This window comes from Actinacidiphila guanduensis (genome assembly GCF_900103985.1).
Taxonomy (GTDB): domain Bacteria; phylum Actinomycetota; class Actinomycetes; order Streptomycetales; family Streptomycetaceae; genus Actinacidiphila; species Actinacidiphila guanduensis.
Genome location: NZ_FNIE01000008.1, coordinates 1 through 57,671 on the forward strand (window position 1 = coordinate 1; position 57,671 = coordinate 57,671).

Sequence of the window (57,671 nt, forward strand, 5' to 3'; positions counted from 1 at the left end):
GGGCATGTGCTGGGTGCGGAGGGGGTGTTGTCGCAGGCGGGGGTGCGGCAGTTGCGCGGGGAGTTCCTGGCGCGGGTGTTCGCGGATCATCGGGAGGTGTTCGGTGATCTGACGACGAACGGCCGTACGCCTTTGGAGTCGTCGGGCCCGGTACAGGTGGGCAGGGACGCGGGGGTAGCCGCCGGCGCTGTCACCGACGGGGCAACTCCCGTGGCCGGGCGGCCGACCCCGGACTCCGTTCGGACGGCGGCCACGCCCGCCGAGCAGCCGCACACGGCGAACACGGCGAGCACGGACGGTCGTTCGGCGCCCGCGGTCCGTACGACGGAGACGGACGTATCCGCGCCGGCAGCGGTGAACGGGCGCACGGCAACGGCGACCGGCGGCACGGAGGCCGACCTCCCTGCGTCAGGTGCCCGTTCGGCCGCCGGCACCCCGGCGCCCGAAAGCGCGGTGGCGGGGAGCGCGGGCAATGCCGAGGCCAACCGCCCGGCGGACAGCGGCAGTTCCGCTCCCGCTCCGGCATCTCATGCCGCCACCACGACCGCCGGTGCCGGGGCCGACCGCCCTGTGGAGCAGGCCCGTTCCGGTGCGGGCACGCCGACGCCGTTGCCTCGTACGGTCGGTGGGCTCGACGGCGGGCGTGGCGGTGACGCCAGGGACCGTACGGCCGTCGCGCCCGAGCAGGTGTGGCAGGAGCGGGTTGCCGCCCGGCTGGACGAGCTGCCCGGCAGGGTGGAGGCGCAGCTGGCCAAGGAGGCCGCCGCACGCAACGCCGTGGACGCCGTGCACGAAGCCGCGAAGGGCTCCTGGCGGCAGGCACTGCCCGACCTGGGCAACCGTTTCACGGAGGCGTTCGGCCTGGGCACGCACGGCGCCGACAGCCGGGTCGAGCAGGCGGCCGCGCTCTCGCTCGCCCGCGACGCCCACACCCGGATCGACGCCTGGGCCGCCGGGCAGGGCCCGAAGGACCCCGGGGGCACCCCGCTGCCCAGCGCCCGCCATGTCGCCGAGGAGGCCACCGCCCCCGCCGTCGCGCGTCACCACACCGCGCTGGCCGTCGCCCGCGCCACCGCCCTGGACGACGCCGCCCACGAAGCCCGCACCCTCGCCCGTCAGCAGCCCGGCAGCACCCCCGAGACCGTCGAGCGCGCCGTCCAGGAGCACACCGACCACGTCGGCGCCCTCTTCGACCGTCTCTTCCGCGGTGCGGGACCCGGCTCGCTCGACCACGCCGCCGCCACCTGGACCACCGAGCGCGGCGGCCTGACCGCGCGCCTGCACGAGGACGTGGGAGCCGCCGCGCCGCACGTACCGACCGAGACGGGCGAGCACGGGCCGCAGGCCGGACGCGAGGTGACGGATGAGGCCGTACGGTCGGTGCGGCAGGAGGTCAACAGGGCGCTGCGGGACCTGAAATGGCCCGGCACCGCCACCGAGGCGACCGTCCGCGCGCGCCTGTCCGACCTGCCCTCGCACATCGCCCGCCTGCCGCGGCGGGCGATCGGCGAGTGGATCGCGGGCACCCTCGCCAACCACGGCGACCCGCTGGGCCTGAGCGGCGGTGCCCCCCGCCCCGACAGCCCCGGCGGCTCCGCGCACGAGGACGGTTCCGAGGCCGGCCCCTCGACCGCGCCCGTCCGCATCGACGAGCCGCCCGCCTCCGCCGTCACCCCCGAGCCGCCCGCCGTGCGCGGGAGCGGCACGGCCGCCGAACTCCCGCCCCCGCGGCTGCCGCGCTCCGCCTCCATGCCCGAACTCCGGGGCGCCGACAACCTGCGGCTCGACTCCGAGCCCCCCACACCGCCCGCGCGCCCGGCGCCCCTCGCGCACCCGGCCGCCGCGCACGTGCCGGAGCCCTCGCCCTCACCCGAGGCCCGGCCCCGGTCCGAGGACGAGGGCACCGTGCCGGACCCCGAGGCCGTACGGGTGGCGCGGATGCTCGTCCCGCGGCCCACCGGGATGGACGAGGGCCTGCACGAGGCCGCAGTGCGGCAGGTCGCCGAGGTGGTGCGCGACCCCGACACCGGGTTCCGGATGTGGGACGGCGGTGTGCGGGTCGAGGTCGGCCGCGCGGTCACGGCCGCCGACCGCGGCGGCCGGACGGTCCGGCTGGACGCGGCGGACCTCGACGGAAGCGGGTTCGGCCGGGACGCCGTCGTACGGGAGGTGGCGCGGGCCCTGCACGCGCACGGGCTGACGGACGGGGAGCGGGCCGCGGTCGCCGCCGCCCACGTACGGGCCCAACTCGCCGACCGGTACGGGCTGGTGGCGCCCACCGCCGACGCGTACTTCGGCGACCTCACCGTCCGCCACCTGGACGGCTCCCCGCTGCTCCCGCCCCGCGAACTCGCCCCGCTGCTCGACCGGTTGTACGGCGGCCGCCCCGACACCCCCGTCGAGCGCGAGCAGTCGACGCCCACGCCCCCGCCGCTGCCGGACCCGCGCACCGACCGCGAGCGCTACCCGGAACTCTTCGGCACCGACGACGACTTCCTCTCCCGTGCCGCCGCCGGCCTGCGCGGCAACCGCGAGCGCTTCCCCGACCTGTTCGGCTCCGAGGAGGACTTCCTCGCCCCCCGCTCGCCGGACCGCTCCCGCCCGGTGGCCGAACTCCCGCCGGAGACGGCCCCCGTACGCAGCCAGGACCCCTCGTCCAGCCGCCCTGCTCCCGTACGGCGGCCGGTCGAGGACGTGGTGCGCGAGGCCACCGTGGAAGGGCCTCCGCCGGTCAGGGACACGTTGAGGGACACCCTCAAGGACACGGCGAGGGATACGGTCCGGGATACCGGCAGGGACACGGCGAGGGACACGGTCCGGGACACAGGCAGGGACACGCCCAGGGACACCGTCAAGGACACGGTCAGCGAAGGGCCGGTGACCGAGGAGCAGCCACCGAAGGGGCAACCACCCAAGGAGAAGGCGGCCGCCTCCGAGGCCCCCGAGACCGTCAAGGTGCCCGAGGAGCCCAAGGAGCCCCAGGAGAGAGCCCCCGCGGCGCCCGAGACCGTCAAGGCCCCGGAGACACCGAAGGACCCCGAGGCTGCCGCCGAGAAGAAGGCCCCCGCCGAGGAGGACACCCCCGCACCGCCCAAGAAGACGCCCGCCGAGCGCGAGGAGCCTCCCACGCCCCAGCGGCCGAAAGGGCGCAAGGGCAAGGAGCCCATGCGCGGCGAGCGCGGCCAGGACCGCCGCGGCGACAGCTCCCGCCGTGATCCCCTCCCGGCCGGCCGCGGCCGGGACGACCCGGCGCGGGCCGAGCAGTGGCGGCGTCCCATCGGTGTGCCCCGGGCCGGGCTGCCGCACATCCCCGCCGTGGTGGAGCGGCTGCGGGCCTGGACGCGGGAGCTCGGCCACACCGTGCCCGAGGAGGTGTGGGACCGGTTGCCGCAGCGGCTGCTGTCGAACTACCCCTTCATGGTGGTGGGCCGCCGCGACCGCCCGGAGGGCCTGCTGGTGCCGCTCGGCCCGGTGGAGGCGCTGATCGGCCTCGACCCGGCCGACCCCCGCCCGTACGAGGGCTCGGGTCCGGTGAACGGGCGCCGGCTGCCGACCATCGCGGAGGAGGACGAGGGCGAGGACGGCGGGCCGGCCGCGAGCGGTGGCACCATGGTGGCGAAGCCGAAGGGCAGCATCCGCAAGCCCTACCGCGCGACCGCCACCGTCAACTCCTCCTTCGCCACCGGCGGCCATGCCCAGACCGAGTCCGGCGGCACCTCGGCCACCCGCGTGGGCGCCTCCATGGGCTACGGCATCGGCCTGCCCGGCGTGGCCCACCTGCTCAACGTCGGCGCGGGCGTGTCCGGCACCGCGAACGCCTCCAGCCGCTCGCGCACCCACCTCGCGGACTCCGAGCGCGGCCACGTGGAGGACAACCGCGACGAGCGCGGCCCGCAACTGCTCTCCTACCGGGCGAACTGGCAGCTGCGGCTGCGCCCGGTGGACCAGGGCGCCGTGTGGCCGCCCGCCCGCGGGGTGCACGAGCCGGACAGCGAGTCGCTGCTGCTGTGGGTGGCCCGGCCGTACCTGGACCGGCCGGGCGAGCAGGTCGTGGCGACCGGCCCGGACGTGCGGACCGACCGCATCCCGGGCACCTACTTCGCCTCCGGCCTGACCGGCCTGCCCGAGCTGTTCGACGGGATCGGCCGGGCGATGGCCGAGGGCGGGCTGCAGCTGTCGGCCGACCCGCGCACCCGCAGCGAGCTGGTGCACCGGCTGTGGAACCTGCAGACCTTCCTGGACGAGGCCGTCAACTCCCGGCAGGGCTACACCTTCCGGCTGCACGACCGCTACGGGCGCACCGTGGCGACGGTCCGCGTGCACAGCGAGCGGGTGCTGCCCGGCGAGGAGCAGGTGGTCGGCGCCACGAGCAGCACCGCGCACCTGGAGAACGTGCGCACATCCATCGACGGCATCGGCGGCGGCCACACCCTCGCGCAGAGCTCCACCCTGACCCCGCTCACCGCCGAACTCGACATGCTGCCCAGCCCCGTCAGCCACCCCGACGCCGGACTCGGGGTGAACCTCAGCCTGTCGACCACCTGGAACAGCTCGGAGGCGGTGGGCTCCATGCGCACCGGCCTGTGGGTGATGGTGCCCCGCTTCAGCGGCCCGACCTCCGCCTACGTGGGCAGCTTCCGGCACTACGCCGAGGTCACGCTGCGCAGCGGCGGCGCCGACGACGTCCACGTCACCGACCCGGTGCCGGGCGACGCGCTGATCCGCGTGCCGCGGCACGAGGCGTTCCGGCACGGCTTCCCCGTCGACCGCGACGCGCTGCACGACGACTCCACGGTCACCGGCGACACCGTGCCCTACCGGCCGGACGCGATCAAGGACGCGCCCTCGGCCGAGCAGCGCCAGGCGCGCCCGCTGCCCGCCCACCTGTCCGACCCCGCCCGCTACACTGGCATCGGCATGGGCCTGGTGGAGGTGCACGAGGAGACCGCCGACCGCCTCTACGACGCCATCTCCGGGGTGCTCGACCGGCACGGCTTCCTGCTGCCCGACCAGGACAACCCGATCGGCGGCCGCTCCTGGTGGCAGCTCGGCTCGGGCCTGGACAGCCGGGTCGACAACGAGGACATCCTCCGCAAGTTCCTGGTCGACGGCCTGCCCTCGCACCACGACCGGATGCACCAGTCCGACGGGATGGTCCTGGAGCTGCACCGCAGGCGCGGCTTCGCCGGGGTGGAGTTCGACGTCGACACCGCCCGCATCACCATCACCGCCACCCGCACCAAACCGGTGGAGTTCCTGGACTCCGCCTCCGACCACCACCTGGTCAACCTCGCCATGGGCATGGACAGTGCCTCGGCCACCGCCTCGGGCGGGCACAGCGTGTCGGCGGCACTGCGGGTCAAGGGCTCCTTCCGGCAGCTGCTGGGCGGCGCCGAGGGCTTCGGCGTCAACTTCGGCCGCTCCGCCTCCGACTCGGTCTTCTACCTCAACAACCGCCCCGAGCTGCTGGAGTACGGCGAGGGCGACTTCCTGCGGGTGCGCGTCACCAGCACCTACACCGCCACGATCACCTTCCGGCACAGCGGCTGGGCCGGAAGCGTCAACCCCGGGCGCAGGGACCCCGCGCCGGTGCACGTGACCGACCAGCCGGTGATCGCGCGGGTGCTGCCGCTCGGCGACGGCCGGCAGGGCTACGCCCCCGGACCGAAGGACACCACGCCCGCCCGCGTGCTGGACCAGGCGGTCATCTACCACCTGGACACCAGCGGCTTCCGCCGGGTGCTGTCCGACGCGATGGGTGCCGACCTCGACGGGCCGTCCGGCCCGGCCGCCCGCGTCGCCGACTCCATGACCGCCTCCCTGCGCGCCCACCTGAAGGAGGCCGCCTTCGGCGCGCTGACCACCGACCAGGTCTTCGACAACGGCCTGTTCCGCGACACCCACGTCGCGGTGGACGTGAAAGCATCGCTGGGCCGCTCGGACTTCATCGGCGCCACCGACAAGGCGTTCGTGCACGGCATCATCAAGCTGTGGCTGGCGCAGTCCACCATCAGCACCTCGACCTCGCGCGGGGTGACCTGGATCCAGGCCGACGTCACCGCCGGCGGGCCCAACGCGGCCGGCACCGTGAACACCTCGGGCGGCGCCGACGCCAGCCGGCACTTCCAGTTCAACTCCTCGCAGAGCCACGGCGTCGCCGGCGCCAAGGAGCTGATCGCGCTCAGCTTCTCGCACGTCTACCTCTACCGCTCGCACGCCGACTTCGACATCAGCTCCGTGCGCGAGGCCCACGGCAAGCTCGCCCCCGCCTCCTACCGGCCCGGCAGCCGCCAGGTGCGCGGCCGCGAGGTGATGTACCTGGTGCCCGAGCCGGAGGCGCTCGGCCACTACGCGAGCGGCGACCTGCCCGTCTCCCACCAGCAGCTCACCGACGCCATGGACCGCTGGGCCGCCGGCGACCTGAAGCTGCACCCCAACACCGCGGCCGGTGTGCTCGCCCGCTGGCAGCAGACCCCCCAGGGCAAGGCCGCCGCCGCCCCGTACGCCACCGCGCTCCACCGGCGCCACCACGACGAGGCCGACGTCGTGTGGGACGCCCGGGCCCGCGCCGACTTCGCCGCCGCCTTCCCGCACCTGCCGCTGGACGCGCGCGCCAACCCGCTGGCGTCCCTGCGGCTGCCGGAGTACCTGACCCGCGAGGACGTCGGCGGCAGCCTGCTCGGCCACAGCAACGTGCTGAGCATCGACCACAAGGGCGGCCTGTCCACGGCCGACCTGTTCCGGCAGGCGGTGGACGACGCGGCGCCCGGCCTGCTCACCCACAGCCCCGACCTGTGGACCGCGGGCGGCCGCCACATCGGCCGCCTGCAGGGCTCGCTCGACACCGTCGTGGGCCTGTTCGGCCGGGGCCGCGACGACGCCGCCTACGAGGACCTGCTGTCGGCCAACGGCGCCGAGTTCTACCTCACCAACCAGGTCGGCTGGTTCCTCGCCGACGTGGTCAAGGTGACGATCCGGGCCCGGCTGCTGCCCGGCGCCACCGTCGTCGGCCGGCGCGCCGACGCCGGCCTGGAGAACTACAGCCACCACTACACCAACACCTCGGTGGGCACCTCGCGCGACGACACCCAGTCCGTCACCGCCGGCAAGATCGGCGCCTCGCGGGCCAACGGCGGCGGTGGTGCCGCCCTCGCCGCCGGCAGCGGCGTCCACCGCGGCACCGCCCACAGCGAGGCCGGCGTCCAGGAGCAGACCGTCTACAGCTGGAACGGCCTGGCCGAGGTGCACGTCCCGCACTACTTCACCGTCACCGCGGTCCGCCTCGACATGGCCCACCGCCCGCTCAACGAGCTGGCCATCGGCGCCTTCCGGGCCGCGCGGGGCCTGGGCGAGCCCGGCATCGCCCGGGCCCGCGGCATCACCCGGCTGCAACTGCCCGGCGCCCTCGTCGACGCCACGCCGCACCCGCGGGCCGACCCGCTGGCCACCCTCGCCGACCCGCCGTCGGCCGCCGCCGGCTCCTCCCACCGGCCCGCCCCCACCTTCGACCGCGACCTGCGGCGGCTGCCCAAGCTGCCCGGCGACGCCTACGTCGCCGGCGTGGTCGTGGACGACGCGCTGCCCGCCGCCCGCCGCATGCTGCGGCAGGCGTTCGGCAGCGCCGCCGACGCCGAGCGCTACCGCGGCAGCCCCTCCCTGCCGGTGCTGCTCTCGCGCACCCACCTGGCCAACGTGCTCGGCCGGATGGGCCCGCAGGACCGGGTGCTGCTCGCCGAGCACCTCTTCGTGCCCGGCCGCTCCTCCTACGGCCTGCGGCTGTACCTGCACAGCAGCGCCTACGACCTGCAGGTGCTCTCCGACATCGACGGCACCGGCACCGGCCGCTACAACAAGCACCAGAGCGGCACGAGCGTGTCGGCGAGCACCGACCACTGGCGGCCCACCCTGTCGGCCAACGGCAACGCCGGCAGCCCCTTCGCCCGGCACCCCGCCGACTCCGGCTCGGGCTCCAGCAGCGCCAACCACCTCACCTCGCTGGCCCACGCCGCCGCCGGCACCAACAACTACCGCCGCGAGCAGCACGTCAAGCAGCAGGGCGACACGCAACTGGTCCGCATCCGGGTCCAACTACGGCTGCACGCCCAGGGCTTCCACCGGCACATCTTCACCAGGCCGACGTCCGACGGGGAGTTCACCAGCGAGCCGATCAACGGCGAGATGTACGTGGAGATGTCGCGCGACGAGGTCGCCCAGGTCCGCGCCCAGCTCACCGAGATCCGCCGCAGCACCGCCGGGCAGTACGCGCACTGGCGCCAGGCGGCAGCCGCCCGCCCGATCGACCTCGCCCCGCTGCTGCTGGGCGCCGCGACCGCGCCCGGCGCCGACCCCACCCGGGCCGACCTCGCCGTCAGTCGCCTGGTGCGCGAGGACGTCGGGACGCCGGCGCCGCGCGGCCTCGCGTTCACCGTGGACGGCGACCACCTCGCGCTCGAAGGGCACCGCGCGATCCTGTCGTGGGCGGTCAACACCCTCTCCGACGACCACGCCGCCATCCGCACCACCGACCCCTCCGCGGCGCCCCCCGACGAGATCCGCTCCTTCACCGACCGGCTGCGCGCCCTGCCCGCCGCCCCCGACCCGGCCCGGACCGCCGCGTGGCGCACCGCCACCCGCGAGGTCGTGGCCGCCGTGCAGAAGTACCACGTCCAGCGGCCCGACAACCCGCTGCGCGACGAGGCCCCGCTGCCGCCCAGGGCGACCTTCGCCGCCGTGGACCCGCGCGCCCTGGCCCGCGACCTCGCCCACCACCTCGACGCCTACGTCCGCTACGTGCCCCACGGCACCCCGGACGCCCCCCAGTGGATCGCCCCCGACGGCCGGATCCACACCGCGCAGCCCACCCCGCCCGCGATGCCGGCCAGCGTGCTGCACGCCTTCACCCCGGCGCCGGTCCGGATGGGGCGGCTGCGCTCGGCAGCCACGGCCGTCCGCGCCACCCGCCTCGCGCTGAGCAGCGCCCCGCCGGTCCCCTCGGACCTCGTCACCGGCAAGTCCCCGGGCTGGTACGCCGGGAAGCTGCCGCACACCGCCCGCGCCGGCCACGAGGTCAACCGGCCGTCCGGCAGCGGCACCGCGCACCGGGACACCCCGGCCCCGCCCCCGATCCCGATGCCGGCCCCGATGTCGTCCCCGCCCCCGATCCCGACACCGGTCCCCTTCCCGGCCCCCGCGCCCGCCGTTGTGCCGGAGCCCGCGCCCGCCGAGTGACCCGCCGGGTGACCCCTGCGGGCGGGTCGGCCCCGGGCACGCAAAGGACCCGGCCCGTACCGCAGGAGGAGCTGCGGCACGGGCCGGGCCTCAGGGAGGCACAGGTACTTCTCGTCACTTCACCGAGCCAGCCATCACCCCCTCCACGAAGTGCCGCTGGAAGGCGAAGAAGACGATCAGCGGCACGATCAGGGACAGGAAGGCACCCGGCGCGAGCACGTCGATGTTCGCGCCGAACTGCCGCATCTGGGACTGCAGCGCCACGGTCAGCGGCTGCGAGCGGCTGTCGGCGAAGATCAGCGAGACCAGCAGGTCGTTCCACACCCACAGGAACTGGAAGATGGTCAGGCTGGCCAGCGCCGGGCGGCCGACCGGCAGGATCAGCCGGGTGAAGATCGTCCACTCGCTGCCGCCGTCCATCCGGGCGGCCTCCAGCATCTCCCGGGGGATCTCCGCGAAGTAGTTGCGCAGCAGGAAGATCGCGAACGGCAGCCCGTAGGCGACGTGGAAGAGGATCACGCCGTAGATCGAGCCGAAGATGCCGATCGCGCCGAAGAACCGGGCCACCGGCAGCAGGCCGATCTGCACCGGCACCACCAGCATCCCGACGACGACGAGGAACACCGCGTCGCGGCCCGGGAACTCCAGCCAGGCGAAGGCGTAGCCGGCCAGCGCCGCGATCACCACGACGGCGGCGGTGGCCGGCACCGAGATCAGCACCGTGTTCCAGAACGCGTGCGTGATGTCGCCGTTGTCCAGCAGGTGCGAGTAGTTGGAGAAGGTGAGCGTGGAGGGGTGGGTGAAGGCCGTCCACCAGCCGGAGGAGTCCTCCTGGGCGCCCGGCCGCAGCGAGGAGACCAGCAGGCCCACGGTCGGGGTCAGCCAGACCAGGCCGACCACCACCAGCACGGCCTGCACGGCGCCGCTGCGCAGGATGCCGCCGGCCCGGCGGGCCAGTCGGGAGCCGGCCGGCGGACGGGGGACCGCCGGGCCGGGACGGGCGGGGGCGGCGGCGGGCGCCGGGCCCGCGCTGCTCGCGAGAGTCATGAGCCGCTCCTGCGGAAGCGTCGGATGTTGAGGACCATCGCAGGCACCACCAGCAGCAGCAGGACCACGCCGATCGCGCTGCCCAGCCCCTGGTTGTTGCCGCCGCCGAAGGAGACCAGCCACATCTGCAGCGCCAGCACGTTCGCGTTCTGCTGCACCGGGCCCGGCGCGATGATGTAGACGAGGTCGAAGACCTTCATCACGTTGATGACGAGGGTCACGAACACCACGCTGAGCACCGGCGCCAGCAGCGGCACCGTGATCCGGCGGAAGGTCTGCCACTCGGTGGCGCCGTCCATCCGGGCCGCCTCCAGCACCTCGCGCGGCAGTGCGGCAAGGCCCGCGCCGATCAGCACCAGCGCGAAGCCGGTCCACACCCACAGGTAGGCGGCCATGATCGCCGGTGTCACCAGGCCGGGGCCGAGCCAGGAGATGCCGCTGTAGGCGGTGGCGAAGTTCGACTTCGGCAGGGCCACCTGGTAGGAGCCGTCGGGCACTTTCGCGAAGCGGAAGGTGCCGTCGGGACCGCTGGTGGCCTTCGCCACGGTGTGCCCGTCCTTCTCCAACCGGACGTGCACGCCCGGCAGTCCGCGCTCGCCGGGGTCCACCTGCCCGGGCCGGCCTCCGCCGCCGGGCCGGAAGTCCAGGAAGACGGTGCCGCTCACGCTGCCGGGCCGCGCGGCCGCGGGCGCGGCCTGCACCGAGTCCTTGGGCAGCTTGGCCGGCAGGATGCCGACCATGCCGAGGCTGACGGTGCTGCCCGGCGAGGTGGCCGCCGAGGTGGCGAACCCGCCGTGCCCGTCGCCCTGAAGGGTGGCGCCCGCGCCCTGCCGCGCCCGGGCCCCGGGGTAGCTCGCGGAGTCGTGGAAGGCGTCGTGCACCGAGACGGCGACGGCGTTGAGCACCCCGCGGTCGGGGTCCTGGTCGTACACCAGCCGGAAGGTGATCCCGGCGGCCAGGAAGGACACCGCCATCGGCATGAAGATGACCAGCTTGAACGCGGTCTTCCAGCGCACCCGGTCGGTGAGCACCGCCAGCACCAGGCCGATGCCGGTCAGCAGCGCCGGGACGACCAGCACCCACACCATGGTGTTGCGCAGGGCGATCAGCGTCGCGTGGTCGCTGAAGAGCGTCTGGTAGTTGTCGAGGCCGACGAAGCGGTGGCCCTTGGCGTCGAAGAGGCTGCGGATCACCGAGTAGACGATGGGGTAGCCGACGAGGGCGCCGAGCAGCACCAGGGCCGGCAGGGCGAACACCGCGGCGGTGATCTTCGCCCGGCGGGACCGGCGGCGGGCGCCGGTCCCGTGCGGGCCGCCCGCGCGGGCGGGCGGCAGTGCGGTCTGAAGCGTGGCCACGGGATCCGCCTCAGCCCTGGTACGCCTTGGCGGCCGCGGACTCCAGCGTCTGCGCGGTCTTGGCGGGGTTGGACGGGTCGCGCAGGAAGTCCTGCAGGATCTTCCACTCGCCGGTGCCGGCCGTGCCGCCGAACGCCGCGGGCGCCTGGTCCGACATGTCGAACCGCACCCCGTTGCCGGCGTCCACGATCGACTTGGCGGTCTCCCGCAGCGTCGGGTCGGTGTAGTCGGTCAGCGGGACCGCCTTGTTGGGCGAGATGAAGCCGCCGGCCTTCGCCCAGATCGCCGCCGCCTGCGGGCTCGCCAGGTACTTCACCAGCGCCATGCCCGCGGCCTTGTCCTTGCCCTTGTTGAGCACCACGGCCGCGTCGCCGCCGCCGACCACCGGGGCCTGCCCGCCGTCGACCGCCGGGAAGGGGAAGAACTTCGCGTCGGTGCCGACCTTCTTGTGCAGCGCCTGCACATTGCCGCTGACGAAGTCGCCCTCGTAGGTCATGCCGGCCTTCGGCGAGTCGCCGAAGACCTGCTCCACCGAGGTGGGGAAGTCCGTGGCCAGGGCGCCCTTGCGGCCGCCGGCGATGAGGTCGTCCTGCTTGAAGAAGTCGCCCAGCGTGGTCAGCGCCTTGACCACGGTCGGGTCGGTCCACTTGATCTGGTGCTTCGCCAGCTTGTCGTAGTTGTCCGGACCGGCCTGGGAGAGGTAGATGTTCTCGAACCAGTCGGTCAGCGGCCAGCCGTCCTGCCCGCCGATGGAGAAGGCCGCGAGCCCGGAGTCGGAGATCGTCTTGGCGTCGGTCATCATCTGCGCGTACGTGGTGGGCGGCGTGACGCCCGCGTTGGCGAACGCGGTGGGGCTGTACCAGACGGTGGACTTGTCGGACGCCTTGAAGTAGAGCGCGTACAACTGGCCCTTGACGGTGCCGTAGTTCTTCCACACCGGCGCGTAGTTCTGCGTGACCTCCGCGTCCACCGCCGAGGACAGCGGCTGCAGCCAGCCGTTGCCGGCGAACTGCTGCACCACGCCCACCTGCGGGACCATCACCACGTCGGGCGCGTCGCCGCCGGCGATCTTGCTGCCGATGACGGTGGAGACGTTGTCGCCGGTGGAGACGAAGTCGGTCTTGGCCCCGGTCGCGTCCGTGAAGCCCTGCAGCACCTTCTTGAAGCTGGCCTGCTCCTCGCCGGTCCACACACCGGCCACCGTCACGGTGTGGCCCTTCAGGCTCTGGCCGCCCTTGGCGGCCGACGAGCCGCTGTCGGACGAGCCGCCGCCGCAGGCGGTCGCGGTCAGCGCCAGGCCGGCCACGGCGATGGCGGCGGGAAGGGTGTGTCGCACTCTCATGGTGAACTCCGTTGTCCTTGGTGAGGGCCCGCCGGCGGCGGGCGGCCGGGTCGCCGACCCGGGGCGGTACTCGGCGCGGGGCCGATGTCCGGGGCGCGGGCCGCCGGAGGAACCGCGGCACCTGACGGGGGGAAGGCGCCGCGACGGGACGGCGGCCCGCGCGTCTTGGGGGGACCGCCGGTCGCGGTCCGTTCTTCTCGGGGTGGTGGCTCTCGATAGGGCCCGGGGCGGCTGCGGGGGCCGCGCGTCGGACCGGTGTCAGTCGGGGTCGCTCGGCAGCACCCACCAGGCGGCGGTGTTGGCCGGCAACTGCCCTTCCGTACAGGGCCCGCTGGCCAGCAGCGGCGCGCCCGAGGTCGGCGCGGGCACCGGCTCGGTGCCGAAGTTCACCGCGCACACCAGGCTCTCGCCGCGGACGAACGCCAGCACGTCCGGCGCGCTGTCCAGCCAGCGCAGGGACTCGCCGGACAGCTGCGGCAGCCGGGTGCGCAGCGCGAGCGCGTCGCGGTAGAGATGCCAGGAGGAACTGGTGTCCAACTGGGCCCGGTCGGTGGTGTACCCGGCGAACCACTCCGGCTGCGGCAGCCACGGCCGGGCCGCGCCACCGGAGGCGGTGAAGCCGAACGGCGAGGCGTGCCCCGACCACGGCAGCGGCACCCGGCAGCCGTCCCGCACGTACCGGCGGCTGCCGGTGCGGCGGAAGATCGGGTCGGTGAGCACGTCGTCGGGCAGGTCCAGGACCTCGGGCAGCCCGAGCTCCTCGCCCTGGTAGATGTAGGCCGCGCCGGGCAGCGCCAGCATCAGCAGCGCGGCGGCCCGGGCCCTGGCGGTGCCCACCACGGGCGTCTCGTCGCCGTACCGCGTCACCGTGCGTACCTGGTCGTGGTTGTTGAGCACCCAGGTGACGGTCGAGCCGGTGCCGGCGATGTCGCGCAGCGCCTCGGTGATCGCCTCGCGGAACGCCCCCGCGCCCCAGGGGGCGCTGAGCAGGTGGAAGAAGAACGCCTGGTGCAGCTCGTCGGGGCGTACGTAGCGGGCCTGTTCGGCGGCGGTCGGCACCGACACCTCGCCGACCAGCAGGCGTTCGCGGCCGTCGCGGGCGGTGTACTCCTCGCAGATCGCCCGCCAGCGCCGCCACACCCCGTGCACCTCGGGGCGGTTCCAGGCCAGCGGGTTCACCGAGTCGCGGGCCCGCTCGTCAGCCCCGGGGTCGGGGGAGTCCGGCAGGTCGGGGTGGCGGAACAGCCCGGCGGCCACGTCGATCCGGAAGCCGTCCACGTCCCGGTCCAGCCAGAACCGCAGGATGCCGTCGAACTCCACCGCCACCCGCGGGTCGCGCCAGTTCAGGTCCGGCTGGTCGGGGGTGAACAGGTGCAGGTACCACTGGCCCGGGGTGCCGTCGGGCTCGGTGACCCGGCTCCAGGCCGGCCCGCCGAACATCGCCCGCCAGTTGTTGGGCGGCAGCTCCCCGTGCTCGCCGCGGCCGTCGCGGAAGTGGAACAGCCCGCGGTACGGGCTGCCCGGGCCGCCGGCCAGCGCCGCGCGGAACCACGCGTGGTCGGTGGAGCAGTGGTTGGGGACGATGTCGATGACCACCCGCAGCCCGTGCCGGTGGGCGTCGGCCACCAGCCGGTCGAACTCGGCCATGTCCCCGTAGACCGGGTCCACCATGCGGTAGTTGGCCACGTCGTAGCCGTGGTCGCGCTGCGGGGAGGGGTAGAAGGGGCTCAGCCAGATGCCGTCCACGCCGAGCCGGCGCAGGTACGGCAGGCCGGCCCGGACCCCGGCGAGGTCGCCGATGCCGTCGCCGGTGCTGTCCAGGAAGCTGCGGATGTAGACCTGGTAGACCACGGCGTTGCGCCACCAGGGGTGGTGCGCGGCGTCCGGTACGGCGGGAGTCGGCGCGGCCCAGGAGCCGGGCTCCTGGGCGACGGGAGTTGCGTACACCCAACACCGTCCAATGCGGGATCAGTGGAGCAGGAACGGACAGGAACAGGAGGGACAGAAGACAGGGGAGGGGCGGGGAGCTGTAACTGGCAGGTAGGACAGGGCAGACCAGCCGGGCCTCCGGTTGCCCGACTGGCTGCTCGTTATACATACACGTTAGCTATAGGCGAGCGAAGCGTGTCAACGGTGTTGCACGCGGATGACGGCCGAATTGCCGCTTCGGCCTGCGCACTTGGTAGAAAAGGGCACACTCCGGCCCCGTGCGGGGTGCGGATGGCTGCCTAACGCGTAAGAAAGAGGGAACCCCGAGGGGAGGTGGTGGGCGGTGGCACACGCGGTGCGGCCCGCCGCCTCGGGGCCCGGCCGGCCCCGGTCAGCCGGTGCGGACGATCGCCGCCAGCTCCCGCTTCAGCCGGGCGAGCGCCTGGTCCACGGTCACCCGGCCGCGCAGCGCGTCACCGGCCACCGCGGCGACCGCCAGGCTCACCTGGTCGTAGTGCGCGCTCTTGGGCCGCGGCTGCGCGTGCTGCACGCTCTGCTCCAGCACCGGCAGGTAGGGGTAGCGGCGCACCAGCGCCGGATCGGTGTAGAGCGAGGCCCACACCGGCGGCAGCGAGCCCAGCGTGAGCACCTGCCGCTGCACGCCCTCGCTGGTCAGGTACGCCAGCAGGTCGGCGGCCGTGCGCGGGTGCCGGGAGTGCGCGTTGACCGCCAGGTCCGAGCCGCCCAGCACGCTGGAGCCCGGCCCGTCCGGCCCGGGCAGCGGCACCACGCCGATCCGCCCGGCCACCGGCGAGCCCTTCGCCGACGCCGAGTCGTACACGTAGGGCCAGTTGCGCAGGAAGAGCAGATGGCCGTCCTGGAAGTCCCGGCGGGACTCCTCCTCCTTGAAGCCCAGCGCCGCCTGCGGGATCCAGCCCTGCCGCACCCCGTCCACCAGGAAGGACAGCGCCTGCCGGGCCGCGGGGGAGTCCACCGTCACGGTGCGGCCCTCGTCGCCGAGCACGGTGCCGCCGGCCGACTGGATCGCCTCGGTGACATTGACCGTCAGGCCCTCGTAGGGCAGCAACTGGCCCGCGTAGCCCTGCAGTCCGTACTTCGGCGCGATCGTCCGCGCGTCCTGCTCCAGCTCGGCCCAGGTGCGCGGCGGCGCCACCCCGGCCTTCGCCAGGATGTCCTTGCGGTAGTACAGCAGCCCGGCGTTGGTGACGTACGGCATCGCGTACAGCCGGCCGCGGAAGGTCGCGGTGTCCAGCACCGAGGGCAGCAGGTGGCCCAGCGGCAGGCTGCCGCGGTCCAGCGGCGCGATCCAGCCCGCGGCGGCGAACTCCGAGGTCCAGGCCACGTCGATGTTGAGCACGTCGAACCGCGAACTGCCCGACCGCAGGCTGCTGGCCATCTGCGCGTACGTCTCGTCGGCCGCCTCGGGCAGCTGGACCAGCGTCACCTTCTCGGCCGGGTGGCCGGCGTTCCAGCCGTCCAGCACGTGCTGCAGGTAGCCGGTCAGGTCGCGGCCGGTGGCCAGCGTGATCGGGCCGCGGCCGCCGTCCCCGCCGCCGCCCGCGCCCTGCGAGCAGCCGGCGAGCAGCACCAGCAGGGCGGCGAGCACCAGCCGTACCGCCATCCCGCTCCGCCGCATCCCGTGCCTCCCCTGCCGACCGGCGCGCACGCCGGCATCGCGTCATGTATATCGGTCAGGCAGCGTGCGATGCTAGGGTCTGGCGCAGACCGAGCGCCGTCCGCCCGGAGGGCGGGGCCCGACCGGCCCCGGCGCCGGACAGGGCCGGGAGGAGGCCGATCCGACGTGCGCTTCGCGCTGCTGGCGCTCCTCGCCAAGGGACCGGCGCACGGCTACGAGCTGAAGCAGGCCCTGGAGAGCAGGCTCGGCGCCGCCTACCCGCAGCTCAACATCGGCCAGGTGTACGTCACCTTGACCCGGCTGGAGAAGTCCGGGCTGATCCGCGGCCAGGACGTCGAGCAGGCGGGCCGCCCCAACAAGCGCACCTACGAGCTGACCCCGGCCGGCCACGAGGCGGTGGCTGCCTGGCTGGAGGACGCCTCCGACGAACCGCGGGTGCGTGACGAGTTCTTCATGAAGCTGGCCCTCGCCGGCGACACCGGGCTGGCCGACCCGGTCGGCCTGATCAACAAGCAGCGCAGGCACTACCTCAACCTGATGCGGGCCATGTCCCGCCTGGCCGGCGTCGATCAGCCCGGCAATCCCTTCCCCCGGCTCCTGGTCGAGGGGGCCGTACTGCACCTCCAGGCCGATCTGGACTGGCTGGAGAAATGTCAGGAGGAACTCGAGTGAGACGCAATGGCGCGTCCGGCCGGGACGGGCAGGAAGCCGAGCCCATACTCCTCGTCGCCGACCTGGTGAAGACCCACCGGGTCGACGGCTCCGTCGTGCGCGCCGTGCGCGGCGTGGACCTGCGGGTGGAACCCGGCGAGTTCGTCGCCGTCACCGGCCCCTCGGGCGCCGGCAAGTCCACCCTGCTGCACCTGCTCGGCGGCCTGCAGCGCCCCGACAGCGGCCGCATCGAACTCGACGGCCGCCGGGTGGACCAGCTCGGCGAGGCCCGCTGGGCGGTGCTGCGCCGCCGCCGCATCGGCATCGTCTTCCAGTTCTTCAACCTCGTCTCCACCCTCACCGTCGCCGACAACGTGGAGCTGCCCGGCCTGCTCGCCGGCCGCTCCGCCCGCCAGGTCCGCGCCCGCCGCGAGGAACTGCTGGACGAACTGGGGCTGGCCGGCAAGGAGGACAGCACCCCGCAGGACCTCTCCGGCGGCGAGCAGCAGCGCGTCGCGCTCGCCCGCGCCCTGGTCAACCGCCCCAGCCTGCTGCTCGCCGACGAGCCCACCGGCAGCCTGGACAGCAAGGGCACCCGCGAGGTGCTGGGCCTGCTCACCCGCTACCACGACCAGGGCCAGACCATCGTGCTCGTCACCCACGACGCCGGGGTCGCCAGCGCCGCCGACCGCGTGGTCAGCCTCTTCGACGGCCGCGTCACCGACGATGTCCGCTTCGCCGAGCCGCCCACCCTGCAGGGGGCCGCCGGCGCCGTCGTCCGCCTCACCGGCTGACCGCCGTGCGCGCCGTACTGCGCTGGGCCCAGGCCGACCTGCGCACGCACCGGGGCCAGGCACTGACCATCGTGCTGGCCAGCGCGGGCGTCACCGTCGCCCTGCTGATGTCCGTCGCCCTGCTGGTGGCCGCCGCGCACCCCTGGCAGCGGCTGTTCACCGCCACGCACGGGGCGCACGTGTGGATGCGGGTCGACCCCGGCGCCGACACCGCGGCCCTGCGGCACCTCGACACCGTGACGGGGATCGCCGGCCCCTTCCGCACGGTCACCGTGACCGTGCAGCACGGCGCGGACAAGGCGGCGGTCGGGCTGCGGGCGGCGCAGAGCCGGCCGCCGTCGGTGGGCCGCCCCGAAATCGTCTCGGGTGGCTGGCTGAGCACGGCGGGCACGGTGCCCGCCGTATCGCCCGGCTCCGGTTCCACCACTGGTTCCGGCACCGCCCCCCTCGGGCCGCAGGCGCCCGTCGACATCGTGCTGGAGCAGTCCGTGGCGACCGCGCTGTGGGCCTCGCCCGGCGACGTGCTCACCGCCCGCGACGGCGACCGCACGCTGCAGCTGCGGGTGGCCGGGGTCGCCGACACCGCCGAGGCGCACTACTCGCCCGGTGGTTCCCCCGGCATCGGCTGGGCCCCTTCCGCCTTCGTCGGCGGCCTCGCCGCCCGGACGCACCAGAGCACCCTGACCGTCGGCCTGGTCACCTCCGACCCCGGCGACACCCGCTACCTGGTGCAGCAGGCCGTCGCCGCCGTCGGCCCCGACAAGGTGGTGTCGGTGTCCACCTGGCGCGACGCCCGCGCCGACGCCGAGGGCGACAACCACCTGCTCGGCCTGCTCACCGGCATCTTCGGCCTGGGCGCCCTGCTCGCGGCCGCCGTCGCCGCCACCGGCGGCATCGGCGTACGGGTACGTGCCCACGCCCGCGACGTCTCCGTCCTCAAAGCGATCGGCCTGACGCCCCTCCAGGTCGCCGGGATGTTCCTCATCCAGCACCTGCTGCTCGCCGGTGCCGGCGTGCTCGCCGCGCTCGCCGCCACCGAGGCGCTGGGCACCCGCGTGCCCGGGCCGCTCGGCCAGGCGCTGGCGGTCTGGCGGACCCTGCCCTCGCAGAGCTGGGCGCTGCCGCTCACCGCGCTCGCCACCCTCGCCGTCATCGGCACCGGCACCGCGCTCGCCGGCTGGCGGGCCGCCCGGCTGCCCGCGATCCCCGTCGCCCGCACCGCCGTTCGCGGCCGCCGGCGGCTGTCCGGCGCCACCCGCACCGCCCTGCGGCTGCGGGTACCGCCCTCGCTCGTCCTCGGCTGGCGCGCGGTCGCCAACCGCCCGGGCCGCTCGGCCGCGGCCGCCGCCCGGCTCATGGTGCCCGTCCTGATGATCAGCGCGGCCCTGGGCACCTGGGCCACCCTGGACGCCTTCCAGCACCAGCCCGTCCGCTACGGCCTGGCCGGCCAGCTCACCGCCCGGGCCGGCGCCGATCCCGGCCGCGTCGCCCGGCAGTTGGCACACGCGCCCGGGGTCGCCGCCGCCCGCCCCGAGGTCGAACTCGCCGCGCTCGCCCCCGGCCAGACCGAGACCGTCACGCTGCGCGGGGTGGGCACCGCGGCGCACCCCTACCCGTACGCGATCGTCGACGGCCGGGCGCCCACCGCGCCCGACGAAGCAGTCGCCGGGCAGGGCCTGTTCACCGCGCTCAACGTCTCGGTCGGCCAGTGGATCCGGCTCACCGTGGGCAGCACTCCGCACATCCTGCACCTGGTCGGGCGCTGCATCGAGACGCAGAACGGCGGCCGGGTCGTCTCCACCGGCTTCGACACCCTCCAGGACCAGGACCCCACCCTGCGCCCGTCCTCCTACGACCTCCAACTCGCCCCCGGCACCAGCCCGTCGGCCGAGCAGGCCGCCCTCGGGGCGGCGACCGGCGGCACCGTGGAGATCCACCGCGTCACCGATCCGGCGGCCGGCGAGTTCCCGCCGATGCGGCGGGTGCTGGTCGGGCTGGTGATGATCCTCGCGCTGGTCGTCCTCGCCGAGATGTCCACCTCGATCGCCACGGTGATCCGCGACCACACCCACGACCTGCGCGCCTACCGTGCGGTGGGGCTCACCCCGCAGCAGACGGTGGCCACGATGGTGACGGGCAACGCGCTGCTCGCGCTGGCGGCGGCCGGGGTGGGCACGCTGCTCGGGGTGCTGGTCTCACGCGTGCTGGTCGACCTGGAGGGCGCCGCCTCGGGCATCGGCTCGGGCATCGCCCGCAGCCCCTCGCCCGGGGTGCTGCTCGCGCTGGTCGCGGCCACGGTGGCACTGGCGGCCGCGGCCTGCCTCCTGCCGGCCCTGCGTGCGGCGAGAACGGCGGCGAGGGGAGTGGGGGAGGCGTAAGGGTGCGGTGCGGGTCGCTAATCGGCTCGGCGGGTGGGGCTTCCGGCGGGGCGCCGGCTCCGCGGTGCGAAGGGTGAGGCGGTAGCCGGCTCGACGGGCGGGGGCGCCGCTTCGGGCGGGGCGTAGCCGTGGAGCGGGCGCACGGGTCGGCGGTCCGCCCGTCGAGTGGGGCCGGCTTCGGCCTGGGCGCAACCCAGGAGCGGGCGCGCTGGTGGGCAGTCGGCTCAACGGGTGGGGCTTCGGGCGGGGGCGTAACCGCGTGGTGGGCGCGCGGTCAACGGTCGGCTCGGCGGGTGGGACCGGTACGCCGTCTCGTACGCGGCCTCCGGAAGGCGGGCGTGCGCTGTCGGCTGTGCCGGGGTTCGCCGTTCCCGCTCGGGCGGTTTCCCGCCGGGTTCGCGGCCCGTTCCGCGCGTTCAACCGGTTGCCTGCTGTGCGCGGCCTCTCCGACGTGTCAGGCTTGGCCCATGACCGACGCAGAACAGGCGGCCGAAGCGGCTGCCGAAGACACGGACGAACCGACGGCGGAGCAGGAAGCGGCGGCTCCGGACGAGGACGACGTGAAGCGCAAGTTCCGCGAGGCGCTGGCCCGCAAGCAGGGCGCCCGCACCAGCCCCAACGGCTCCTCCCAGGGCCCCAGCAAGATCCACGGCGCCCACGGCCGCGCGGGCGGGCCCCGCGAGTTCCGCCGCAAGAGCGGCGGCTGACACGTCGCACCACCAGGGAGCCCCTTTCATTCGTGAGAGGGGCTCCCTTCACGTATGCGGTCGCCACGCTTCCGAAAACGAGCCCACCGACAGCGCCGAAGGCCCGGCCGCGTACTCGGCGCGCAGCGCCGGCGCCGGCGGGGACGCGCAACTGGTGTTCGCCGCGGTGCCCACCGGCAGGCCCGTCATCCTCGGCGAACCGGTTCGGGCAGGACTCGGCTGCTCGTCCGCACGCTGCCGGACCTGCCCGAGCGCTGCCGCTCCCGGGAACCCGTGCCTGTCCTGGCGCGGCTGGGGCACCCATCCGCTACTCCAGCCGTCACCTCTTGACCGCGGCACGGCCAGTCCCGCCGCGCGTGGTTCAACGGCACGGGGGCGAACTGTCGCGATCAGCCGGGCCGAGCGGTCGTGAGCTGCCGAACGGGGCGCGGCCTCAGGCGGGTTCGTGGAGCCGCGCCGCGGTCCGTTCGATGCCGGTGACCAGCAGGTCCAGGTTGAACGCGTAGTAGTCGTCGGGGTCCACGCAGTCGGAGAGCTGGTCCGCGAAGGCCACCACGGCGGGGAAGTCCCGGGGTGGCAGGGCCATGAACGAGGCGTGCTTGACGCGGACGGCGTCCTCCCGCTCCTGCGGGTCCTTCGGCAGCCGGCGGCCCGGCTCGGCCGCCACCATGGCCACCGACGAGCTGAGCAGGAACAGGCCGATACCGCCGATGGGCCCGGCCGGCAGCCCGGCGGCACGGAGCAGTCCGAGAGCCCGGTCGGTGAGGCGGAGCCCGGCCGGTGAGGCCAGGACGCGCGTCGGCATCAGCCGGGCCACCTCGGGGTGCGGGCGGACGACCGCGACCACGGCCGCCAGGACGTCGCGCAACTCCCCGGCCCAGTCGTCCGGCCTGGCCTCGGGGAGCACGACCTCGGTGAACAGATGCTCGGCCATGCCGTCCAGCAACTGCTCCTTGTCACGGAAGTGCCAGTAGAGGGCGGTGGGCGCCACGCCCTGCAGCTGGGCCAGCCGGCGGACGGTGACCGCCTCCAGCCCCTCGGCGTCCGCCAGGGCGATCGCCGCGGTCACCAGCACGTCGCGGCTCAGCCGCGGTCGGTCCTTCTTCGCCCCAGCAGCCATGCGCCCCAGCATACGCGTGACATGCGTCATGAACGATGCTCCTGAACACTGTTCATGAATGATGTAAGGTCGGGCTCGCACGCTTCCGCACGTGCCTCGCCGTACGTTCACGAGAAAGGCCGTCCTTATGCGACGCAGCCCTTGGGCCACCCTGGTGGTGCTCGCCCTCGCACAATTCATGGTGGTGCTGGACGTCACGATCGTGAACGTGGCGCTGCCCGGCATCCAGAGCGACCTCGGCTTCTCCGTGACCGGGCTGCAGTGGGTGATCAGCGCGTACACCCTGCTGTTCGGCGGCTTCCTGCTGCTCGGCGGCCGCGCCGCGGACCTCCTCGGGTCGCGCGCGGTCTTCACCATCGGCCTGGCGCTCTTCGGTGCCACGTCGCTCGCGGGCGGCCTCGCCCCCTCGCCGGGCTGGCTCATCGCCGCGCGCGCCGTGCAGGGCCTGGGCGCCGCGCTGCTGTCGCCGGCCGCCCTGTCCATCGTCACCGTCACCTTCGCGCACGGACGGGCGCGCAACATCGCCCTGGGCGTGTGGGGCGGCCTCGCCGGGCTCGGCGGCACGCTGGGAGTCGTCGCCGGCGGCCTGCTGGTCGACGCGCTGAGCTGGCGCTGGGTGTTCTTCGTCAACGTGCCGGTCGTCGTCCTGCTGCTGGCGATCACGCCGCGGTTCGTCGCCCGGTTCGGGCCGCGCGCGGGGGAGCGGTCCTTCGACCTGCTCGGGGCCGTGCTCGGGACGGGCGGGCTGCTCGCCCTCGTGTACGGGGTGGTCCGGGCGCAGCCCGTCGGGTGGTCGTCGCCCGAGGTCGTCGGGTGCCTGATCGGCGGCGTGCTGCTGCTGGTGGCGTTCGTCGCCGCCGAGGCGCGGTCGGCCGCGCCGCTGGTCCCCTTGCGCCTGCTGCGCTCCCGCACGCTGAGCAGCGCGGGCGGCGCCCTGGCGCTCAACGGGGCCTCGTTCCTGTCGACCTTCTTCCTCGTGGCGATCTTCCTGCAGCAGGTCCGGCACGGCTCCGCGCTGCGGGCCGGCGTCGAGTTCCTGCCCATGGGCGGCGCCGCCATCCTCGCCGCCCTGACCGCCACGGCGATGGTCAACCGGTTCGGCACCCGTCCCGTCCAGACCGCCGGCGCCGCCGTCTCCGTCGCCGGCCTGCTCCTGCTGTCGCGGACCGGGGCGGACGACGCGTACGCCGCGTGGCTCCTGCCCGGCCTCGTCCTGTTCGGGTTCGGGATCATCGGGGTGGGCGTCCCCGCGCAGATCGCCGCGCGCGCCGATGTGGCCACGGCGGAGGCGGGCGCCGCGTCCGGCGTGGTGCAGGCCTTCTACCAGGTCGGCGGCGCCCTCGGCCTCGCCGTCGTCACCACCGTGTCCACCTCGCGCGCCGACTCCGCGATCGCCGGCGGTGCCACGCCGTCGGCGGGACTCACCGACGGCTTCCACCGCGGCCTGCTGATCGCCGCCGCCTTCTCCGTGGCGATCTTCCTGGTCAGCGCCCTCTCCCCGCGCGTGGCTCCGCACAAGGAGCAGCAGCCGGTGGACGGCGTCACCGTGGCGGCCTGACCCCCGCGCTTGCGCGACCGTGGAGTGAACAAGGAGAGCACGATGACGCGTTCGAGGATTCTGATCACCGGGGCCAGCTCCGGACTGGGCCGGGGACTCGCCCGGGAGTTCGCGGCCCGCGGCGCCACGCTGGCGCTGTGCGCGCGGCGGACCGACCGGCTGGAGGAACTGCGGTCGCAGTTGCGGGCCGAGCACCCCGGTCTCCAGGTCCACGTGAAAGCACTGGATGTGACCGACCACGAGCGGGTGTTCGAGGTCGTCGACGCCTTCGCCGCCGAACTGGGCGGGCTGGACCGGGTGGTGGTGAACGCCGGTATCGGGAACGGCCGCCCGCTGGGCACCGGGGACTTCACCGTCAACCGCGCCATCGTGGAGACCAACCTGGTCGCCGCACTGGCCCAGATCGAGGCGGCGATGGAGGTCTTCCGGCGCCAGGGCAGCGGCCACCTGGTGGTGATGTCGTCGGTGGGCGCCTTCCGGGCGATCAGCGGCTCGATGACGGCCTACGCGGCCAGCAAGGCCGCGGTGGCGATGCTGGCCGAGGGCCTGCGGGCCGAACTGCACGGCTCCGGCATCACCGTGAGCACCATCTTCCCCGGCTACATCGCCACCGACCTGAACGAGCAGCGGCCGGACGCCCCGTTCATGGTCGACGCCGCCACCGGGTGCCGGGCGCTGGCGAGGGCGATCGACAAGGAGCCCGACACGGCTGTCGTACCGGCGTGGCCGTGGGCTCCGATCGGCCTCGCCCTGCGCAACCTGCCGCTGAGCGTGGCCCGTCGCCTCGGCTGAGCGCGGCGCCGCGCCGCGACCCACAGCCCAGCGGGCCGCTCAAGGCCGGCACTGAGTGCGGACACCGGTGCTGCTGTCCGCGGACACCCGGCTGGCCGGGCCGGCGGGCTCGGCCGCCGCCTTGCTGGCGGGCGCCGACAGCGCGGAGCTGGACGTATGGGTGGACGCCCACGGCAAGCCGGTCCGCTGGGTGATGACGCCGGCAGCGGGCCGGACCGTCGCCATCGACTACTTCGCCTTCGCCGGCCCGCGCACCATCACCCCGCCCGCCCCGCGCGACACCGCGAACGTGAAACTGGTCTCCGGCCGTCCCGTCGCGGCCTGAGCCCCGCCCCGTAGGCGGCTTCGGGTACGAGCCCGGCGGCTGACCACGCGGTGGCACGCGGGGACGCGGACCGACGCGGACCGTTGACTGGTCGGGCAGCACCACGCCCCACTCATCCCCCCGCCACCCGCGATCCCATCACGACCCAGCCTCGCGAACTGCCCACACCAGTCCCCGTACAGCACGGGTCTCCGCGCCGTCGCGAGGACCGGGACCACCCCGTTACGCCGCCTCGGCCGGCCCGATACTGTCCGCCCCCGGACGGCGATGAAGCGGACCTGCCTGCCGCTCCAGGCCGAGCGCCCGGTAGGGAAAACGGTGTGCAAGCCATCTGTCCCGCTGCCAGGATGACCGGCCATGACCTCAGCGCGGGCCACCGCCCTCTTCGACCGAGTGGCCTCGGTCTATGACGAAGTACTGCCGTTCTTCGCCGGGTTCGGCCAGCAGCACATGGACTGGCTCGCTCCGGTGCGCGGCACCCGCGTCCTCGACCTGGGCGCCGGGCGCGGCGCCCTGACCGCTGCCGCGCTCGCCCGCGGCTGCCGGGTGACCGCGGTGGACTGCGCTCCCGGCATGATCGAGCGGCTCTCGGCTCAGTACCCGGCGGTTCACGAAGCGCGGGTGATGGACGCTCACCGACTGGACTTCCCCGACAGCTCCTTCGACCTGGTCTGTGCGGGATTCGTCGTCCACCTGCTCGATCATCCGGCTGCGGCGGCCCAGGAGATCCGCCGGGTCCTGACTCCCGGCGGGGTGTTCTCCTTCTCCGTCCCCGGCCCGGTCCAGGACGCGCCGGAGTGGGAGTTCTACGGTGCCCTCTTCCGCGAGTTCCAGCCCCTGATACCCGTCGGCGAAGGACGGCTCAGCCGGCCCTTGGACGAGGGGCGGTTCCTCGCGACGGCGGGGTTCACAGGCATCAGCAGCACGGCCGTCGAGCAGCGCCTTCCCGTACCCGACGCCGACACGTTCTGGAACTGGGGGCTCTCGCACGGCTCCCGCGCCTTCTTCGACGCCCTCCCGGCCGATGCCCGAGCCGCGTTCGAAGCCCGAGTCCGCGCGGAGCTGTCCGCCATGGACCCGATCGTATTCGCCGCCGGCGCCGGCCTCTGGCGCGGCACGTCACCGGCCTGACCTCGCGCAGACGCCACCGGTCAGCAGGCAGCCGGATCTCCCGTGGCCCACCGCGACACCCGCCGGTACGACCTTCCCGTGCAGCGCGGTTTGCCGGCCCCCGCCCCAACCCGCGCTCCACGCACCGCCGTACGCAAGCGCCTGCGACCTGCCGCCGCCGCGGGCCCGGTCGGCCGCACGCAGGCCCCGTCGCACCCCTTGACGCCGGGAGGTCGCGGTGGAATCGTTCGGGCCGGGCGACAACGTTGTCATAGCCCGCGGCCCGCTGCCGCCAGGCCTGATACGACGACCCGTTGGAGAGTTCCCGCGTCGAGTTGAGAGGTTGGACGATGGTCGGCTTCCACCTGTTCGCCGCACACCTGCGAAGGGGACCGGACGCGCCCGCGCCGCGAGCATCCCGGCACGGGCGCGCGGTGGCGCGGCTGCTCGCGTGCGGCGCGCTCGCCGTGGCCGTCGTCGTGGCGCTCTGCGCGGCGCCCACCGCCACCGCGTCCGCCACGGCCCCGGCGACCGGCGCCGCGCACGCGGCCGGCCACGCCGCCGCACCCGCGCCGGCCACCACCGCGGCGGGCAACGCCGGTTACACCGCGGCGAACCTCCCCGACTGGGCCATCGGCCCGTTCACCCGCAGCGCGGACAACCCGCTGCTGACGCCCAGCGGCAGCGGGTACGAGGCCGCCGCCCTGTACAACCCGGGCGTGCTCTACCGCGGCGGCCGGTACCGGATGCTCTACCGCGCCCAGGGCTCCTACGGCGGCCCGTCGCAGATCGGCTACGCCTCCGGCACCGACGGCACCCACTTCACGGAGGACACCGCCGACAACCCGGTGATCGGCTTCGGCCTGGCCGGCCAGCAGGACAGGTGCGGCCTGGAGGACCCGCGCCTGTTCGAACTCCACGGCACCTACTACTCGTTCTTCACCTCCGTCCACCCGAAGGCGGACGGCAGCTGCTACGGCTCGTACGACATCTCCGAGTCCACCTCGACCGACGGCGTCCACTGGAGCACCCCGTGGGTGGTGGAGCCGAACGCCGGGAACAACAAGGACGCCGCGGTGGTCACCGGCGCCGACGGCACGCCCCGGAAGGTGAACGGCGAGTACGTCATGTACTTCGGGCAGGGCGACACCGGCACGGACATCGCCTACTCGTCGGACCTGCGCACCTGGCACGCCAAGGGCAGCACCACCCCGCGGACGGCCGACCCGCTCGACGTCCACTACCCCAAGGGCTGGCAGCCCTACGAGGTGTCCGTGGCGGTCACCGACTACCGGACCGTGCTGGGCCGGCCCGCCAACCAGGACATCGTGGTCTTCACCGCCGGGACGCTGATGGCCAACGGCCGCTGGTTCTACGCGATCAGCGAGGAGGAATTCTCCGGCCAGGACCCGACGCTGATGCTCCACCAGCTCAGCGACGCGGCGCTGACCCCGACACCGGACGTGCCGTACGAGTGGAACGGCCAGACGCCGAAGACGGTGTGGACGAACAGCATCTTCTTCCACGACGGCCAATGGATGATGTACTACGGCGGCGGTGACACGGTCACCGGGCTCGCCACCGCGGGGCTGCGCCGCCCGCAGCCGGCGCCCCCGGCCGCGACCCCGTTCCGCACCGGCTTCGAGCACGGCCAGCCCGCACCCGACTGGGTCGACGGCGTCGACACCTCCCCCGGCGGCGGCGGGATCTCCGGCGTCACCGCGTACAGCGGCGCCTCCGGCCCGGAGGCCAGTGCGCGCCAGGTGCTCGACCACGACGGCACCAACGCGCTGATGTACTCCGGGCAGGCCACCGGCGCGGCCGACGACCACGCCTACATGCGGCTGTTCGACCTGTCCGGCCGGCCGGTGCGCACCGGCCGGGACACCACGTTGAGCTACTGGATCCATCCTCAGGCGAAAGGCGCCGACGCGCCCGGCGTCACCGGCGACAACAGCAGCTGTGTCGCCCTCGACCTGGTCTTCTCCGACGGCAGCAGCCTGCACGGCCTGCCGGGCTCCCCGCTCACGGCCGCGTCGCAGTGCGGCACGCTCGTGCCCGGCCAGTGGAACCGGGTCGGTGTGGACATCGGAAAGGCGGCGGCGGGCAGGAAGATCGTCCGCATCGACCTGGGCTACGACCAGCCCGGCGGCAAGGGCGGCTACCGCGGCTACGTCGACGACATCGCGCTCACGAACACCCCGGCCCGCACCGCGACCCTCAGCTCGGTCACTCCCGCGCAGGCCGCACCCGGCCAGCGGGTCACCGTCACCGGCAAGGGCTTCGGCTCCTCCTCGCACGGCCGGCAACTGCTGCTGTCCGACGCCGGCGTGCACTGGGGCGGCGCGGGCGACCTCGGCACCCTGCACATCGACCACTGGTCGGACACCTCCATCACGTTCACGGTGCCGAAGCCGAGCGGCCCGGCCGTCTCGACGGCCTCCGGGCCGGGCAACATCTGGCGCGTCGAACCCGGCAGCGTGGCGAGCGTCGCCGTGGTGACCGGGCCCGGCGGCGGGACGTCCGGCACCGGGCAGTTCACCGTCGCGGCCACGGACACGCTGTCCGACTACTACAACGACGTGGGCATCTCGCCGGACACCGACCCGGGGTGCGGCGCGCTCGACAACGGCACCGACACCTACTCGGCGGACGCGCTCGCCGCGGCCGCACCGCACCCGCTCACCCCCGGCGCCCGGGTGGACATCGACGGGCTGGACTTCACCTGGCCGCAGGCACAGCCCTGCAACGACGACAACGTGCGCGCGCTCGGCCAGACCGTGCTGATGCCGCACCGGGCCGGTGCCACCCGGATCGGCTTCCTCGGCGCGGCGACGAACGGGGCCCACTCGGGCACCGTGACGATCCACTACACCGACGGCAGCAGCGGCACCGCGACACTGGCGCAGTCCGACTGGGGCAACGCGCCCGGCGCCGGGAACACCGAGGTGGCCGCGATGACCTACCGCAACCAGGCACTCGGCAGGCAGGACCACGCCTTCCACGTCGACGAGCAGACCGTGGCCGTCGACCCGGACAAGGTCGTCGCCTCGATCACGCTGCCCTCCGACAAGGACCTCCACATCTTCGCGACGGCGCAGGACGGCACGCCCGCCGCGAAGTAGCCCCCCGGCGGGGGAGCACCGCCAGGTGCTTCCCCGCACCCGCTGCCGCCCACCGTCCCGTATCCGTACCACCCCGTCAGACCTGCACCACGAGAGGCGTCGAAACGTGTCCCAGCTACCCCCTCTCCCCGTCGACCGGCGCCGGTTCGTCCAGCTGCTCGGCGCCTCGGCCGCCCTGGCCGCACTGCCCGCCGCGCTGGCCGAAGGCACCGCGTCCGCCGCCGGGCACCCCGGCGGCAGCACCACCGCCGCCGACCCGGTGGCCGACACCTACTACCGGGTCCTGCTCGACCACACCCGCTGGTCGGAGACCCAGTGGGACGCGGCCAAGGGCTACTACACGGCCACCGACTTCGGCTTCGCGGTCGTCCTGGGCAACGCGGTCCTCCTCACCCACGGCAGCTACGACGCCGGGAAGGCCGGCATCGACGCGGCCACGCTGAAGGACCGGACGCTCGCCTCGATCGCGCACTTCGCCGCCTCCAACCGCAACAACGGCGGCACCGAGTGGGGCAGGACGCTTTTCTTCGACACCACCTTCCAGCTGTACTTCGCCCTGGCCGCCCGGCTCCTGTGGCAGGACCTCGACACCGGCACGCGGCAACTCGTCGACTCCCTCATCCGCAACCAGGCCGCCTACACCACCTCGCTCGGCACCCGCGACGACCCGCTGTCCTCCCCGTGGACCCCCAACGGACTCAAGGGCGGCTGGCAGGGCGACACCAAGGTCGACGAGATGGGCGTCTACGCCCAGTCGCTGGTGCCGGCGCTGGTCTGGGCGCAGGACGACCCGCGGTACCCGGACTGGCTGGCCTGCTACCGGGCCTGGGCGCGCAACGAGACGGGCCTGCCGGCGGCCGACCTGGCCAACCCGGCCACGGTGGACGGGACCGCGGTCAGCGCCAACACCGCGCACAACCTGTGGGACACCTTCCTGGTGGAGAACCACGGCTCCTTCGAGCCGCACTACCAGGAGGAGGTGTGGCGCACCTCCGCGCGCACGGCGATCCACTACCTGACCGCCGGCCGCGCCCTGCCGCAGGTGGTCACCGACCAGCCCAACACCGGCCCGCTGTGGCGCAGCATCCTCAACGTGATGAGCGACGCGGGCGAGCCGTTCATGCCGATGATCAACGACCGGGAGCACCTGTACGGCCGCGACGTGATCCCGCTGGCGTTCCAGGCCCAGGTGATCGGCGACCGCGCCGCCGCCTGGGCCGAACAGGCCATGGCCGCAAGGCTGGAGGCCTATCAGGCGTACCCGCCGCAGTACCGGCTGGCGAAGTTCTCCGGCGAGCCCAAGTACGAGCCGGAGGCCCGCGCCGAGGTCGCCATCAGCTACCTGCTCCACCAGTGGGCGGCGCGCTCGGGGCGGAGCGTGCGGGCGCTGTCGGCGGCGGAGTTCTTCCGGCAGGCGTCCGGCGTCATCGACTTCGGTGCGGGCCCGGGCCTGGTCTCGCACCAGTCGTCCGGCGCCTGGGCGGGGGCCGTCAGCAAGGCCGGGTTCGTGAAGTTCGGCTGGCAACCCGCGCACGACGACTGGCTGTTCAAGCTCAGCGCCGCCACCCCGGTGTTCCTGCCGGCGGTCACCGGCACGGTCGCCGGCCGCCGGGTGCGCGCCTACCAGGCGGTGCGGGACGGTTTCGACGGCAGCGCGACCGTCCTGGACCTCGGGTCGGCGGCCTACGCGGGCCTGACCACCCTGCCCTCGGGCGCGGTCGTCTACGCCACCACCGGGACCGGCGCGGGCGAGGGCCACCTGGAGGTCTACAACCTGACCATGCCGGGCATGCCCGGCCTCACCGGGTCGCGCACCTACCGCTACGCCGAGGGCAGCCACACCGTCGCGGCCGCCGACAGCGACGGCACGACCACCGGCGGCCGGGTGGACCAGCTGACCTTCACCCGCACCTCGGTGCGCTACCTGCGCATGCAGGGCGTCCAGGGCGACCCCACCTACGGCTACTCGATCTACGAGTTCGAGGCCCGGGACGGCGCCGACGGTGCCGACATCGCCCAGGGCGGCACCGCCACCGCCTCCTCCTCGACCACCGGCATGGGCCCCTCGCTCGCCGTCGACGGCAGCACCACCACCCGGTGGGCGGTGGCCAAGAGCGACCGCCAGCGGGGCGACAGCTGGCTGGAGGTGGACCTCGGCGCCGCGCACGACGTGGATCGGGTGACCGTCCGCTGGGAAGCCGCCGCCGGGCGGAAGTACCTCGTGCAGGGCTCCACCGACGGGCAGACCTGGACCGACCTGGCCTCCTGGCCCACCCCGGACGTGACCAGCACCGGCGGCTGGCTCGACGTGGACGGCCGGGCCGGGCTGGTGGTGCGCGGCTCGGAGCTGCCGCTGTCGGTCTACGGCGACGTCGTGGTGCTCGCCGACGGCCCGGCCGCGCCGCTGTTGGTCGAGGGCCTGCCCGGCGCCTCGACGAGCACCCTGCGCGCGCTGGCCGCGCGGCCGGTGCCGCGGCCGGACGCCGACGGGGTGCGGGCGGCCCTGACCGAGGACCACCTCAGCGTCTTCAACCTGACCGGCTCCCCGGTGTCCACCACGGTCGCCGTGCCCTCCACCGGCACCGAGCGGGTGCTGTTCGAGGGCCGGCAGACGGTCACCTCGGACGGCACCTTGCTGGAGGTCGCCCTCGACGCGGCATCGGCGCAGCTCCTCCCGCCGCGGCTGACGCTGCGTCCGCTGTCCGGCCGCCGGCTGCCGTCCGGCCTGGTCGCCGAGGTGGTGGACGGTGCCACGGTGCGGCTGTCCGGGGCGTCCTGCCAGGTGCGGGTGACCGGCCAGGGCCGCAGCGCCGTGGCGACGGTGCGGGACGGGCGGGGAGCCGTCACCGTCCGGGTGAGCGGGGCCACCGCGTACCCGCTGGACGACCTGGCGCTGGGCCGGACCGTCTTCCCGACCGACCCGCTGCCCGCCGGCATGTCCGACCCGCGCGCGGCCGTGGACGGCGACCCGCACACGGCGTGGACACCGGGCCCCAAGGGCCGGATGGTGGTGGACCTGGGCGCCTCGGTGCAGTTCACGGAGGTGAGCGCCGAGTGGACCGGCGGCCGTGTCCCGGCCGGGCAGGTCGAGGTCAGTGACGACGGCGTGACCTACCGCGGCGCGGGCACCCTGACCGGGTCCGGCCCGCGCCGGAGCCTCGGTGTCAAGGCCACCGCCCGCTACGTCGCCCTGGCGACCGACGCCGCCGGCGCCGGCGGGGCGCGCCTGGTCAGCCTCTCGGTGCGCTGACCCGGCCACGGGGGTGCCGCGCCACCGCGGCACCCCCGCCGTATGTCGGCCTTCGCCCCACAGCCCCCGCCGCCGGTCCCAGGAGCAAGGATTCCGCTGTCCGGCTCGGTCCGCCGCGGCCCCGGGCGCCCGGGACCGGGGGAGGGCTCAGCGGAGGTCCCGGCCCTCGAGGACGCGGTTGCGAACTCCGGTGCGGGCGGCCTGGAGCATCACCTGGCCGAGGCGGTCGGAGGTGGTGACGAGGTGGGGGAGCGCCCTGTCCAGCAGCGGGTACAGCCGCACGGCCATGCGGTACCCGAGGGTGTAGCGCGCGACGGAGGACCGGTCCGCGGGCTGGACGTGCGCGGGACGGACCATGCAGCCGGTCGTCGGGAAGAGCTCCTGGATCGCCTTCTCGGCGCGGGCCTTGACGCGGAAGCCCTTGGCCCGCTTCCCGGTGTCCGCCCCCGTGACGGAGACGTAGAAGAAGGCCATGTCGGGCCGCACGGCCACGATGGCGCGCCCCGCGGCGACGGCGAAGTCGTGGGTCACGCGGGTGTACTCGGCCTCGTCGAGTTCGCGCGAGGCGCGCCCGACGCACCAGAAGCACACGTCGTACGCGGCGAACCGGTCCTCCACCGCCGAGAAGTCCGTGAAGTCCTCGTGGAGGACCTCGTGCAGGCGGGGGTGGCGTACACCGGTCGCGCGGCGGGTGACGACGAGCACCTCCTCGACGTCGGGGGCCTGGAGGCACTGGCGCAGGACGCCGCCGCCAACCGTACCGGTGGCGCCGAACAGCAGGATCTTCACCGTGTCATGTCTCTTTCGTGCGGGGGAGGAGCGGCTTCGCGCCCTGCAGCATAGCGGACCACTGCTCTCTTGAGTAATCCCGCCGAGGCCGCTCCGAGTATGCGCCGTGGTGCTCTCCTGCGGTGTGACGCGGCAATGACCCCTCGACGCGCAGATCGCGAACAAGCGCGAAGTCTAGGCAAGTGAGCAATGGTCCGTTACGTTGCGCCCGTGCTGCTTCCCGAGCCGCAGTGCGCAGCACCACGCAGCACCACGAGGAAGGGACCCGCCCATGTCCGAACGCCGTCACCGCTCCGCCCTCGACCGGACCGTCACGTGCGCCGCCCTGTCCGCCGTGGCCGGCCTGCTCGCGCTGACCGCCCCGCCCGCCACCGCGGTGGGCGCGGGCAACGGTCCCGCACCCACCGCCCTGCGGCTGACCACGGCGGCCAACTCGCACCCGGAACTGATCAGCGGGCCCTCCACCCTGATCCGGGTCTCCCTTCCCGCTCACGCCGATCCGCACCGGGCGCGGATCACGGAGAACGGCCGCGACATCTCGGACGCCTTCGCCGAACAGCCGGACGGGACCCTGCTCGGCCTGGCGACCGGCCTGCGGGTCGGCGGCAACGAACTGACCGCCGCGGCCGGGAAGGACCGCGCGACGCTGAGGATCACCGACCACCCGAGCACCGGGCCGGTCTTCTCGGGCCCCCAGCAGCACCCGTACTTCTGCGAGACCACGGCCTTCGGTCTGTCCGCCGCACGGCAGCCGGACTGCTCGGCACCGACGAAGGTCACCTACTGGTACCGGACGCGCGACGGAGCCTTCAAGACGCTCACCGACCCGCGGAGCAGGCCCGCGGACCTGGCCACCGCGCACGTCGACGGGCGGGCCGTGCCGTACGTCGTCCGCATGGAGACGGGCACCATCGACCGGGCCGTCTACCAGACCGCGGTGCTCTACGACGGGAGGGCTCCCTCGCCGCTGCGGACCGGCGCCGGCTGGAACCACAAGCTCGTCTACACCTTCGGCGGCGGCTGCAACGGCGGGTACCACCAGGGCGACGTCACCGGCGGCGTGCTCGACGACCTGATGCTGTCCCAGGGCTACGGTGTCGCCTCCTCCAGCCTCAACGTGCTGGACCAGAACTGCAGCACCGTGCTGTCCGCCGAGGCGGCGATGATGGTGAAGGAACACTTCGCCGACGTGAACGGACCGATCCGGTACACCATCGGCTGGGGCGCGTCGGGCGGCGCCATCCAGCAGTACGACATCGCGGACGCCTACCCGGGCATCCTGGACGGCATCGTGGCCGGAGTGCCGTTTCCCGACCCGCTGTCCACCGCGGTCACGACCGAGGACTGCCTCCTGCTGGACAACTGGTTCGCAGCCGGCGGCCGGGGACTGAGCGCCGCGCAGCGTCAGGCCGTCGCCGGTTTCCGCTCCTACGACACCTGCACCTCCTGGATCGCCTCCTTCGCCGACCGGATCACTCCCACCGGCAGCTGCAACCGCCAGCTCGTCTCGCCGGACGCGGCGATCCCGACCGCGGCCCTCTGGGACCCGGCCAGGAACCCGCACGGCGTGCAGTGCAGCCTCCAGCGCCAGCTCGGCAACCAGCTCGGAGTCGATCCCCGCACCGGCCTCGCCCCCCTGCCGTACGACAACACCGGGGTCCAGTACGGCCTCTCCGCGCTCGACGACGACGCGATCAGCCCCGACCAGTTCGTGGCCCTCAACCGCGCCGTCGGCGGCCTCGACCAGTACGGCGCGCCGGTCGCCGCGCGCAGCTCCGCCTCCGCGCGCATGCTGACCACCGCCTACCGGGAGGACCTGATCCTCTCCGGCGGCCAGGGACTGCGCTCCACGCCCGTCATCGACCAGCGCACGGACATGGACGAGGCCGGCGTCCTCTCCGACATCCACACCACCCAGTGGTCCTTCGCCCTTCGTGCCCGGCTGCTGCGGGCCAACGGCACCGCCGCCAACCAGGTCGTCATCGAGAACCAGGCGACACCGGAACAGACGGTGGCGGCGTCCGCCTACGAACTGTCGGCCATGGACCGGTGGCTGGCGAACATCTCCGAGGACACCACGCACCGCGATCCCCGGGACAAGGTCGTGGCCGGCAGACCGGCCGGGCTGGGCGACGGCTGCTACCTGCCCTCCGGGCAACGCGTCCTCGCCCCGCTCACGTACCCCGCGACCGGTCCGTGCGCCGCCCTCTACCCGGTCGCGTCGAGCCCTCGGGGCGTGGCCGGCGCGCCGTTGGCCGCGGACGTGCTCAAGTGCCAGCTGCGGCCGATCGACTTCTCCTCCTACCGCGTGCGGTTCACTGCCGCCCAGCGCAGGGCCCTGCGGGCGGCCTTCCCCGAGGGCGTCTGCGCGTACGACCGGCCCGCCGTGGGCAGCACGCCCCCGATGGGCACGTGGCTGAGCTACGGCGACGGCTCGTGCGGCACCTTCGGCCGGGCCCCGGCCCCCCGGCCCGTGGGCGCCGCGTCGGCGTGCGCCCATGAACCCGGTGGCCGGCCTGCCGGTCATCAGGGACGCGGCGTGGGTGCGGGCGCCGGGGCGGGGCCGTCATGACGGACGCGCCCAGGCCGGGCAGTTCGGTGACGCCGTGCAAGCGCGGTGCGGCCTCCGTACCCGCACGGGCGCCCGGTTCTGCCCGCTGCGTTGTCCCGGGACGTAGGTGCCGCCCACGTTCCGGCCTCCTCGTCCGGCGGGGCCACGGCGCGAGCCGGGAACTCGGTGGCTCTCACCACGGAGCCGCGCGGAGACGCCTCCAACCTTGTCGCGGTGCTGCGGCGCGACGCCTCCTGCTCCTTGCCGCAGGCAGCGTCCCGGGTCGAACGTCTCGCGCGGGAAAGGGTGCGCCGCTTCTTCCACGTGTACGAGGAACTTCCTTCATCGCCACTGTGCTGCTTCATGGACGGCGGCGTCCGAGCGCTGGGCATGGGGGTGCCCCCGACTTTGGGAGGTGTCGGGGGCAGCTCCATGGGGTGAGGGTGCCCTGCTGGGCTTACGGCCTATTCCCAGCCGACGACCTTGAATTCCTGGTTCACGAAGACGTGGTGGGGCCAGTTGATGCTGATGTTGTGGACCTCGTATTCGCCGTCATCGAGCTTGACGACGCGGTCGGCGATACCGCCGGGCACGACGGCCTGGGCGGCCTGGATGGCCTTGTCGGCGGTCGGGCCGTTGACGGTGGTGCCCTCGCCCTCGGTGTAGTCGGGGATGGTGCCGACGGACTTGTCGGGCGACGGCGTGCCTTGTGTGAAGGCGATCACGCCGGCCTTCTGGGACGCTGCGGCGCCGCCGTCGCCGTGTGGTTGGATGTCGACCTTGGATGCCGTGATGGTGGTGCTGTCGACCAGGCCGAGGACGAGGATGCTGGCGCCGTCCTGGACCTGCTCGGCCGAGGTGCGGTGGTTGCTGCGGGTGAACACGGTGTGCGCGTCGTCGGTCACGGTGACCGAGACGCCGGTGGCCGTCTTGATGGTGAAGCCGGTGGTGGAGGTCGACTGGACGATGCCGGTGGCGCCGCCGTCGGACGGGTCGCTGCGCTGGCCGCCGTCGCTCGGCAGTGCGGTGGGCGTCCCGGATGCGCTCGGTGAGGGAGTGGATGCCATCGAGGTTCCGACCGTGGCGAAGCCCGCGAGGGCGGCCGTCAGCGCGGCGCCTGCGATGAGCACGGCCTTCTTGTTCTTCCGGTGGGTTCCCTTTCGGCGCGTGCGGGCCGACATATCGGCGCCTTCACCTGCAATCACGAAATGGCTCCTCAGCTCGGATTCGAACCATCTGGATCATGACTGCCGATGATGTGGGGGCAGTTGCATTCTCCTGAGAGCGACCTGTGTGTTGCCGGGTGCGGCGTCAGGGTGGTGCGAGGGCTGGTCGGTGGCGTTCGGATTGTTCGCGACCGGCTTGACCGGAATTGAGAGCGTCGCAGAACGGGTAGGTCCCGGGAGGAACCATTTGTGCGCGGCCTGTGGTGCCCGGTGCCAGACCTGACAAGAACTGCCTGGGCGAACGGGTTCAGAGCCGGGGAGCGTTGTCTCCGCGGACTGGGTGGACGGGTGCAACAACCCACGGTGTTCTCTCGCTTGGAGAGGTCTTCCTTCCGTGCGGTCGGCGGGACTCCCGATCGGTTTGCTCGCCGGTCGCAACTGGCCGGTGTTTGCTGAGCGGAGGAGGGCGCTCACGGCGTCCGAGGGGGCGGCTAGCGGCCACTATCGCCTGCACCTCGCTCGATAGACTCGGCTCGTGATCATCAGCCAGGCGAATGCGGACGACGTCGCGGGCTTGGCCCGGCTCTTGTGGCTGGATACCCGCAAGGAGGAGCCAGGGCAGCGGTCCCTTGATGCATTCGCGGCGGAGCTCGCGCGGTGGTGGACTGCAAATCGGCACTCGCACCTGGCGTTCGTGGCGCGACTCCTTCGACCGGAGATCGTTGGCATGGCCTGGGTCGCGCTGGTCCCACGTGTGCCGAGACCTGGAGCAACAAGCCGGCTGTCCGCGGACATCCAGAGCGTCTTCGTCATGCCCGACCAGCGGGGCCGGGGGATCGGCTCGGCGCTGGTGGAGGCTGCCTCGGAGCACGCGACATCCCTCGGGTCCGCTCGCGTGACGGTCCACTCTGGTCGCACCGCGGTCCCGATGTACGAACGGCTGGGCTTTGAGTCGTCCCGGCAGCTCCTGCAACGAACGGCGTCCCGCAACATGGTGCAGACAGACGGATCATGACAGCCGAGGGCGCCACACCCGAACCCGCTCGCTCGTGTCACCAGGTCTTCGCGCTCGACGAGGATGCCGCTCTCGAAGCGGGTGCCCGAGCGGACGAGGGCGACCAGGTGGGCTCCTGTGATCGCACGCCAGCGTTCCTGGGCGGACTCGACCAGCTTGAACACCATGGCGAGGGCGGCTGGGCTGCCGGCCCCGCAGGTGACCTTGGTCCGCAGCCTGACCGTGGAGGACGCGGACTCGATCGTCGGGCCGGCCGGCCCGAAGACGAGCCCGTACCCACGGAGATTTGGTGCCGTACGAGGATGACGAGGGTCAAACCGTATCGTCACTTCTGTCCGGTCAATGGCGCCTGCGCTGCTGGGAGCCGTACCGGTTGATTTCACCCAGTCTTGGCTGACTACTCTTCCTCCTTGGGACGTCCGCGTCGTACGGAGGGTCGAAGAGGCCGCTGGGGGCGGGGATCGGTGCCGCAGTGCTGATCCGGAGCATGTTCGCATTGGCTTCCTGACTGCGGACCAGATGACCCGTTCAAGGTGGGAGAGATGGATGGCGAACCCTGTTGACGTCATGCTTCGGGGAAGCGTGACACCCTTGATGAGGTCGGCTGGATTTCGTAAGGCGGGTCGCCGGTACCGGCTCACCGCTGGTAATGGCGACCTCGTCATCCTGGAATTCGAGGTAAGAAGTACTCTCGGGGTCTTCGCGGTCGATTACGTCATGGTTCCACTGTCACATTGGGATTGGGTCAACCGAAATGATCTGGGGCTCCCGGCGCCTGATGTGGGGGCAGGCGTGGTTCGATGCGACATCGCACCGCCGGTGCAGGTGGCTGCCCAGTTCTCGGAAGGTCCGACCTTCTCCTATCGATGGATAGTTGATGAGGCCGATGAGGGAACCCGTTGCGCTGTGGCGCTGACTGCCGCGCTGAAGGAACAGTTGCCCTTGATGCGTCGGCTGCTGGATCGGGAGACGGTGCTGCGAGAGGCGGGGGACCCCGCTTCGGAGGTCCATCCGCTGCTCCCCATGGACCTGCTGTCGTTGTTCCTGCGGATTGACGCGGTGGACGCGGCGGGCCTGGAAAAACTCCTGACCGCTGTGGATCCCACTACACCGAATCTGTATGCGTTGGCTGATTGGGCGCGCGTCCGAGTCGCCGCACGGGCGTAGATGAATCACCGCCGGCGGATGACTGGACGCGAACCGGGCCGTCGCCGACCGTTTGCGTGAACGGTCGAAAAGCCGCAATTCTCTGGAGGCATGGGTTGTTTCTGGGTCCGTTCGGGGAGTTCCCAGTGGCGCCGTCATGATCACCGGCGTCGTCGTTGACCAGCTGAACGTTCTCGGTCCGAGTACGGGGAAGAAGCGGCAGAAGCGCCTGACGGATATCGATGAGACGGCCAGGGACCTCGACAATCCTCAGTGACGTGTTCCGCGGTCATCTCCCGCTCGGCGAGCCGTGTCAGTCGAGGGTCGGCGTCGCGAGAATGCTGTCGGCGAGGTGGGCGAGCAGGTCCGCGGGGGAGTCGTAGACGGCCTCCATCCCGGCGGCGGCCAGCTCCTCGCGTGACCATCCGCCGCTGAGCACGCCCAGGCAGCGGACCCCTGCCTTGCCGGCCGCCTTTCCGTCCCAGGCGGCGTCACCGACGAAGACCGCCTGCCCGGCCTCCACGCCGGCCTTCTCCAGCGCCTGCTGGACGAGGTCGGGGGCCGGCTTGCTCGACGACACGTCGTCGGCCGTGGTGACCGCCGCGATCGCGTCGCCGGCGCCGAGTGCGCGGAGCATCACCTCCGCCTCGTTCTGCTTCGCCGACGAGGCGAGGACCACCCGCCATCCGCGTGCGGCGCACGCCCGCACCAGATCACCCGCGCCGGGCAGCGGCACCAGCCGGGACCAGTACTGGGCGTAGAGCGTGTCGTGGGCGGCGCTGAGCGTGTCGTCCATGTCCTTGTCCCGGTCCTCGCCGAGCAGGGTCGCGAGCAGGTGGTCGCTGCCCATGCCGATGCAGCGGTGCACCCGGGCCATGGGCACCTCGGCCCCCTGCTGGCGCAGCGCCTCCCACCAGGCGACGGTGTGCAGATAGACGGTGTCGATCAGGGTGCCGTCGACATCGAACAGCACCGCAGCCTCGGCCTTCCCGCCGGCCTTGTCGTTCGCAGTCACATCTCGTCCTCTCCATGGCCCGCAGGCCCCGATCCGGCGTCGGCCGGATGCCGGCGAGGATCAGCCGGAGACGGCCCGGCCCTCGCGGTGGTCCATGAGCTGTGCTGCCCGCTCCTTCCCGGGCGCATTCCGCCTGTCCGCCGGATGGCCGCCGCCGCCTCGCCCTGCCCCGTCCTGGCGCGGCGAGGCGCGGCACCCGACGGGCCTCGCTTCACCGCCCACCGCAGGGGCAAACGCAGCGACTACCTGTGGGGTGCCCGGAGACCGGAGGCCCGGGTGGGCGGCCGGCACACGCGCCGGGCGCCTACCCGGGCCGTGGCCTCAGTCCGGGTAGGACGTGAGCAGCGCCAGGTTGGTCGTCGCGTCAGAGGGACCTCCCGTGGTGTTGATGACGTGGGCGATCGTGCCCTGACCGCCGCCCAGGGAGAACGTGATCATGCTGTGGAAGCGGACACCGGGCGTGCGCGGCGCCGCGAACGCGCTGTCGTTCACGATCGTCGGGTCGTCGGCGAAGATGCAGTAGCTGCCCAGTCCCCACGCCTCGTGCGAGCGGACGTGCGGGGCCACCTGGTAGGCGCGGTAGCCGCGGGTCCTCCCGTCGTTCCAGGCGGCCTGGTTCGGCGGGTCGTAGGGCATCTCGTTCTGGAAGAAGTAGGTCCGGCCGCGCTCGCCGTTCCACTGCACCTGGGTCTTCTGGTGGTGCTCGACGAACAGCCCGTAGACGGTGACGTCGTCGCCGTTGACCACCAGGCCGTTCTCGGAGGTGTTGACGTCCCAGCCGACGCCCTGGCCGTGGTCGGCGCGCCACAGCCAGGTGTTGTCGATGATCACGTCGTCGCTGTTGACGACGATCGACTGCTTGGCGCGGCCCGCGCCCGCGCCGCCGATGCGGACGAAGACGTCGTGCAGCGAGGTCGGGTTCGCCGCGTGGCCGCGCCGGGCGCCGTCCGGGCCGATCCGCACCAGGACGTCCGAGACCTGCGGGCCGGCGTCCACCAGCAGGCCGGCGATCACCACGCCGTCCACGTCGGCGACGTCGAGCGCGGCGGTGCCGTTGTCCGGGACGAGGGTGGCGAGGCCGAGGCCCAGGACGATCGTGCCGGCGCGGGTGATCCGCAGCGGCTCGGTGAGGTGGTAGATGCCCGGGGTGAGGATCAGGTGCTTGCCCTGGGCGAGCGCGGCGTTGAGGTCGTCGGCGGACTCGGTGGGCTTGGCGAGGTGGAAGCCGCCGATCGGCAGCGAGGTGCCTTCGGGCTTGCGGCCCTCCCAGCTGGTGCCGTGCGTGTCGCGGCGGACGGCCGGGACGAAGACCTGGTAGGCGCCGTCGCCGTCCACGTACAGGAACGGCTTCTCGCGGACGACCGGGGTGCGGGCGACATTGGTGTAGGTGGGGGACGGGAACGAGGTGGCCGGGGCGTTGTCGACGCCGACGAAGACCATGTTCCAGTTGGAGCCCGTCCACTGGCCGAGCATGCCGTTGCGGGTCAGCCACTGCTGCTGGGTGCCGGAGTTGACCTGGCCGGTGATCTTGCAGTCGGCGATGAAGCCGCCGCTGGAGTAGCCGCCGTCGTCCAGCCGCAGGTCGCCCAGCAGGTAGACGCGGCGGAAGAAGGTGGCCTGCGAGACGGCCCAGCGGGCGGTGCCGCTGCGGGGCACGATGTTGAGGTTCTCCACGCCGCGCCAGAAGTTGGTGAGGGCGCCGTGACCGTGGGCGTCGGCGTCCGCGTGGACGGCGTTGGTGATGCTCGCCGCCGCGGGCTGGAGGCCGAGACCGACAGCCTGGGTGTAGTAGCCGATGTTCAGGTCGACGCCGTAGGAGCCCGGTTTGAACAGCAGGGCGTAGCGGCCGGTGCCGAACTCGGCGCCGGCCTGCTGGGCGTAGACGGCGTCGGCGATCGACTGGAGGGTGGCGGCCGGGGTGTCGCCGTCGAAGACGTACACGTTCGGGCCGAAGTCCGGCTCGCCCTCCGGGTGCTGGGCCGGAGGCGGGGGCGTGACGGCGGCGGGGGTGGCCGTGGTGGCCTGATCCGTCGCCTGGGTGCCGGCCTGCACGGCGGGGCGCGCGGTGTCGGCGGCTGCGGCCGGGGCCGCGCCGGCGGCCACCCCCGCGCCGGTGGCGACGGCGCCGCCGGCCAGGGTCAGAAAGCCCCGCCGTCCCAGGCCGGAGCGGTGCGGGTGCTGCTCGGGGGAGTGCTCGTCGGAACCGTTGGGCACGAGGAGTCCCTTTCGCGAGGACCGGCTCGGAGCCACGTGGGGAGGACCCGCCCCCGGTCCGGACGTAGCCGGCCCCTGACCGGACCGACTTTTTTCACCTCGTGATTTAACGCGTGAGACATCTGAGCGTCAATGGTCCTGCCGATCCCCAAGTGCATTCGGCCGCCGCGGGGTTCGGGCTGCCACCGCGCCGCAGCCCGACCCTCCGGCCGGGAACCCGGGACCGGAATCCGTCCGCGCAGGTACTGCGGGCGCTCGCCGGGTGCTGCGGCTGGACGACGCCGGCACCGCCCACCTCCTGGGCTCGGTGCCGCCCGCCCGCAGCGGGCGGCCTCCCCGCAGGAGGCGGACGCCGGGACCGTGCTCGACGGCATCCTCGAGCTGCTCGGCACCCTGCCGCTGCCCGCGTTCGTCGAGGACCGCTGGTTCGACGTGCTCGCCGCGAACGGGCTCGCGCACGCGCTCTCGTCGCGGCTCGCGGTCGGCTGCAACCGGCTGCGCCCAGCCGTTGTCGGGGGTGGTGGCGATGGTTCGCCACCAGGGGGTGGGTGGGGGCAGGTGGCGGGTTCGAAGGGTGGGCCGACGTGGGGGGTTGCGGAGTGCCGGCCGGCTGTGTGTGCGGCGAGCATGGTGCGTTCTGCGGATTCGGCCCAGGGGCGTGGAAGGCGAGGTTGAAGGTGTCCCCGGCCAGCGCCGACTCGCGTTCCGGTCACGCAGTTCCGGGTATCTACCGTCGCTTGGCCAGCATGCGCGCCGCTTGCGAGAAGCAGATCAACGCAAAGCCGAAGCCGACAGCCAAGGCGGCATCGCCCCTGCCCGCGGGCTCTCCCAGCAGAAACCAGGAACCTCCTGCAACGAGGAGGAGGGCTCCCGTTGCCAGCAAGCCGATTGTGATTCTGCGGTCGTTCATCACGGGCCTCGCGTTTCGTCCATCGTCGCGCCCAACATGTGGCCAGGAAGATGGAGAACGCTCTTGACCTGCAACGATGGGACTTGCCGAGGGTCTTGCCAGATGCAAAAGAGGAGCACTCTCCAGGTGAACAAGAGTATCGGGTCGTACCCATCTGTCCGAGTCCAGGGCGGCGGAGGTGCCGTCGTCTCGCAGGCCGGTGGGTGCTGGTGGAGACCGTTCGCAAGGCTGGTCCGGACACGGCGATATCGGCGGCGTCAGCACCGTGGCGCAAGCCGCGGGCGGTGCACGATCCGGGCAAGGCCCTGCTGGACCTCGCCCTGGCGGTGGCACTGCGCGGGAACTGTCTGAAAGATCCAGGCTGAGGAGTCTTCTCGTTCGGTGAGTTCAGTCTGCGGTGGCGGATGAGGACGCAGACGATGGCTTCGATGGCGGGGTAGTCTCCGGTTCTGCGTTCAAGGTGGGAGAGATGGATGGCGAACCCTGTCGACGTCATGCTTCGGGGAAGCGTGACACCCTTGATGAGGTCAGCTGGATTTCGTAAGGCGGGTCGCCGATACCGGCTCACCGCTGGTAACGGCGACCTCGTCATCCTGGAATTCGAGGTAAGAAGTACTCCCGGGGTCTTCGCGGTCGATTACGTCATGGTTCCACTGTCACGTTGGGATTGGGTCAACCGAAATGATCTCGGGCTCCCAGCTCCTGATGTGGGGGCAGGCGTGGTCCGATGCGACATCGCACCGCCGGCGCAGGTGGCGCCTCAGTTCTCGGAAGGACCGCCCTTCTCCTATCGATGGATAGTTGATGAGGCCGATGAGGGAACCCGTTGCGCTGCGGCGCTGACTGCCGCGCTGAAGGAACAGTTGCCCTTGATGCGTCGGCTGCTGGATCGGGAGACGGTGCTGCGAGAGGCGGGGGACCCCGTTTCGGAAGTCCATGCGCTGCTCCCCGAGGACCTACTGTCGTTGTTCCTGCGGATTGACGCGGTGGACGCGGCAGGCCTGGAAAAACTCTTGGCCGCCGTGGATCCCACTACACCGAATCTGGACGCGTTGGCTGATTGGGCGCGCGTTCGAGTCGCAGCACGGGCGTAGGTGACCTGTCACGAGCGGATGACCTGACGCGAACCGCGGCGTCGCTGACCACTTGCGTGAATGGTCCCCAAGCCGCAATTCTCTGGTGCTGGATTATTTCCGGTCCCGTTGGGGGAGTCCGCCGGGGCGCGGGTGGGTTCGGGGCCGGGGGTTCCGGGCGTTGGTGGTGGAGGAGTCCGCCGGGCCCCGGCTCGGGTGTGGGTCAGGCGTCGGAGAGGGATTCGTCCTGGACCGGGGTGGGTGGGGGCCAGGGGGTCCAGCCGTCGGCGGGTGGGTAGGCGACTTCGCGCCACCAGGGGTAGGCGGGCGGCGGGGTGGCGGGTTCGAAGGGCTGGCCGACCAGGGGAGTGGTGGCGGTCGCGCCCGCTTCGTGGGCGGCGAAGACGGTGCCCTCGCCGGGGTCCGCCCAGGCGTGCGGTGCCAGGTTGAAGGTGCCCCAGTGGATCGGCAGCATCACCCCGCGCGCGCTGCCGCCCGACAGGTCGAGGTGCGCCTGGATGCCCTCCGCCGGAGTCATGTGGATGTCCGGCCAGAACTCGCTGTACGCGCCGATCTGGATCATCGTCGCGTCGAACGGGCCGTGCTGGGCGCCGATCTCGGCGAAGCCGGGGAAGTAGCCCGTGTCGCCGCTGTGGTAGATGCGGTGGGTGCCGTCGGTGACGACCCAGGACGCCCACAGGGTCTGCTGGCGCCCGCGCAGGCCCCGGCCGCAGAAGTGGCGGGCCGGGGTGGCGGTCAGCGTGAGGCCCTCGACCTCGGTCGACTCGTTCCAGTCCAGCTCACGCAGCCGGTCGGCCGGCACGCCCCAGTGCTCCAGGTGCGCGCCCACACCGAGCGGCACCGCGAAGACCGCGCCGCCGCGCAGCAGCGCGACGATCGTCGGCATGTCCAGGTGGTCGTAGTGGTCGTGGGAGATGACGACGACGTCCACACCGGTCAGCGAGGCCACCGGCACGGGCGCCGGGTGCACCCGCTTGGGCCCCGCGAAGGCGAACGGCGAGCACCGCTCGCCCCACACCGGGTCGAACAGCACCCGCCGCCCGCCGATCTCGGCGAGCACCGAGGAGTGGCCCATCCAGGTCAGCCGCAGGCCGGAGGCGGGCGGGCGCTCCAGGTCGGCGAGCGTGGTGGGGTGGATCGGCACCGGCCGGGCCGGCTTGCGCGCCTGGCGGGCCTCCTTGCGCAGGTTCGCCGGCAGTGCCTTCAGCATGCCGCCGCTGGGCGTCACACGGGCCCCGACGGGGTTGACGAACGCGCCGTCGGCGTAGTTCGGAGAGGCGAGGATGCGTGCGAGCCGCGCGCCCGTGGGGTCCGCGCCGAACGGCGCGGGCCGTAGTTTCACGAGGCGGGACGGCTTCGGGCCGGCGCCGGTCACGGGTCCTCCAGGCGGATCGGGTGCGGCGGAAGGTCCGCCCTCCCCATTATGCGGCGGCGTCACGACACCGGAGGGGTGAAGACCACGGAGAGTTGATCACTCAGCGGCCGGTAGCCCAGCCGCGGGTAGAGGCGGTTGCTGACCGGATTGGCCAGGTCGGTGAAGAGCAGGACGTCCTTGGCGCCCGCGTCCAGCGCGGCCCGGGTGACCGCGTGGGTGACGCCCGCCCCGTAGCCGCGGCCGCGCTCGGCCTCGGGGGTGTAGACCGCCACGATCCGCACCTGGCCCTCCTCCGGCGGGGTCGTACCGGCCATCGCGACGGGCCGCCCGCCGTCCTCCCACAGGTAGCGACCGCCCAGCGCCAGCGAGTCCGCCACCGCCCGCACCGCGTTCGACGGGCTCTCCTCGCCCAGGTCGCGGGAGAACGCCGCCGCCCACTCCTCCAGCAGCGCGCGGTCCTCCGGCCCGGCGAGCCGGGCCCGCCCGGAGGGTGCCGGGTCCGGCGGCAGCAGCGTGCCGAGCCGGAAGAGCCGCATCTCGCGGTCGACCCGCGCCTGCCCGCCCGTGCGCTCCCGCCACGCGGCGGCGAAGGCCCGCACCGACTCCGCGACCCCGCGAGCACCCGGTACCGAGGCGGGCAGCTCGGCCGCCAGCTCGCGGGCCGACTCCGGGGTGCCGTGGGCGAGCAGCGGCGGGAAGGGCGGGGTCTGCAGGAAGGAGGCGGCGACCTCGCCGGAGCCGTCACGCCACCAGCCGAAGACGGGCGCGCCGCCGTACGTCTCCAGGCCCTGCCGACGCAGCGTCGCGCACACGGTGAGGGCCACGGTGTTCTCCTCGGGCCGCGCCCGCAGGAAGGGGTCCGCGGCGGCGGTGAAGTCGTCGAGCGAGCCGGTGATCGTCCATGCCATCGCCCCATCGTGGCCGCTGCCCGCCATGCCGCGCACCTGGGTTTTCCGGCTCGCCGATCGAATACTTGTTCGAGGCGGTGAACCGTGGCAGTGTGCCGTCATGCCGACCCCCGACGCGCTGCCCGAGCAGGTGGCCACCACCCGGCGGTTCTCCCTCGGCGTGCCCCGCGCCATCACCGTGGGCGCCGACGGCCGCACCGTGCTCTTCCTGCGGACCCGCGCCGGCGACGACCCGGTGGCCTGCCTGTGGGCGACGGACGCCGACACCGGGGCGGAACGGCTGCTCGCCGACCCGGCCGGACTCCTCGAACCCCCCGACGATGCGGGGAGATCGGGCGACGGCATCCGCGCCTACGCCACCGACCGGGCCGGCCGGCTCGCCGTCTTCACCTTCGCCGGGTCGCTGTGGGCGGTCGACGTGGCCGACGGGCGGGTACGGCGGCTGCCCGCGTCGGGCGAGCCCGCCGCACCGCGCCCCGACCCGCAGGGGCGCCGCATCGCCTATGCCACCGGTGGCGCCCTCCGGCTGATCGGCGCCGACGGGCGCGGTGACCGCGAACTGGCCGCGCCCCAGGGCCCGGAGGTCGTGCATGGCCTCGGCGAGCACACCGAGCACGGCCTGTGGTGGGCCCCGGACGGGCGCCGACTCCTGTACGCCCGGACGGACTTCACCCGTGTCGGCCGCTGGTACCTCGCCGATCCCTCGGCGCCGTGGCAGCCGCCGAGGGTGCTGCGGCGTTCGACGCCGGGTACGCCGCTGCCGGACGTGACACTGTGGGTGGCGGAGTTGGCGGCCTCCGCGCGAATGGGGGCGGCCCGGACGGGATCCGGGGCGGCGGGAGCGGGGGCCGCCGAAGCGCCCGCCGAGTCCCCGGCCGAAGCGCACGCCGAGCCCCTGGTCTCACCGCACGCCGAGTCCCCTGCCCGACCGCGGGCCGAGTCCCCGAGCCACGCGGACGCCGAACCCCTCGCCCAATTGCGGGGCGGGCTGCGAACTCCGCCCGACGCGGCCCCGTTTGCGCCACCCCGCATCCAAGTCCTCTGGGACCGGGCCGCGTTCGCGTACGTCGTCGGCGCCGGGTGGGACGCCCACGGCCCGTACGCCCTCGTCCAGTCCCGCGACCAGCGCACCGTACGGCTGCTGGCGATCGACCCCGCCGACGGGACCACCCGCGTGCTGCACGAGCAGCACGACCCCCGCTGGGTGCACCTCGTGCCCGGCCTCCCGGCGCGGACCGCCGCCGGCGAGCTGGTCACGGCCGAGGAGCGGGACGGCACCCGCACGCTGGCCGTCGCCGGCACTCCCGTCACCCCAGCCGGGCTCCAACTCGGCGCCGTGCTCGGCGTCGAGGGCGAGGACGTGCTCTTCACCGCCTCGCGCGAGCCCGCCGAGACCCACCTGTGGACGTACCGGCCGGGGGAGGGGCTGCGGCGGCTCAGCCGGGAGCCGGGCGTGCACACCGGGGTACGTGGCGGCGGCACGCTGGTGCACACCGCGGGCGGCCCGGACCGTCCCGGCGGCCGTACGACGGTACGGCGCCGCGGCAGCACCCGCGCCATCGCCTCGCTCGTCCAGCAACCCACCCTGGACGTACGGGCGGTGCGGCTGCTGCTCGGGCCGCGCCGGCTGCGCGCCGACCTCCACCTGCCGTCCTGGCACCGTCCGGGCACCCGACTGCCCGTCCTGGCCGACCCCTACGGCGGGGCGGCGCGGCGCCGTGTCACGGCCGAGCGGGACTGGCGGTCGCTGGTCGCGCAGTGGTTCGCCGAGCAGGGCTTCGCGGTGCTCGTGGCCGACGGCCGCGGTACTCCCGGGCGCGGCCCGCAGTGGGAACGGGCCGTCCACGGCGACCTGTTCGGCCCTGCGGTGGAGGACCAGGCCACCGCCGTACGGGAGGCGGCCAGGCGGTTCCCCGACCTCGACCCCGGCCGGGTCGGCATCCGCGGCTGGTCCTTCGGCGGCGCGCTCGCCCTGGCGGCCGTCCTCCAGCGCCCCGACGTCTTCCACGCCGCCGTGGCCGGCGCCGCCGTCACCGACCAACGCGTCTACGACGCCCGTTGGCGCGAACGGTTCCTCGGACCGCCCGCGGAGTCACTCCGGACATACGAGTCCAACTCCCTGCTGCGCAGGGCCCCTTCGCTGACCCGCCCGCTCCTCCTGGTCCAGGGCCTCGCCGACACGACCACCCACCCCTCCCACACCCTCCGCATGTCCGCGGCCCTGCTCGCGGCAGCCCGGCCGCACGAGGTCCTGCTCCTCCCGAACGCGGGCCACGACGCCATCGGCTCCCCGCTCACCGCCCCTTTGCTCCGCCACCAACTGGCCTTCCTGCAGAAGCACCTGCACCCACCGAGCCGCAATCAGGCGTACGGCGGGGCGGATTGAGCAGGAAGGCCGCGCCGGGCGGTGAGGCGACGGGGTAGGGCCCGCGGCTGCCGTGGATGGCGGGATTGCTGTGCCTTCGGCCGCGGCGGCGGTGGTTGGCCGCATTCAGGTCGCCCTGCCGGCGGGGGTTGTTGAGGTCGTGGGCGATCGCGGCGCGGGCGGTCATGCGGGGCGGTGCCTTGCGCGCCCGGGAGTTGATGGCCGGGTGGCCGGACGACGGCCTCGTGCGCGGGTCGGAGCTTGCGGCTTGCAACTCGGGCTCGCGGCTTGGGGGCCTACGGCTGGTGCGGGTGGCGGGATTGCCGTGCCTTCGGCCGGACGACGGCCTCGTGCACGGGGATCGGAGCGCGGGCGGTTTGCAACTCGGGCTCGCGGTCGCGGTGTTGGCCGTGCCCGTCACCCGTCCCCGATCGCGGGCTCGGCTCGCACCGGTCCCGTTGCTCACCGTCCGCGAGCCCGCGCGCCCACGACCCCGCGCTCCCGAAGACCACCGTCACCCTTCGCGCAGGGCTCGCACCGCCGCTCCCACCAGCGCCGCATCCTCTCCGTCCGTCCGGGGGACCACATGAACCGTCGCCGGCCCTTCGTCGTGAGCCGTGAGGCCCGCGGTCAGCGGTGGGCCGACGGTCGGCCAGGACGCCGCCACCGAGCCCCCTACGACCAGCGTCGTCGCCTTGAAGGCCGACAGCCACGGGGCCAGTGCGCCACCCAGCGCGGACAGCGCCGTGTCCACGACCTCGCGGGCAGCGCCCTCGCCCGCCGCCGCGGCCGAGGTCAGCTCGCGCCACCCCGCCGGCACCCGCCCGGTCAGGGCCGCGTACCGGGCCGTGACCGCTCGCGTGGAGACCCGTTCCTCCAAGGGGTCGCCGTCGATCGTGAGCAGGTCGGCGCGGCCTTCCGGTGGCACTTCGGGCGACTCGGTCACGATGCGGCCCGCGTCGAGGAAGGCGGAGCCGACGCCCGTGCCCAGGGTGAGCGCTGCCATGCGGGCGGGGCGGTCCGGGGAGGTGTGCCAGGCGCCGAGGGCGAAGGCGTGGGCGTCGTTGAGGAAGAGGGGACGGGCGCCCGGCGGGAGCAGCCGGGTGAGGTGTTCGCCCACCGGGAAGCCGTCGAGGGCGTCGAACTTGCCGACGCCTCGGTAGCGGGCGACGCCCGCCGCGTAGTCGAAGGGGCCCGGCAGGGCGATGCCCCAGACGGGGTGGAGCCGGCGGCCCGCGAGGCCGGCCGCCGCCGCGGCGAGCGCGGTGAGGAACAGGGGAGGGTCGGCGTCCGGGGACAGCGGCAGCCGCTGCCTGCTGCCGGGGATCACCCGGACCGCGACAGGATCGACGGCGGCCGCGGTGACGTGCGAACCGCCGATGTCGAGCACGGGGACGGCCGCGGGCGCCGCGCCCCGCGAGGAAGTGGGCATGGGTACCTACCGGGGGGTCGGGTGGTCCACGAGGGTGGTGGGGACGGTGACGCGCCGCGGCTGGAGGGCGGCGGGGGCGTCGCGGCGCTCGAAGAGCAGCGTGGCGGCGGCCCGGCCCAGCTCGGCGGGGTCGTAGGAGACCACGGTCAGCGGGACGTTGAGCAGGTCGGCCAGCTCGATGTCGTCGAAACCCGCCAGTGCGACGGGCGGTTCGCCGGGGGAGCGGCGGCGCAGCGCGCGCAACGCGCCCACCGTGTTGCGGTTGTTGGCGGCGAGCAGCGCGGTCGGCGGGTCCGGCAGAGCGAGCATGCCGAGGGCCGCCTCCTCGGCGAGCGCGGTGTCGCCCCGGTGCCGGCTGACGTACCGCTCGGCGACCGGGATGCCGGCCTCCTCCAGCGCGAGGGCGTAGCCGCGGAACCGCTCGGAGCCGGTCCACAGCGACGGCGGCAGGCCGAGGAAGCCGATCCGGCGGTGGCCGCGCGCCAGCAGCCGCCGGCAGGCGTCCCGGCTGCCGCCGAAGTCGTCCACGAGCACGCAGTCGACGTCCACACCCACCGGCGGTCCCGCGGCCAGCACCACCGGGGTGCCGCGCAGCCGGTCCGGGGCAAGGTGGGCGTGGTCGTGGCCGGAGGGGACGACGACCAGGCCGTCCACACCGCGCTCCACCAGGTCGGCCACCACCTCGCGTTCGGCTGCCGGGTCCTCGCCGGTGCTGCCGAGCATCACCCGCGCGCCGGACCGGACGCAGATCTCCTCGACGCCCACGGCCAGTTGGGAGTAGAAGGGGTTGGCGAGGTTGGTGACCACCAGGCCGACCAGCTCGGTCGGGCCGCCCGAACGCAGGCCCCGCGCCAGCCGGTTGGGCCGGTAGCCCAGGGCCTCGACCTCGGCGAGCACCCGGCGCCGGGTCTCGTCGCCGATGCCCCCCTGGCCGCGCAGCGCGCGCGAGACTGTCATCGGGCTCACCCCCAGCCGCTCGGCCACGTCCCGCATGGTCAGGGACTGCTCGGGCTCGGGACGTCCGCCCACACCACCTGCGCTCATACCACCTGCGCCTTTACCAGTCGGACCGGTTCCGGCCCGGCGTTGCGCACCTGGTAGGCGGTCACGGAGGCCGGCACGGCAAGAGTCTCGGCGTAGTGTACGAAGTGCTGCTCGCCCGCCTCGGTCGTCACCAGCGCGCCCTGGCCGTCCACCACGGTCAGCACGTGGAAGCGGCCCGCCGTGCTCTGCTCGGCCGCGCCGCCGGGCTCGATCCGCAGCCGGCGGACCTCGAAGAACATCTCGGGCAGCGCGCCGATGAGTTCCTCGTGCCACCCCTCGCCCGCCGTCAGCTCCCGGGGCCGCTGCACCAGGTCGCGCGCGACCGAGGCGCCGGAGCGGGCCGGGTCGAGGTTGCGGAAGGCGTGCTCGACGTGGACCGCGCGCTGCCGGTCGGCGGCGTCCCGGCGCAGCCAGTCGTAGAACCGCAGCGAGTACAGGTACGGGGTGGCGCTGACCTCCAGGACGACGTTGCCCGCGCCGCTGCCGTGCGGGGTGCCGGCCGGGACCAGGTAGAGCTGCCCGGCCTCGGCGGGGAAGGTCTGCACGTAGCGCTCGATGGCGAAGGGCACGCCGTGGGCGTCGGCGGCGTGGGCATGGTCGTGGAAGGAGTCGAGGTCGGCGCCCTCGTGCAGGCCGAGGAAGACGCGGCTGCCGGTGCCCGCCCGCATGAGGTAGTAGCTCTCGTGCTGGGCGTAGGGCCAGCCGAACAGCTCGCGCATCTCCCGCGGTTGAGGATGGCAGTGGACCGACAGGTTGCCGCCGCCGACCGTGTCGAGGTAGTCGAAGCGGATCGGGAACGAGGTGCCGAACATCTCGTGCGCCACCTCACCCAGCACCTGTGCGGGGAAGAGGGAGACGACGAGCTGGAAGGGGACCTCCACGCCCGCCTGCGGGCTCTCGCCGAGCAGGACGCCGCTCTCGGGCGCGATCAGCTCGTACCCCAGCGCGGTGTTGGGCGCCTCGGTGTTGTGACCGAGCTGCTCCTGGCCCCAATGCCCGCCCCACGGGGTGGAGTTGAAGGTCGGCCGGGTACGGAAGGGCCGCCCGGCCAGCCACCGGCAGGACGCCCGCAGGGCCTCGCCGCTGATCGAGCGCGGCTGCGCGGTATCGGTAACGTCGATCCAGCGGTCGATCCGCCGGGCCATGGCGTCGCGGTGCCGGTCCAGCAGGGGCCAGTCGATGTAGAACAGCCGCCGCAGGCTGGGCGGTTCGCCGTCCGGCGCGCCCAGGTTGCGGCCGAGGCCCCGGCCGACGGCCGCCTCCGCGAAGCGCTTGGGCGTGTCGGCCCACCACAGCGCGTCCGCCCCCACCAGCGCGGCGCCGGGGCCGACGACGACCCGCACCTGCCCCTCGGGGACCGCGGCGGACAGCGCCGCCAGCGCGGACGGGTCGAGCAGGTCGGCCAGTTCGCCCTGCGCGAGCCGGGCGAAGTCGGGGTCGCCGGACAGGGCGGGGGAATCGGTGAGCTCGCGGATCGCCGCCCAGTCCCGCATCGCAGTCCGCGTGTCCACGGTCTCCACCGCGGTGCTGCCGGCGGCCCCGAGGGCGGCGCGTATGTCCTCGGCGAGGTCGTCCCAGGCGAGCGCCGGCGGACCGTCGACGGCCAGGAGCCGTACCCCGGCGGGCAGTTCGCGCACGGCAGCGTCCCAGCCGGCGGCGACCGCTCCCGCCTGCACGGGATAGCAGGGGTCCGGCTCGTACGCCGCAGCCGTCACCGTCACTTGCGACCAGTCGCCCATGCCATCCGCTCCGCACCAGAGATAACGCGAACGCCCGGTCTTTCCCGACCACGGGCTCGCTGTCGAGTTAACGATAACGTAGCAGGTGGACCGGACCCTGGCGAGAGGCGGCAGCGTTACGCCCCCTGTGCCCCCTGTGCCCCCTGTGCCTCCTGTGCCCCCTGTGCCCCCTGCGCCCTTACGCCCCCTCGGCCCCGTCCAGTCCGCGGCGGGTCAGCAGCGGCTCCACCCGCGGCGGCCGCCCCAGCACCTGCGCGAACGCTGCCAGCGGATCGACGCTGCCGCCCTTGGACAGCAGCCGGTCCCGGAACACCTCGCCGTTCTCGCGGCGCCGCTCGGGCCGCGCGGTGAACCACTCGGTGGTGTCCGCATCCAGCACCTCGCTCCAGATGTAGGAGTAATAGCCCGCGCTGTAGCCGCTGTTGAAGATGTGCGTGAAGTACGAGGTGCGGTAGCGCGGCGGGATCGCCGGCAGGTCGAGGCCCGCCTCCCGCAGCGCCCGTGCCTCGAACTCCAGCGGGTCGCCCGGGTCCTCGCCGGCCGGCAGGCTGTGCCAGGCCCAGTCCAGCAGCGCGGCCGCCAGGTACTCCACGGTGGCGAAGCCCTGCCCGAACCGGGCCGCCTGCTCCATCCGCGTCACCAGGTCGGCCGGCAGCGGTTCGCCCGTCTCGTGGTGGCGGGCGTAGCGCTCCAGCACGTCGGGCCACAGCGCCCACATCTCGTTGACCTGCGAGGGGAATTCGACGAAGTCGCGCGGCACTGCGGTCGCGGCGAAGTAGGGGTGGCGGACGCGGGAGAAGAGCGCGTGCAGGGCGTGCCCGAACTCGTGGAAGAGCGTCTTCACCTGGGCGAAGGTCAAGAGGGCCGGCTCGCCCGGTGCGGGCGCGGCGATGTTGTGGTTGTTGACCACCACTGGCCGGCCGCCCAGCAGTTCGGACCGCACGACCAGCGAGTTCATCCAGGCGCCGCCGCGCTTGGTCGGGCGGGAGAAGAAGTCGGCGAGGAACAGGCCGAGTTCGCTGCCGTCGGCGTCGAAGACCTCGAACACCCGCACATCGGGGTGGTAGCCGGGCAGGTCGGGCCGCTCGGTCAGGGTGATGCCGTAGACCTCGCGGGCGGCGTGGAAGACGCCCTCGCGCAGCACCCGGTCCAGCTCGAAGTAGGGCCGCAGCGCCGCCTGGTCGACGTCGTAGCGCTCCTTGCGGACCTTCTCCGACCAGTACGCCCAGTCCCACGCTGCCACCTCGCCGCCGGCGATGTCGGCCAGCGCGTCGGCCTCGCGGCGGGCGTTGGCGACGGCCGGCGGCACCAGGCGGGCCAGCAGGTCGGTGACGGCCCGCGTGCTGCCCGCCGTGTTGTCGGCGACCACATAGGCGGCGTGGCTGTCGTACCCCAGCAGCGCGGCCCGCTCGGCGCGCAGCACGGCCAGCGACTTCGCCAGCGGCAGGTTGGTGTCCTGGGCGCGGTCGAGGGAGGCCCGGAGGAAGCGGCGGCGGACCTCGCGGTCGTCCAGGACGGCCAGTTCGAACTGGTTGGAGAAGTTCCGCAGCGACAGCACCCAGGCGCCCTCGTGGCCGAGCCTACGGGCGTTCTCGGCCGCCGCCGCGACCGCGTCCGGCGACAGTCCCGACAATTGCGCGGGGTCGTCCAGGACGAGGGCGCCGGCCTCGTTCGCGGCCAGCAGGTTCTGCCCGAAGGCCGTGGACTCCGCGGCGATCCGCGCGTTCAGCTCCCGCAGCCGGGCCCGCCCCCGCTCGTCCAGTTCGGCGCCCGCCCGCCGGAAGCGGGTGTGGTAGCGCTCGACCAGCCGCAGCGACTCCGGATCCAGGCCGAGGTCCTCGCGCGTCTCGTACAGGGCCTTGATCCGGGAGTAGAGGGCGGCGTCGAGGTGGACGGCGTCCTCGTGCGCGGCGAGCATCGCGTTGACCTTCGGCTCGATCTCCCGCAGCCCGGGAGTGAGGTGCGCGCCGGCCGCGTTGTCGAAGACGCGCCGCACCCGGTCCAGCAGCACACCCGAACGCTCCAGCGACTCAAGGGTGTTGGCGAAGGTCGCCGGCTCCGTGCTGCCCGAGATCGCCGCCACCTCGGCCAGGTGCGCCTGGATCGCCTCCTCGAAGGCGGGCAGGAAGTGCTCCTCGCGGATCGCCTCGAAGGGCGGCAGGGCGTAGGGCAGCGGGCTCTCGGCGAGCAGCGGATTCGTGGTCGTCACGCCCTTGAGGCTAGATCAGCGCCGCGGCCACCGGACCAGGGCCGCCGCCGCGGATCAGAGCCAGCCGCGTCTCTCCGCGATGCAGCCGGCCTGGAAACGGGTGGACGCCCCCAGTTCGGTCAGGAGGTCCTGGAGCCGGCGGTAGGTCGTCCGGGTGCTCCACCCCTTGGCGTGAGCGATGGCCGTGTCGGTGAGGCCGGCCATCATCATCGCGAGCAGGGACCGGGTCTCCTCGTCCGGGCCGTCGACGGCGGTGGGTGCCGTCGCTCCCGCGTCGAGCGGGACGGCCTGGGTCCACTCGCCCTCGAAGAGGGCTTCGAGGGCGGTGAACAGCGGCGAGCGCCGGACCAGGTAGGCGACCTGCAGGCCGCTCCGGCTCAGGTCGAAGGGGATGAGGGCGTCCTGGTCGTCCCTGATGATCAGCTTGAGCGGCAGGGTGCGCCGCATCCGGGCCTGCTCGCCGCCGCGGATCGCCGGCAGGATGCCCGTCTCCAGCTTCTTCGGCCAGGTCAGCGCGTCCTGACTGTAGATCACCCGGTGGGCGACCCCGTCGCGCTGGTGGCGCGCGATCTGCGTGGCGGTGTTCCGGGCGGCGCCCTCGCCGTCGGGGGGCTCGTAGTAGGGCGGGGTGTCGAACACCCTGACCTGGTGCTGGGCCTTGGACTCCAGGAGTTCGACGGCCGAGGCGATGGTCTCGCGGTCCGTCAGCTGCTCGATGGCGAGTTCGGGACGTGCCCGGGTCGCGTTCCGGTGGATCTCCGAGAGCGCGTACGCCTTGGCGCGCGCGGCGCTCAGCTCTTTCTCCCTGGTCTGCACGAGGTGGTTGATCGCGATGTCCGGCGGCGCCGCCAGGTACCGGGTCGGGCGGCCGCTCCTGGTCGCCAGGTGCTTGTCCACAAGCGAGTTGAGGACCCGCCTGAGCGGGGCCACCTCGGCTTCGAGATGGTCGGCGAGCGCGGCCGCCGTCAATCCCGGCTGGGCGACGAGCGCTTCGTAGACGCGCTCCTCATCGCAGGTCATGCCGAGTACCGCAAGCTCCATGCGCCTGTTGTAGCGGGTCTGTCGAGGTTGTGCCAAGTGGCAGCAAGCAGCCACGAAACGCCTTGTCTCGCTTCGCTGCCGAATGACAGTGTTCGGCCAACCCCCACGTGCCGACTACCTTGCGCCTCCCCGAACGGAAAGGGTCTCCCGTGAGATCTCCACGCAGACGCCGGGCTCTCGCCGCAGCCGCGGCCGTGTCCTTGGCGTTGCTCGTCAGCCCGCTCGCGGTCCCCGGACCCGGGTCCGTGGCCTACGGAGCGACGCCGGACCAGAGCCCCTCGGTCGTGGGCCAGGACGGCGGCGGCGCAGAGCACACCGTCACCCTCGTCACGGGCGACGTCGTCACGGTGCGCCCGAAGGGGGAAGCGGCCGGCGAGGGCGGCACGGTGTCGGTCACGGGGCCGGACGGCGGGCCCGCCCGGGCCAGGGTCCTCGAGTCGGCCGGGGACCTGTACGTCTTTCCCGACGCGGCGATGCCCTACGTCGCTGACGGGAAACTGGACCGCAGACTCTTCGACGTCACGGACCTCGTCGCCGACGGCTACGACGACGCTCACAGCGACAGCCTCCCGCTGATCGTCTCCTACGGGACGCAGGGCGCCGCGTTCCGCGCGGCCACGGCGCCGACGGGTGCGTCGACGGTCCGCGCGCTCCCGAGCGTCGCGGGGGCGGCCGTCACCGCACCGCATACGCACGTGGCGGAGTTCTGGTCGTCCGTGACCGGAACGCCCTCCCCGGCGGCCTCCTCCGCGCTCTCCTCGGCCGTATCCCCTGGCACGGGCCGGACCGCCCCGTCGTTCGAGGACGGCATCACGCACATCTGGCTGGACGGCAAGGTGCGTGCCGATCTGGCCGATTCGACCGCGCAGATCGGCGCGCCGCAGGTGTGGGCGAACGGTGACACCGGGCAGGGCGTCGACGTCGCCGTCCTCGACACGGGCGTCGACACCGCGCACCCGGACCTCGCCGGCCGGATCGTCGACACCCGCAGCTTCGTCGCCGGCGAGGACGCCGAGGACCGCAACGGCCACGGAACCCACGTCGCCTCCACGATCGCCGGCACGGGGGCCGCCTCCGGCGGCGTCGAGAAGGGCGTCGCACCGGGCGCCCGGCTGCACATCGGCAAGGTCCTCTCCGACGCGGGCCAGGGCAGCGACTCCGATGTGCTGGCCGGCATGGAGTGGGCGGCGGTGGACGAGCACGCCAGGATCGTCAACATGAGCCTCGGCGACCCCGACCCCTCCGACGGCACGGACCCGCTGTCCGAGGCCGTGGACCGGCTCAGCGCCC

Annotated in this window: 35 protein-coding genes and 2 pseudogenes (1 of these 37 running past the window's edge); 19 read left to right on the forward strand and 18 right to left on the reverse strand. The window is 73.5% G+C overall.

What is annotated here, in order from left to right:
* The first annotated feature begins 609 nt into the window (after positions 1 to 609).
* A complete protein-coding gene (locus BLR33_RS18220) occupies positions 610 to 9,228 on the forward strand; it encodes a hypothetical protein (protein ID WP_176930307.1) in 8,619 nt (2,872 codons plus the stop codon).
* A gap of 114 nt (positions 9,229 to 9,342) precedes the next feature.
* Here the strand turns inward: BLR33_RS18220 and BLR33_RS18225 are convergent, their stop codons facing one another.
* The 5 genes from BLR33_RS18225 to BLR33_RS18245 form a co-directional block, all read right to left on the reverse strand.
* Entirely contained in the window at positions 9,343 to 10,275 is a 933-nt protein-coding gene (locus BLR33_RS18225) for a carbohydrate ABC transporter permease (protein ID WP_093785586.1), read from the reverse strand.
* The gene (locus tag BLR33_RS18230; RefSeq protein ID WP_093785587.1) at positions 10,272 to 11,630 is read right to left on the reverse strand and encodes an ABC transporter permease; all 1,359 of its coding nucleotides are present in this window, start codon (positions 11,628 to 11,630) and stop codon (positions 10,272 to 10,274) included. Before BLR33_RS18230 ends, BLR33_RS18225 begins: the two co-directional genes overlap by 4 nt.
* 10 nt (positions 11,631 to 11,640) lie before the next feature.
* Entirely contained in the window at positions 11,641 to 12,972 is a 1,332-nt protein-coding gene (locus BLR33_RS18235) for an ABC transporter substrate-binding protein (RefSeq protein WP_093785588.1), read from the reverse strand.
* A 258-nt stretch (positions 12,973 to 13,230) separates the two neighbouring features.
* Complete coding sequence (locus BLR33_RS18240; protein WP_245771526.1) at positions 13,231 to 14,823, reverse strand: glycoside hydrolase family 13 protein; 1,593 nt, start codon at positions 14,821 to 14,823, stop codon at positions 13,231 to 13,233.
* Positions 14,824 to 15,292: 469 nt separating this feature from the next.
* Positions 15,293 to 16,558 carry an ABC transporter substrate-binding protein gene (locus tag BLR33_RS18245; protein ID WP_093785590.1) on the reverse strand — a complete coding sequence of 422 codons (1,266 nt, stop codon included), beginning with the start codon at positions 16,556 to 16,558 and terminating at the stop codon, positions 15,293 to 15,295.
* 165 nt (positions 16,559 to 16,723) lie between these two features.
* On the opposite strand from BLR33_RS18245, the gene BLR33_RS18250 reads away from it, so the two are divergent.
* The 4 genes from BLR33_RS18250 to BLR33_RS18265 all read left to right on the forward strand — a co-directional run bounded on the left by BLR33_RS18250 (position 16,724) and on the right by BLR33_RS18265 (position 21,088).
* Entirely contained in the window at positions 16,724 to 17,230 is a 507-nt protein-coding gene (locus tag BLR33_RS18250) for a PadR family transcriptional regulator (protein ID WP_093785591.1), read from the forward strand.
* Positions 17,209 to 18,003 (forward strand): ABC transporter ATP-binding protein, encoded by a 795-nt coding sequence (locus BLR33_RS18255; RefSeq protein WP_093785592.1) that lies wholly within the window; start codon positions 17,209 to 17,211, stop codon positions 18,001 to 18,003. The genes BLR33_RS18250 and BLR33_RS18255 overlap by 22 nt, the downstream gene beginning before the upstream one ends.
* A 5-nt stretch (positions 18,004 to 18,008) precedes the next feature.
* Positions 18,009 to 20,381: an FtsX-like permease family protein gene (locus BLR33_RS18260; RefSeq protein ID WP_093785593.1), complete on the forward strand. Its 2,373-nt coding sequence runs from the start codon at positions 18,009 to 18,011 to the stop codon at positions 20,379 to 20,381.
* A gap of 467 nt (positions 20,382 to 20,848) precedes the next feature.
* Positions 20,849 to 21,088, forward strand: coding sequence for a DUF5302 domain-containing protein (locus BLR33_RS18265; RefSeq protein ID WP_093785594.1), 240 nt, complete (start codon positions 20,849 to 20,851; stop codon positions 21,086 to 21,088).
* 433 nt (positions 21,089 to 21,521) lie between these two features.
* Here BLR33_RS18265 and BLR33_RS18270 read toward each other — a convergent pair whose 3' ends face one another.
* Positions 21,522 to 22,208: a TetR/AcrR family transcriptional regulator gene (locus tag BLR33_RS18270; protein ID WP_093785875.1), complete on the reverse strand. Its 687-nt coding sequence runs from the start codon at positions 22,206 to 22,208 to the stop codon at positions 21,522 to 21,524.
* A 127-nt stretch (positions 22,209 to 22,335) separates the two neighbouring features.
* On the opposite strand from BLR33_RS18270, the gene BLR33_RS18275 reads away from it, so the two are divergent.
* The 6 genes from BLR33_RS18275 to BLR33_RS18300 all read left to right on the forward strand — a co-directional run bounded on the left by BLR33_RS18275 (position 22,336) and on the right by BLR33_RS18300 (position 32,368).
* Positions 22,336 to 23,766 carry an MFS transporter gene (locus BLR33_RS18275; RefSeq protein WP_093785595.1) on the forward strand — a complete coding sequence of 477 codons (1,431 nt, stop codon included), beginning with the start codon at positions 22,336 to 22,338 and terminating at the stop codon, positions 23,764 to 23,766.
* A gap of 42 nt (positions 23,767 to 23,808) precedes the next feature.
* Entirely contained in the window at positions 23,809 to 24,558 is a 750-nt protein-coding gene (locus BLR33_RS18280; RefSeq protein WP_093785596.1) for an SDR family oxidoreductase, read from the forward strand.
* A gap of 55 nt (positions 24,559 to 24,613) precedes the next feature.
* Positions 24,614 to 24,883, forward strand: coding sequence for a hypothetical protein (locus BLR33_RS18285; protein ID WP_176930308.1), 270 nt, complete (start codon positions 24,614 to 24,616; stop codon positions 24,881 to 24,883).
* A gap of 357 nt (positions 24,884 to 25,240) precedes the next feature.
* Complete coding sequence (locus BLR33_RS18290; protein ID WP_093785598.1) at positions 25,241 to 26,014, forward strand: class I SAM-dependent methyltransferase; 774 nt, start codon at positions 25,241 to 25,243, stop codon at positions 26,012 to 26,014.
* Between the two features lie 293 nt (positions 26,015 to 26,307).
* Positions 26,308 to 29,118 (forward strand): glycoside hydrolase family 130 protein, encoded by a 2,811-nt coding sequence (locus BLR33_RS18295; RefSeq protein WP_143031711.1) that lies wholly within the window; start codon positions 26,308 to 26,310, stop codon positions 29,116 to 29,118.
* Positions 29,119 to 29,224: 106 nt separating this feature from the next.
* Entirely contained in the window at positions 29,225 to 32,368 is a 3,144-nt protein-coding gene (locus BLR33_RS18300) for a discoidin domain-containing protein (RefSeq protein WP_245771495.1), read from the forward strand.
* 147 nt (positions 32,369 to 32,515) lie between these two features.
* Here the strand turns inward: BLR33_RS18300 and BLR33_RS18305 are convergent, their stop codons facing one another.
* Positions 32,516 to 33,157, reverse strand: a complete 642-nt coding sequence (locus tag BLR33_RS18305) for an NAD-dependent epimerase/dehydratase family protein (RefSeq protein WP_093785600.1) — start codon at positions 33,155 to 33,157, stop codon at positions 32,516 to 32,518.
* A gap of 271 nt (positions 33,158 to 33,428) precedes the next feature.
* Between BLR33_RS18305 and BLR33_RS18310 the strand changes: the two genes are divergently transcribed.
* Positions 33,429 to 35,729, forward strand: a complete 2,301-nt coding sequence (locus BLR33_RS18310) for a DUF6351 family protein (protein WP_176930309.1) — start codon at positions 33,429 to 33,431, stop codon at positions 35,727 to 35,729.
* A 443-nt stretch (positions 35,730 to 36,172) separates the two neighbouring features.
* Here BLR33_RS18310 and BLR33_RS18315 read toward each other — a convergent pair whose 3' ends face one another.
* Entirely contained in the window at positions 36,173 to 36,838 is a 666-nt protein-coding gene (locus BLR33_RS18315) for a PepSY domain-containing protein (protein WP_176930310.1), read from the reverse strand.
* A gap of 571 nt (positions 36,839 to 37,409) precedes the next feature.
* Between BLR33_RS18315 and BLR33_RS18320 the strand changes: the two genes are divergently transcribed.
* Positions 37,410 to 37,889, forward strand: coding sequence for a GNAT family N-acetyltransferase (locus BLR33_RS18320; protein ID WP_093785601.1), 480 nt, complete (start codon positions 37,410 to 37,412; stop codon positions 37,887 to 37,889).
* Between the two features lie 50 nt (positions 37,890 to 37,939).
* Here BLR33_RS18320 and BLR33_RS36175 read toward each other — a convergent pair.
* Positions 37,940 to 38,131, reverse strand: a pseudogene (locus BLR33_RS36175) (IS256 family transposase); the annotation flags it as partial.
* A 304-nt stretch (positions 38,132 to 38,435) separates the two neighbouring features.
* Between BLR33_RS36175 and BLR33_RS34785 the strand changes: the two are divergent.
* On the forward strand, positions 38,436 to 39,056 hold the full coding sequence (locus BLR33_RS34785) for a hypothetical protein (protein WP_143031712.1): 621 nt from the start codon (positions 38,436 to 38,438) through the stop codon (positions 39,054 to 39,056).
* Positions 39,057 to 39,348: 292 nt separating this feature from the next.
* On the opposite strand, the gene BLR33_RS18335 is transcribed toward BLR33_RS34785, so the two are convergent.
* Both BLR33_RS18335 and BLR33_RS18340 read right to left on the reverse strand, forming a co-directional pair.
* Complete coding sequence (locus BLR33_RS18335) at positions 39,349 to 40,050, reverse strand: HAD family hydrolase (protein WP_245771496.1); 702 nt, start codon at positions 40,048 to 40,050, stop codon at positions 39,349 to 39,351.
* 321 nt (positions 40,051 to 40,371) lie between these two features.
* The gene (locus BLR33_RS18340; RefSeq protein ID WP_093785603.1) at positions 40,372 to 42,264 is read right to left on the reverse strand and encodes a coagulation factor 5/8 type domain-containing protein; all 1,893 of its coding nucleotides are present in this window, start codon (positions 42,262 to 42,264) and stop codon (positions 40,372 to 40,374) included.
* A 360-nt stretch (positions 42,265 to 42,624) separates the two neighbouring features.
* Here BLR33_RS18340 and BLR33_RS35245 point away from each other — a divergent pair, with 360 nt between their 5' ends.
* From BLR33_RS35245 to BLR33_RS34790, 3 genes and pseudogenes are all read left to right on the forward strand, one after another.
* Positions 42,625 to 42,939, forward strand: coding sequence for an MmyB family transcriptional regulator (locus BLR33_RS35245; protein ID WP_176930311.1), 315 nt, complete (start codon positions 42,625 to 42,627; stop codon positions 42,937 to 42,939).
* A 361-nt stretch (positions 42,940 to 43,300) separates the two neighbouring features.
* Positions 43,301 to 43,530, forward strand: a pseudogene (locus BLR33_RS18345) (IS1380 family transposase); the annotation flags it as partial.
* Positions 43,531 to 43,647: 117 nt separating this feature from the next.
* Positions 43,648 to 44,268: a hypothetical protein gene (locus BLR33_RS34790; RefSeq protein ID WP_143031713.1), complete on the forward strand. Its 621-nt coding sequence runs from the start codon at positions 43,648 to 43,650 to the stop codon at positions 44,266 to 44,268.
* Positions 44,269 to 44,470: 202 nt separating this feature from the next.
* On the opposite strand, the gene BLR33_RS18355 is transcribed toward BLR33_RS34790, so the two are convergent.
* Positions 44,471 to 45,643 (reverse strand): MBL fold metallo-hydrolase, encoded by a 1,173-nt coding sequence (locus BLR33_RS18355; protein ID WP_093785605.1) that lies wholly within the window; start codon positions 45,641 to 45,643, stop codon positions 44,471 to 44,473.
* A 59-nt stretch (positions 45,644 to 45,702) separates the two neighbouring features.
* The gene (locus tag BLR33_RS18360) at positions 45,703 to 46,551 is read right to left on the reverse strand and encodes a GNAT family N-acetyltransferase (protein WP_093785878.1); all 849 of its coding nucleotides are present in this window, start codon (positions 46,549 to 46,551) and stop codon (positions 45,703 to 45,705) included.
* A gap of 100 nt (positions 46,552 to 46,651) precedes the next feature.
* Here BLR33_RS18360 and BLR33_RS18365 point away from each other — a divergent pair, with 100 nt between their 5' ends.
* A complete protein-coding gene (locus BLR33_RS18365) occupies positions 46,652 to 48,937 on the forward strand; it encodes a S9 family peptidase (protein ID WP_107408894.1) in 2,286 nt (761 codons plus the stop codon).
* Between the two features lie 493 nt (positions 48,938 to 49,430).
* Here BLR33_RS18365 and BLR33_RS18370 read toward each other — a convergent pair whose 3' ends face one another.
* The 5 genes from BLR33_RS18370 to BLR33_RS18390 all read right to left on the reverse strand — a co-directional run bounded on the left by BLR33_RS18370 (position 49,431) and on the right by BLR33_RS18390 (position 56,381).
* A complete protein-coding gene (locus BLR33_RS18370; protein WP_093785607.1) occupies positions 49,431 to 50,348 on the reverse strand; it encodes an ROK family protein in 918 nt (305 codons plus the stop codon).
* 6 nt (positions 50,349 to 50,354) lie between these two features.
* Positions 50,355 to 51,392: a LacI family DNA-binding transcriptional regulator gene (locus BLR33_RS18375; RefSeq protein ID WP_245771497.1), complete on the reverse strand. Its 1,038-nt coding sequence runs from the start codon at positions 51,390 to 51,392 to the stop codon at positions 50,355 to 50,357.
* Positions 51,389 to 53,131, reverse strand: coding sequence for a class I mannose-6-phosphate isomerase (locus BLR33_RS18380; protein WP_093785608.1), 1,743 nt, complete (start codon positions 53,129 to 53,131; stop codon positions 51,389 to 51,391). Before BLR33_RS18380 ends, BLR33_RS18375 begins: the two co-directional genes overlap by 4 nt.
* 178 nt (positions 53,132 to 53,309) lie before the next feature.
* Complete coding sequence (locus BLR33_RS18385; protein ID WP_093785609.1) at positions 53,310 to 55,340, reverse strand: M3 family metallopeptidase; 2,031 nt, start codon at positions 55,338 to 55,340, stop codon at positions 53,310 to 53,312.
* Between the two features lie 54 nt (positions 55,341 to 55,394).
* Positions 55,395 to 56,381, reverse strand: coding sequence for a helix-turn-helix domain-containing protein (locus tag BLR33_RS18390; protein ID WP_093785610.1), 987 nt, complete (start codon positions 56,379 to 56,381; stop codon positions 55,395 to 55,397).
* A 245-nt stretch (positions 56,382 to 56,626) separates the two neighbouring features.
* On the opposite strand from BLR33_RS18390, the gene BLR33_RS18395 reads away from it, so the two are divergent.
* Positions 56,627 to 57,671, forward strand: partial view of a S8 family serine peptidase gene (locus BLR33_RS18395; protein WP_093785611.1) — the 5' portion only. It continues 2,636 nt past the right edge of the window; only the first 1,045 of its 3,681 coding nucleotides appear in the window; its start codon is at positions 56,627 to 56,629; the stop codon falls past the right edge of the window.

Bases quoted from the DNA above. Each gene is read 5' to 3' on its own strand.
- BLR33_RS18225 (WP_093785586.1), bottom strand. From the start codon at position 10,275: ATGACTCTCGCGAGCAGCGCGGGCCCGGCGCCCGCCGCCGCCCCCGCC.
- BLR33_RS18235 (WP_093785588.1), bottom strand. From the start codon at position 12,972: ATGAGAGTGCGACACACCCTTCCCGCCGCCATCGCCGTGGCCGGCCTG.
- BLR33_RS18245 (WP_093785590.1), bottom strand. From the start codon at position 16,558: ATGCGGCGGAGCGGGATGGCGGTACGGCTGGTGCTCGCCGCCCTGCTG.
- BLR33_RS18255 (WP_093785592.1), top strand. From the start codon at position 17,209: ATGTCAGGAGGAACTCGAGTGAGACGCAATGGCGCGTCCGGCCGGGAC.
- BLR33_RS18265 (WP_093785594.1), top strand. From the start codon at position 20,849: ATGACCGACGCAGAACAGGCGGCCGAAGCGGCTGCCGAAGACACGGAC.
- BLR33_RS18270 (WP_093785875.1), bottom strand. From the start codon at position 22,208: ATGGCTGCTGGGGCGAAGAAGGACCGACCGCGGCTGAGCCGCGACGTG.
- BLR33_RS18275 (WP_093785595.1), top strand. From the start codon at position 22,336: ATGCGACGCAGCCCTTGGGCCACCCTGGTGGTGCTCGCCCTCGCACAA.
- BLR33_RS18280 (WP_093785596.1), top strand. From the start codon at position 23,809: ATGACGCGTTCGAGGATTCTGATCACCGGGGCCAGCTCCGGACTGGGC.
- BLR33_RS18290 (WP_093785598.1), top strand. From the start codon at position 25,241: ATGACCTCAGCGCGGGCCACCGCCCTCTTCGACCGAGTGGCCTCGGTC.
- BLR33_RS18310 (WP_176930309.1), top strand. From the start codon at position 33,429: ATGTCCGAACGCCGTCACCGCTCCGCCCTCGACCGGACCGTCACGTGC.
- BLR33_RS34785 (WP_143031712.1), top strand. From the start codon at position 38,436: ATGGCGAACCCTGTTGACGTCATGCTTCGGGGAAGCGTGACACCCTTG.
- BLR33_RS34790 (WP_143031713.1), top strand. From the start codon at position 43,648: ATGGCGAACCCTGTCGACGTCATGCTTCGGGGAAGCGTGACACCCTTG.
- BLR33_RS18360 (WP_093785878.1), bottom strand. From the start codon at position 46,551: ATGGCATGGACGATCACCGGCTCGCTCGACGACTTCACCGCCGCCGCG.
- BLR33_RS18365 (WP_107408894.1), top strand. From the start codon at position 46,652: ATGCCGACCCCCGACGCGCTGCCCGAGCAGGTGGCCACCACCCGGCGG.
- BLR33_RS18370 (WP_093785607.1), bottom strand. From the start codon at position 50,348: ATGCCCACTTCCTCGCGGGGCGCGGCGCCCGCGGCCGTCCCCGTGCTC.
- BLR33_RS18375 (WP_245771497.1), bottom strand. From the start codon at position 51,392: ATGAGCGCAGGTGGTGTGGGCGGACGTCCCGAGCCCGAGCAGTCCCTG.
- BLR33_RS18380 (WP_093785608.1), bottom strand. From the start codon at position 53,131: ATGGGCGACTGGTCGCAAGTGACGGTGACGGCTGCGGCGTACGAGCCG.
- BLR33_RS18390 (WP_093785610.1), bottom strand. From the start codon at position 56,381: ATGGAGCTTGCGGTACTCGGCATGACCTGCGATGAGGAGCGCGTCTAC.